Here is a 57,671-nt window from a genome sequence, read left to right on the forward strand (position 1 = left end):
GGTTTTACTTTAGCTTCTTCGCGCTTCGGCAGATTGATAGTCAGAACGCCATCGGCATAAGAAGCCTGGATCGCATCAGCGTCTATCGAGCTGGGTAGCGTGAACGTACGCTGGAACGATGAATAGCTAAACTCCCGGCGTGCATATTTCTCGGTGCTTTTCTCCTGCTCTTCTTTCTGTGTTTCCTGATAGGCCGAAATAGTCAGGTTGTTGTGATTGAGTCCTAATTTAAAGTCCTCTTTCTTTAGGCCCGGAGCGGCTACTTCGATCCTAAAGCCATCACTATGCTCAATCACATTTACGGCCGGTACGTTGTGCATCGCGGACGAAGCAGGGTTGAAAAAGTCGTTGATGTCACGACCAAAAAAATTCTCAATCAATGATGGAATGTTGTTGTTAGAACGCATTACCGAGTTCATGACTGTATATTGGTTAACGTTAAGAAAAAGAGTTAATAGGTTTTGACTACTCTTTTTTCAATTTCCGTACCAGCCCCATATTCAGGCGTAATCAAGACAATATGTCATTAAAACTTATCAATTTTATGCCCCAGGCTGACATATAGGCACGTACTAAAATACCCTGCTATGACTATCACAGCAGGGTATTTTAGTACGTATTAGTCTTTATTGGATAAGAACGGATTACGTAGTGGCAATCAATTCCAAGGCTTTTTCAGCTGCGGCTTGCTCTGCTTTCTTCTTGCTGTAACCGCTGCCTGTAGCGAAGGGCTCCTCACCAACCATGACCTGCGCTATAAACTCACGGAAATGGCTGTTTCCCTTCTCCGAAACAATTTCAAAACGGATTTCTTTGCCTTCGCGCTGTGCCCACTCAATTAAACGACTTTTGAAATTCGCGTTATTTTGAACAACGGAATCGATGTCGTAATGAGCCAGCAGGTCTTTTAAGATGAATCGCCGGGAAAAGCTAAAGCCTTTGTCCAGATAGACCGCGCCGACAAGCGCTTCCAGGGCGTCGCCGTACATAGAGGTACGGGCCGGAAGGCTACGGGTACGGCTGCCATCGAACTCAATCAATTGATCGAGGCCGATTTTCCGGGCGATGCCGTTCAGCGTCTCGCGGTTGACGATACGAGAGCGAATCTCTGTCAGGAAGCCTTCGTCTTTGTACGGATACTTCTTAAAGAGGAATTCAGCAATCACCATGCCCAGTACAGCATCGCCTAAATACTCTAGGCGTTCGTTCGATTCACGAAAGCCTTCAATAGCAGTTGCTTTGGAAGCCGATGTGTGCCGAAGCGCCAGTTGATAGAGCCCTAAATTTGACGGGCGTGCACCAATGATGTGCGCAATGGATCGACGAAGGTTTTTGCGTGGATCAGCGCTACTGGACCGAAACCAGTCGAGAGGATTAAATAGACTACGGGGCAGAGCGAGTTGCACGGCTCAGCTAAGTTTACGGAAGATTACAATGGCGTTGTGCCCTCCGAATCCGAACGCGTTGCTCATTACGGTCGTCAATGAGCGGGCTTGAGCCGTATTGAACGTAAGATTGAAGCGCGAATCAATTTCTTCATCTGCGGTGAAGTGATTGATTGTAGGAGGCACTAGCTGGTGCTCCATTGCTTTGATGCAAGCGATGGCTTCAACTGCGCCCGCTGCACCCAGCAAATGGCCAGTCATCGATTTGGTAGAGCTAATATTCATTTTGAACGAATGCTCACCGAACAACTGATGAATAGCTTTAAGTTCCTGTGGATCACCGATTGGCGTCGATGTTCCGTGGGTGTTAATGTAGTCAATTTCGGTTGGCTCAATACCGGCATCATTCAGCGCGTCCTGCATACCCAGGAAAGCACCTAATCCGTCGGGGTGGGGAGCTGTAATGTGGTAAGCGTCCGAAGACATACCACCCCCGATAAGTTCAGCGTATATTTTGGCACCCCGAGCTTGAGCATGCCCGTAATCTTCCAGAATCAAGGCTCCTGCGCCTTCACCCAACACGAAGCCGTCACGATCTTTGTCGTACGGACGTGAGGCTGTTTCCGGGGAATCGTTACGTTCCGACAAGGCACGGTTCGCATTGAAACCGCCAATTCCGGCCCGCGTAACAGCGGCTTCTGAACCGCCCACTACGCACATGGTCATCCGGCCTAACCGGATGTAGTTGAACGCGTCGATGATAGCGTTATTGGTGGAGGCACAGGCCGAAACGGTGACGTAGTTCGTACCCCGGAACCCATAGCGCATGGAAATCTGGCCTGATGCACTATCGGCGATCATTCGAACGATGAAGAACGGATTGATCCTGGGAGTACCATCACCTTTGGCGTAATCGATCATCTCGTCTTCAAACGATTTAAGACCGCCAATTCCAGACCCCCAGATAACACCTACTTTATTTTTGTCAATAGTATCGAGGTTAATCCCCGAATCCTGAACAGCCTCATCAGTGGCAATTAACGCATAATGGGTAAACGTATCCATTTTGCGGGCTTCCTGACGAGGAATATACTGCGTTACGTCTAAGCCTTTCACTTCGCAGGCGAAGCGTGTCCGAAACTTACTGGCGTCAAACTTCGTGATCGGCCCCGCTCCGCTTACACCAGCGGCAAGGTTGTTCCAATAGGTAGATACATCATTGCCGATCGGCGTCAGGGCACCGAGACCAGTCACTACTACTCGTTTGATTGTCATACAGATAAACTGCGTGATGAAAAAAGAAAAGCAACGCCGAAGCTTGAATTCCGGCGTTGTCTTTTAGGGTGTTTGAGAGTTCTGTCGGCTGCTACATAAACAGCAAGGGGTAAACGTATAAATGGTCTATACTGATAGCAAAACACATATTTATACGCTCGTAACCTACTCTACGACTGCTAATTAATAAAAATTATTGAGGCAGTAAACGCAGAGGCTTACTTACCGCTGTTTCTTTCCAGGTAATCAATCGCCATACCGACGGTCGTGATTTTCTCAGCCTCGTCATCTGGGATTGGCAGATTGAATTCCTTTTCAAATTCCATGATTAACTCTACCGTGTCAAGTGAGTCAGCACCCAGATCGTTTGTGAAGCTAGCCTCTGGCGTTACCTCTGACTCTTCAACGCCTAATTTCTCGACAATGATATTCTTAACTTTTTGTGCAATTTCCGACATTTTCGTAGTCCGTTGGGGTTAAAAAACTGCGCAAAGAAAGGGATTTACCTTTGTATTGTCAAACAATTTTTTACGGGCGAAACCGTTAAGATATGTTACTAATCCAAGACTAAGTAATTGATAATTAATAAATTATCAACAAATATAATTTCTATATAGTGTTAATAGGAATTATAGTGTATATGTGTCTTAGCTAATTTTAAGACTTAAAAGACGCTTCCTTTAGCTCTACTCAATCCCTATAAACGTATATGCCAGCCCTGTAAAACAGACCAAGACGCTTTAACCATGCAGACTTGATAAAGTTTAAGATTTTATACGGACGAGTCAATTTTATGGGAAAGTATGAGTAAGTAATGTGCCAGAGTGGACTTTAATTTGTTAGTTGAACTACTGGCTACGTTACTCTAATGGCAGTTATTTGGGGAGTTGTTTTACACGCCCTCGGCGGTTTTGCATCAGGCAGTTTTTACTTGCCATACCGTAAGGTGAAAGGCTGGGCCTGGGAAAGTTACTGGCTCGTGGGCGGGCTATTCTCCTGGGTTGTGGCTCCCTGGTTACTAGGCTATCTTACCGTCCCGAATCTAGGACAGGTGCTGGCCGAATCGCCTACCGAAACACTGCTCTGGGCTTATTTCTGGGGTGTTCTCTGGGGCACTGGCGGCTTAACGTTTGGCCTGGCCATGCGTTACCTCGGGCTGTCGCTCGGAATGGCCGTTGTTCTTGGCCTGTGTGCCGTTTTTGGTACGTTGGTGCCCCCAATCTGGACGGGTCAATTCAGCCAGTTGATCAGCACTACGTCGGGTCAGGTCATTATGGCTGGCTTAGCCGTTTGCGTAATCGGAATTTGCATTTGTGGCGTAGCCGGTATGATGAAAGAGAAAAGTCTGCCCGAGGCCGAAAAGAAAGCGACTATTGCCGAGTTCGATCTTAGAAAAGGCTTTTTTGTGGCCGTGTTTTCGGGCGTGATGAGCGCTTGTTTCTCCTTCGGGCTAACCGCTGGTCAGCCCATCGCCGAACTCGCAGTTCGGCACGGTGCCGATCCATTGTATATGAACAATGCCGCCCTGGTCATTATTCTGCTCGGTGGCCTTACCACCAACGCCATCTGGGCGATTTATCTGAATATTCGCAATCGTACGTATACCGATTACACGAACGTTTCGGCACCTATTCTTGGGAACGTCCTGTTTTGTGCCATAGCTGGCGTTACGTGGTATTTCCAGTTCTTTTTCTATGGAATGGGCGACAGCAAAATGGGCGAGTACCGATTTTCGGGATGGACACTGCACATGGCCTTTATTATCGCGTTCAGCAGCTTCTGGGGGCTCTATTTACACGAATGGCGCGGGGCTAATCAGCGCACCATGCGCACCATAACGATCGGCATTCTCACCGTAGTACTATCGTCAGTCATTGTTGGTATTGGCAACTACCTCGCTTGATGGTTCGCCATATAATGTACCAGCCTATGAACGTATCAAATCACAATCGACTCGCAGACGTAGGTCGGTATGATACCTGTTGCTTGAATACGTAGTTCAGCCTCGTGGCTGGCTGTATTCCCTGTGAGTACCAGTACGGTGTCGAGACCAAACTTGTTGCCGCCCGATATATCAGAACGAAGCGTATCGCCGACCATGACTGTGTTTCGCTTGCTGGCCGTGGGCAGTAGTTCTTGTACACGCTCATAGGCAAACATAAACAGCTGGGCGTCGGGTTTGCCGAAGCGGATAAACTGCTTTCCCACAATTGATTCGAGCATGTCGGCGATGCTACCGATGGCGACAGCCAGCCGGTTTTTGGATACAGGATACGTAGCGTCGGTGTTCGCCACAATAACGGGAATGTTACGTCTGCGCAACAGGTTAACGGCTTTGTTAATGTCTGTATTCCAGTCAAACCCTTCGTCATCGAGGAGTACCAGGGCGTTCACTTCACCGATGTTTTCTAACGTTAGCTCGCTGATTGAAAGTGTTTTGAGACCGGCCGATTCAATGTAATGCGCTGAGTTTTCGGTACCTAAGTAGGCTACTGTGCCGTGGTCGACTTTTAATTGTAGGTATTCGCGCGCTAACATACCTGACGAAATAATCATATCAGCCGTAATGTCGGTTAACCCAAGTCGCCAGTAGGATTCAGCCAGCTGCTGCGGACTACGTGACGCATCGTTAGTCAGGATAAACACCAGTTTGCCTTGCTCGCGCAGGTAGTTAAACGTATCGACAACGCCCGGAATCAATCCTTTGTAATTTTTTAAAACGCCAAACGCATCGAAGAAAAAGACCTGGTACCGGTCGGCAATCGTAGCAAAAGTTTCAAGCTGCATCAGGTCTTACAAGTTAAGATGGCGTAATAATTTGTCGGCGTCAAACCGTTCAACGGAAGGGAAATACGTTTCGTAGGCTTCTCGCTGGAGCTTAGTGGCGTAGGTGCGATGGAAGAAATACCGCCCGTATTTAATGACGTAGTTGAGAATAAAAAACCGGTAAGCTTCGGGCAAAAACCGAATCTCACGCTCAGTGAGTGGATATACTTTGTGGTATTCTTCCAAAAACCAGCCAAAGCGTTCTTCCATCAGCGGACCAATCACGTAGCTGAACACGGTTCGGTCACCTATATCGGAGCACACCCGGCTGAAAAAGTAAAAATCCATGACGCGGTAACTGATCCGGAACCAATCGTAATCCCAGCGGGAGAACAGGTGCAAGTCGTCGGTAACGGAGAAATTACCAATATTCCAGTCGACGAAAACCGGCATTGTCTCAACCACTTTGGCAACTAACTTTTGCCGGTTTTCGAGAAACAAATGGCACTGGCGTCGCAATTCCGTTACGTGTAAACGGTGCTCAAACTTACCCGCTTCCGTATCGAGCAAATCGATTAACCCCTGAATATCCGAGCGGAGCGTTTTGGCGTATTTAGGCAAGACGGTGCTGGCGCGGGCGCAGGCGAGATGGAACCGGGCCACTTCAGCTCCGAGCTTCCGAATATGCTCTTCGTCGAGTCGACGGGGCAGCCGGTTCTGAGTGCGGATCGGGTTGTAGAAAACTACCCAGGCATCAATGGGTCCTTCCTGATAACGATACGTAAAAACCTGCCCATTTTTCGATAACGAACGGGCCAGCACATTCTCAAACGGATAAAGCAGGTTGTTAGCCAGCGCCTGAATAATGCGGTGATCGTCGCGGAAGTGTTCGAACTTACCGAAATAGGACAGCTTCGCGATCACTCGGCCCCCGTTGTCTAATGTTAAGCGGAAGACGTGATTTGTGGAAACGCGGGCGCTAATATCCTCGACAGCCTGCACCGTCTGACTCGGGTCATAAGCAGCCCATGCCTGTCGAACTATAGTTGAATAATCAATTAAACGCATTGTTGTCGTTGTCATTCCGGGTCATTTATGGCTATAAGTTGTCAGCTTCTACACACAGGACAATACATGACAACTAGTGACTGCAATGACTACTCGATGACAGGTTTATATAATTTCAAAATATCGCTTTAGCTCCCAGTCGCTAACTTGTTTGGCGTACTGCCGCCACTCCCAGCCACGCGTGCGGGTGAAATGGTCAACAAACTCAGCTCCGAAGAGTTCGGCCGCAATGGACGAATTCGCCATAATATGCGTTGCTTCGCCCAGATTAGCCGGAATCACGCCATGCTGCTTATCCGCGTACCCATTACCAACGGAGGGCGGAATGTTCAAAGACAATTTATGACGAATGCCATATAAGCCCGACGCCAGTGCGGCTGCGATTGCCAGGTAAGGATTCGTGTCGGACCCCGATACGCGGTGTTCAACGCGGGTATAGGCTTCTTTATGGTTCAAGACACGTATTGCTGTAGTTCGATTATCAATCGACCACGTAACGGTTGTGGGGGCCCAGGCTCCTTCAACCAAGCGTTTGTAGCTATTGATGGTCGGCGCAAACATAGGCGTAATATGAGGCAAACAGTACAACTGACCAGCTATATACTGCTTCATCAGCTCGCTCATCCGTTCGGGCTGCGCTGAATCAAAAAATAAGTTCTTTGTTTGATCAGCGTTCCAAAGGCTTTGATGAATATGGCCGCTGCATCCGGGCAATTCGGCGTTCCACTTCGCCATGAACGTAGCGATGAGGTTATGTCGATACGCTATTTCTTTAACCGCTGTTTTAAACAATACCGCTTTATCTGCCGCCCGGATAACCTCATCGTGCAGGATGGCCGCTTCGTAAACGCCGGGACCTGTTTCCGTGTGCAGGCCTTCAAGGGCTATGTCAAACTGACCCAGTAAATCGAACAGATCCTGATTAAAACCGCTCTCCAGCGATGGACGCAGAATAGAGTACCCAAACATACCGGGCGTCAGCGGCTCCAGTTGCTGAAACGCTTTTTGTTGTAAGCTCTGTGGCGTTTCGCGAAAGTTGAACCACTCAAATTCTTGGGAAAACTCTGCATGAAACCCCAACTCGTGACACTGAGCAGCGACTCGTTTTAGCAACGAACGCGGGCAAGCGAAAAGCGCATCCGCACCGGAGCGACTGAAGTCGGCCAGAAAAAAAGGTAGGTTGTCTTCCCAGGGCAACTTCCGGAACGTGGACAAGTCAATGCGGACCGGCGTGTCAGGATAGCCCGAATGCCAACCCGTTGTCTGACCATTATCATAAGGCGCATCGGTCATGTCCCAGCCCCAGACAACATCGCAAAAGCCGAAACCATCGTCCAAACCGTCTAAAAACTTCTGCCGACTAATGATTTTGCCACGCAGGATGCCGTCGATGTCCGCAAATGCAAATTTAATCTTTGAACTGTCGCTCTGCTTGATAAAATCGATGACGGCTTGCTGGTCCATAGCTTACGCGGATAAATGGTTCTTAGGCCAAATAGGCGGGTAAAGCTACTTATTCTTACGCGAACAGACGAAACCTGCCCGTGCTACGTTCGCTAAATTCTATTGCGGACAGATGTGGGCCAACAGGGTTTGGTATGACTGATATACGTAAAGGCGTGGAGTCGGTTATTAAAAAGCGATATTTTCAGGTGCTAGACGAGATAAACCATAGATTTTAATAAATTTAACAATTACCCCTTAACAGAATTATGAAACTAAGAATCGGTAAACTAATCCTAAACCGCTCAGCGCTGCTGAAACTGGCGTTCGCGTGTTTCCTGGTCGGAATTCACATCGGCGTAACTATCGCAGCACACGAGGACGGAAAACAAAGCTCGTTTCTGCCCTTTATGGCACTTTATATCGTGGTGATTCCCGCTATTCTCTGGAGCGTAAAGAAGGATGTAAACGCAGAAAAGGCGGATAGCTAATTCTCATGCCTGCTCGTTGCTATAACGTAGTGAAGACACAAGATACTGATATGAACAAGCCCAACGACCGAGTTAGCTGGGCTTGTTCATTGGCAGCAAAAACCGGTTATTGCTAGGACTTTACATTATCCAGGTTGAAATGTAATCCTCGATTGTCGCGTCGGGACATAGCGGCCTTAATCACCAGATAGGCGACCTCGATCATGTTACGTAGTTCGCAGATACGTACCGAAACTTTCGACTGACGATAAAGTTCTTCGTGTTCGAGATAAAGCAGTTCCAGCCGGTCCATCGCTCGTTTCAGACGCCGGTTCGAGCGGACAATGCCCACGTAGTTCGACATAATGGCTTCCAGCTCCCGCTGAATCTCAGTTACCAAAATCAACTCCTCCGGGTGTGTCGTACCTGCGTCGTTCCAATCGGGAATATTGTCTGGTACAGCAGACTCACCGAGATTCTCCACGGTTTTCAGATAAGCGCGGTGCCCAAATACAACCGCTTCCAGCAGAGAATTAGAAGCTAACCGATTCGCACCATGTAAGCCAGTGCAGGAGCACTCGCCTACGGCATATAAATAGTTGATGTTCGTCTGCCCCCATTCGTTCACGCGAACGCCCCCACACATGTAGTGCTGCGCCGGAACAACGGGTATATAGTCTTTTCGTAAATCAAGTCCGTACTGATCGCGACAGTAGGCGGTTATGTTCGGAAAATGCTCGACAAAGCGCTCGTAATCTACGTGCGTTACGTCGATATACACGTGCGGATCGCCCGATTTCTTCATCTCCGAGTCAATGGCGCGAGCCACAATGTCGCGCGGAGCCAGCGACAAACGAGGATCATAGTTTTCCATAAAGGTTTCACCCTTCATGTTTTTCAATACCCCACCGAAACCGCGTACCGCTTCTGAAATTAGAAAATTCGGCTTTTTGTCGGGCTCGTATAAGGCCGTAGGATGGAACTGGATAAACTCCATGTCCTTGCATATGCCCTTGGCCCGGTAGGCCATCGCAATCCCGTCGCCGGTGGCAATGCTCGGGTTTGTCGTATTCTGGTATACGTTGCCAATGCCACCCGTCGCTAACAGCGTCGTCTTGGCCAGAAACTTTTCAACCTGCCCCGTTTGCGTGTTTAGGACGTACGCGCCATAGCACTGATTGTCGGTGTCGTAGCGATGAACAGTTTCACCCAGATGATGGCGCGTAATCAGCTCGACAGCATAGTAATGTGTAAAAATCTCAATGCCCGGCAGTGAGCGTGCTTTTTCGAGTAAAGCGCGCTCAATTTCGGCACCGGTTATATCCTTAAAATGCAGGATGCGATAGTCGGAGTGACCGCCTTCTTTAGCCAGGTCATAATCAGTACCCCCGTGTTCTTTATCGAATCTGGTTCCGTAGTCGATTAGCTCACGAATCCGGCCGGGTCCTTCGTTCACTACAATTTCAACAATATGACGGTCGCTCAGAAAGTCGCCCGCAACCATCGTATCTTCGATATGCTTCTCGAACGAATCGTCTTCCGACCAGACGGCGGCAATACCACCCTGCGCGTATTTCGTATTCGTTTCATCGGCCTGCACTTTGGTGATGATACCAATGCGAACCGGTTGTTGCTGGGCTTCAAAATGCATCGCCAGTTTAGTGGCGTAGCTAAGGCCCGCTATGCCGGAGCCTATGACTAAGAAATCGAATTGGTGGGGCATTTACTCAAGGGCTTTATTCTCAAACTTACTTACTCAGCTCCAACATGCGTGCTACGGATTCATACGCTTTGATACGTACGTCTTCGGGCACGATGATTTCGGGCTGTTCGTAAAGCATGCAGTTGTACAGCTTTTCGAGCGTATTCATTTTCATGTACGGACACTCTGAGCAGGCACAGGTGTTGTTCTGGCTGGCTGGTGCCGGAATGATTTTCTTGTGTGGAACTGCCTGCCGCATCTTGTGCAGAATACCGGCTTCCGTTCCAACAATAAACGTTTGTTCCGGGCTATCCACTACGTATTTAAGTAGAGCGGTGGTTGAACCGACATAATCAGCCTGACTCAGGATATGCTCCTGACATTCAGGATGCGCAATGAATTTTGCATCCGGGTGTTCCAAACGGAGCTTGGTTAACTTCTCCAGCGAAATGTCAATGTGTACAATACAGGCGCCATCCCAAAGCACCATATCGCGGCCGGTTTTCTTCGAGACGAAGCGGCCGAGGTTTGCATCCGGCGCAAAAATGATCTTCTGATCCTGTGGAAGACTCTCAACGATCTTCAAGGCGTTCGACGACGTAACGATGATGTCAGACAGCGCCTTAATTTCGGCGGAACAGTTGATGTACGACAGCACAATATGGTCGGGGTATTGCGCCTTGAAAGCCGCGAACTTGTTAGCCGGGGCCGAGTCGGCCAGTGAACAGCCCGCGTTCAGATCCGGAATCACTACTTTCTTCTGCGGAGAAAGGACTTTGGCCGTTTCGCCCATAAAGTGTACCCCACAAAACACGATCATGTCGGCGTTGGTACTAGCCGCTTGCTGCGATAAGCCAAGGCTGTCGCCAATGTAATCGGCTAAATCCTGGATGGCTCCATCGACGTAATAATGAGCCAGTATAACGGCATTCTTCTCTTTTTTTAGCCGGTTAATCTCGGCCACTAAATCTATATTGTCAGGAATAGGCTCGTTTACGTAACCAATGCGCTGAACTTCCTCTAGTATTGCTTCCATTTGTTGTAGCCAGGTGCTTTTTACATAAACAACGTTGGGTAGGAAATTGTCACAGGACCCCTCGTTAGCGGGCGAATTTCAGCAAACGTTTTGGGCTTTCAAACAACGGGTCATATTTGTGTGGTTTTAGGAACATAGAGCTCCTCCGAATGACTACGGATTATCTGAAACTCCGCGTTATAGCGATACGACAAGAAACGGCAGACACCAGAAGCTATTTTCTTGAAAACCTGGATGGTCAGCCTGTGCCTTATCGCGCCGGTCAATTTTTAACACTTATTTTGCCGCATAATGGGCACGAAGTACGTCGGTCTTACTCGCTAAGTTCAACTCCTACGGAACCGCTACGTCTGACGATCAAGCGCGTCCAAAACGGAGAACTTTCGCGCTACTTACTCGATACGTTGCAGGTTGGCGATGTCTTAACCTGTTTATGGCCAGCCGGGCGCTTTACGCTGACAGACGAACCCCGAGATTTAGTACTACTCGGAGCCGGTAGCGGCATAACTCCGCTGTTCTCTATTCTCAAGCAGGCGCTTTTCAACGAGCCAGCCCGGCACGTAACGCTGCTGTACAGTAACTCAACGGAGCGGACGATTATTTTTAGGCAGGAACTCGATGAACTGGCAGCTCAATTTCCGACGCGGTTTCGGGTCCTCTATCTACTGAGTAACCCGACCGATGAGTGGAATGGAATGCGCGGCCGCTTAAATAACGTTCTGCTCGAGCGGCTTCTGCCAACGCTTGTTGGTACGTCTGATCTGACTAACCTCAGTTATTACGTATGCGGACCAGGCGATTACATGCGGATGGTGCAGTTTACCCTTGTGTTCATTGGTGTGCATCCCGAGCAAATCAGGCGAGAGAACTTTGTGGTTGAGCCGGTTGTGCAAACGCCACCACCCGCGCTTGCGGTCGACCGGACGATGCTGATTCAGCACAGAGAACGGGCCGTTGAGATTCAGGTGCCTGCTTATAAATCCATTTTGCAGGCTGCTCTGGACGAAGGTATTCATCTACCCTATAGTTGCCGGGGAGGCCGTTGCTCTACCTGTCTAGCCCGGTGTCTGTCCGGGCGCATTCACATGACAATTAACGACGTATTGACGGCGCGCGATTTAGCCGAAGGCTGGGTGTTAACCTGTACGGGCTACCCCGAAAGCGACGATGTTGTCATCGAGGTTTAGGGGGCCAGGCGTGGTAGCTAGAGTTTAGTTTTTAGGAACGCGATCAAAACATCCAGCCCTTTTTGGTAGTGGAGATTATTCGGAATAACCACATCTGCCTCATCTTTGTGCGGCTTCACAAATTCGCGATAGGCCGGCCGGACATGGTTATCCCACTGATATTGTATAAGCTCAAGCGTCAGTCCTCGCTCAGCCTGATCACGGGTGATACGTCGGTTAAGCTTAATCTTGTTCTTGGCGGCAATGTAGACCTTAAGGTCTAACTGGCGGGCTACGTCCGGAAAATGAAACACAAATAACCCCTCAACAATGATAATTGGGGTAGGGCGGTAAATAAGCGTTCTTGGCGTAACGTTTGGGTTATTGAACGTGTACTCAGGCGTTTCTACCGTTTGCCGGGCATGAAGCTGCTCTAAATGCTCGGCAAAAAGTTCGTGATTTATCGTTTCAGGTAAATCAAAGTTATAGATGCCATTTGGGTCTAACGGAATGTGCTCAAGCGTTCGGTAGTAATTATCCTGGGATATAAGGCAGATCTGGTCGTGAGTAAACGCGTTGAGAATATCCTTCAGAAACGAGGTTTTACCCGAGGCACTACCGCCGGTAATGCCAACGATAAATGGTTTGTTGATCATTTGATAAAGATCTTGAGAAGAACCGGAACCGCTTAAAGCGGACTGAAACTGGTTCGGGCGTTAATGGGCAAACGATAACCTATACAACGAAAAGCGAGATACCCAGCTCGAGCATCTCGCTTTTGTAGTAACTACGTGGCTATGTTAGACCACTATGGCTTCGGCTAGTACTAATACCCGGTTCTGGAGTACTTCAACGACACCACCGTCAACCGTGAATGTTTGCTGACCAGAGGCTGTCTGAACAACAACGGGGCCGCGGGCTAGTGTGCTCACCAATGGAGCGTGGTCGTTTAGAACTTGAAACTGACCCTGGCTGCCGGGAAATGTTACCGCAGTGGCCTCGCCAGAAAAGACCTTGCGGTCAGGAGTTATAATATCGAGATTCATACTACTTTACGATTTGCGATTCTCGGCGGATGTACTTGACCGTACATCATAAACCCTGAATCAAAGCACTCCTTTCACAAAATTAAGCAAACTGCTAACTTCTGTTTTGGCAATGGGTTCAGCAGCTTTGGCTACCAACCCGCCCTGGTCCAGCTTGCTAACTGTTCCAAGAGCCTTGGAAAGCAACGATTGCCCACTCGAATGAGTTTGTCCGCCGAGCGTCGCCAGAGCACTGCCGATACTTGATAAACCACCCGAAAGCTGACTGCCTTTACCTAACAAAGAGCCTGCTCCTAAAATGCTTTCCAGCTGATTGCCGCCCGAGGCTAACTTAGCCAGCGCTACTGCTTTGCCCAGTACACCGTTACCCAGCGCACCATTGGGAATAAGTGGCAACAGCGCCTTTAGTTTGCTTGCCTGCGCTAACAGCTTCGTTTTAAACGACGTTGGCTTCTGTTGAGCTTCAGCCTCCATACGGGCGATGCCTGCTTCAAGTTCCTGACTTGTGGTGGCCTGATCGCCTTTATCTAAAGCCGCTACTGCTTTGTCCAGATGAGCGGTAGACGACGTATCTTCCAGCGCCGTAGACGTATTAATCTCGGGCTCGCGAATAGCTCCCGCTGTAAGCTTTGGTTGGGCTAACGAGATTTCTCCTTGTGCCGAAACTGCAGTTTGAGCTCCGAGAAACAGTGCCAGCGCTAGTCCCGACGTCAATCTAATCCATGTTTTCATAAAACCGTTTGGGTAATTAGTTAAACAAGTAGACCTGAAGTCGGGGATATTAGTTCTCAGAATACGGCCGTACTTAAGTTGCCGGCCGTATTCTGAACGTATTGTTATTGTCCGGCTTCTTTCAGCATCCGTTCGCCTTTGGCAACGGCATCTTCAATAGTACCAACTAAGTTAAACGCAGCTTCTGGCAAGTGGTCGTGCTTTCCGTCGATAATTTCGTTAAAACCTTTGATGGTATCTTCGATTGGAACCAGAACGCCTTTCAGACCGGTGAACTGTTCAGCCACGAAGAACGGCTGCGACAAGAACCGTTGTACACGACGAGCGCGCGAAACGATCAGCTTATCTTCTTCCGAAAGTTCTTCCAGACCCAGAATAGCGATGATATCCTGAAGCTCTTTGTAACGCTGCAGAATTTCCTTTACGCGCTGAGCAGTGTTATAGTGCTCGTCGCCCAGAATTTCGGCGGTCAGGATCCGTGACGTAGAATCGAGTGGGTCAACCGCGGGGTAAATACCAAGCTCGGAGATTTTACGGCTCAATACGGTCGTAGCATCCAAGTGAGCGAAGGTCGTTGCCGGCGCAGGGTCAGTCAAGTCATCGGCAGGTACGTAAACAGCCTGTACCGACGTAATGGAACCACGTTTGGTCGACGTAATACGCTCCTGCATGACGCCCATCTCGGTAGCCAGGGTTGGCTGGTAACCTACGGCAGAGGGCATCCGGCCTAACAGAGCGGATACTTCCGAACCTGCCTGCGTAAACCGGAAAATGTTGTCAACGAAGAACAGAATGTCACGACCAGCACCTTCGCCGTCACCATCGCGGAAGTACTCAGCAATGGTCAGACCCGAAAGGGCCACACGGGCGCGGGCTCCTGGGGGTTCGTTCATCTGACCGAACACGAACGTTGCCTGGCTTTTGGTTAGCTCTTCAGCGTCGACTTTGGTCAGATCCCAGCCACCTTCTTCCATTGAATGCTTAAACGCGTCACCGTACCGGATGATACCGGCTTCGATCATTTCACGGAGCAGGTCATTTCCTTCACGAGTACGTTCGCCAACGCCAGCAAATACGGACAGACCCGCGTAGGCTTTAGCAATATTGTTGATTAATTCCTGGATCAATACAGTTTTGCCCACACCGGCTCCACCGAAAAGACCGATTTTACCACCTTTTGCGTAAGGCTCCAGCAGGTCAATCACTTTTATACCCGTAAAGAGTACTTCGGTAGACGTAGCAAGGTCTTCAAATTTTGGTGCACCCCGGTGAATTGGAAGACCACCGCTACTTTTAGGCTGTGGAATACCATCGATAGCGTCGCCAACGACGTTGAACAGCCGTCCGCGAACACCGTCGCCCGAAGGCATTGTAATCTGGTGGCCAAGGTCGGTAACGTCCATCCCGCGGAACAGTCCGTCGGTCGAGTCCATAGCAATAGCCCGAACGCGGTCTTCACCAAGGTGTTGCTGAACTTCTAGAATTACCTGCTGCCCATTGGCTTTGGTTACTTTGAGGGCGTCCAGAATGGCGGGAATCCGCGAGCCTTCGCCCTCGAAACTCACGTCCACGACCGGCCCGATTATTTGCGTAATCTTACCCGTATTGACTGCCGTTTCCGTAATCATTTGTATGTGATGTAGCTGATTGAAAAGTTGCCCATTATTTGGGACTGCAAAAGTAGGAGAAAAACCGCGTAAGGTCAAGGAACGCTTTGCGCATTTTATAGCTAGTTCCCCATCGAATGGGTTTGGCAATAAGCTTTTTAGGTATTGAGGTGCTGAAACGGAGCTATTCGCCGATTTGTACAAAAGTTAGTTTACGAACCAAGTCTGTATTGGTTAAACAATAGTTGTCTGGCCAGCTACGTCAGCCGTCAGGCTAAAGCAGAGTATATTCCGCTACGTGTGACAATACGGATAAGTAAGCGTTTGATAGGCAGAAGATTATCCGGCCAAAGGCGCATAAAGGCACTAAGCCGTTCGCAACTGCGTTTCTTTTGCATGTCGTCATTATTTTTCTGGAAAGAATGGAGTCGGTCTTACCGGCTTACTTACCTGGCTTCTCTTCTTTTTTTCTGCGCTAGTCTCATTCTGTTTGCCGTTGCCTGGCTGCGCGGTTTGTCTAATGTCGTTCGCTGGGACGTACTAAGCGAACTGAATGAACTGCCGATTGCGCTCCATTCATTCACCGATGGCTTGCTCGATTACTCCGTAAATGGTAAAGCTTATGCGGTTTCTGAACAGTTTATCGCTTCGGCAATGCAGATCAGCCCCGGTCTGGCTACCGCTTTTCTGATTGGCATAGGTATCGCCTTTGTACTTATCAATAGTGCCATTACTCGCTTCGATCGTGTCCGGTATCTCGTCAGTATGGTCGTGATGATCGTGGGGCTGGCCTTTTTCCGGTGGGAGATGCTGGAAATACCCGGTCTGGGTGGTAATTACCTGTTTTTGTTGCTGACGTTTGTATTTGGATCGGTCAGCTATTACTTCCACGCATTCCGCACGGATCATGCGCTGCCGGTACGGGTTGGGGCCTTCGCCGGTGTAACCGCCTTAGTAGCCGCCCTGCTAAGTGTCTTAACGCCGGTTTCGCTACCTGCCTTAACTCTCGTTAGTTATGGAATGCCGGTTCTGCTGGCGTTTAGTACTGGCTTCATCTTTTTTATTGCGGCCGAAATCATCGCGGGGCTGGTTTGGTTAACCTCGACCGGGCGTTCAGATACGAGTGCCGCTGGAGGTAACCGACGGGCTCTTGGCTTGACCAATTTTCTCATCATCAGTGCTTTGTATCTCGTCAATCTAATCCTCATCTGGCTAAAGAATACGAAGTCAATCGATTGGGATATACTGGCTATCAGCCCGTTCGTTTTATACCTGATTTCGGTAACAATAGGCGTTTGGGGATTTAAACGACTGACCGAACAACAGGATGTCGTTACGTTCAGCGGGGCCGCAGCGTGTTTGTACACGGGTCTTGCTTTGCTTACTACGTTGACGATGGCCTATGCGTTTGGTACGGCCAACGACCCGTTGGTCGAGATGTTTGAAGACGTAATAGTGTACACACATCTGGCCATGGGGCTGTTCTTTGTTGCCTACGTATTGATAAACTTCTGGCCAATGTTTCGTCAGAATCTGCCGGTCTACCGCATCGTATACAAGCCGAAGCGTCTGGAGCTGAGTTTGTTTCGGGTCGCGGGCGTGTTTGGGGTGGTGGTTCTGCTGGCTTCGGGTGGGCTGATTACCGTTCGGCAGTTTGGAGCGGGATATTATAATGGTCTGGGCGATTTATACACGGCTAACAACGAGCCTGCGTCGGCCAACGCGTTTTACCAGCTTGCGCTGGAGCAGGAGTTCCAGAACCACAAGTCGAATTACGCACTAGCCTCGCTGGCGTTGTCACAAAATAACCAGACGGCGGCCGCTTTTTATTTTCAGCAGGCTACGTTGAAGCAACCTAATCCGCAAGACTACGTAGGACTCAGCCAGACGTATCTGCAAACGGATTTATTCTTTGAAGCCGTCAAAACATTGCAGCGGGGTATACGGGCGTTTCCAAATAGCGGTGAACTACAGAATAATCTAGGCTATCTCTACGCCCGTACGAGTGTAGCTGATTCCGCTTATTACTACCTGAAATCGGCCAGTGCCAATGCGACCCGTACTGAGGTTCCCGAGTCAAATCTGCTGTCATTTTACGTGAAGAATCCCAAATTGCTGGCCGCTGACTCGAGTCTGGTTAAGAGCACCGTTAAATCCGACTATGAATCGTATCAGGCGAATGCGCTTGCCCTGCGGCTACTTACGCAGGCTGATGCCGACACGACGCAACTTGATCAGCCTGAGTGGTTGACGGGGAACCAGGCTGGCGAAGGGCTAAGCGTTGGCCGATTTGCCAGCTTGTACAACTTTGCTTTAGTTAATCCGCGGCCTGACACGACGCTAACCTCAACCTTGCAGCGTCGCGCAACTGATCCCGTCAATCAGGATTTTACGGATGATCTGCTGTTTGCGCAGGCTGTAGCCGAGTACAACCGCCACAACCACGCAACGGCTTTCGGGCTGATCAGTCAGCTCGCGGAGGGGGATCAACGTAATGGACCGGCCTACCGTTCGATCATGGGTTTATGGTTGCTCGAACAGGGATTGCACCGCAAGGCGGCTGAGCAGTTTGGGTATAACACGGATACGACATCTAAGTATTACCAAGCCTTGACATTAACCAAAGCGGGTGATCCAGTATTGGCTCAATCGTTCTGGGAAACGGCTTCCAGAAACGATTCGGCGGTTGCTTCGCTTAAACAGGTTTTGTATGACGAGCGAAAACCGCAAACCGATCTGGAAAAAGCGTTCTACGTAACGTACCGCCCTGATGACCTGAACCGGGGGGCTTACTGGGAAACCATTGCCGACGCTAGTTTGAAAACGGTAGCTGGTGTTGCCCTGGCAAACGATTATCTTGTCCAGCTCCAGTGGCGAAATGCGCAGTTGATGCTGTCTACGCTCCCTGATTCAATCCAGCCGATCAGCCCGGTTGCTTTGTCGATGCGAAACGTAGCCGCTTTGCGTTTGTCAGCATTCCGTCGGAGTGTAGGCTCTGCCGAGACAATAGCAAAGCAGCCTGTTCTGCCACAGTATGAAGCCGAACGAGCGTATTGGCTGGGGCAAACCTATGAACGGGCCAGAAGACCTGTTCAGGCGATGGAGGCTTATAAGCAGGCGTATAGCCGCGCACCGCTGAATGCACAGATCATTACGGCCATAGCCCAGTTAGAGCAGGCGAACAAACAAACGCAGCCAGCCTATGACTTGGTGCTAACCGCTTTGCCGTTCAATGAAGATAATGCTGATCTGCTCAAAACATACATCTCCTTATGCCTTGATTTGAGCCTGCCTGACTACGCTACCAACGCCTTAGGTAAGCTCCAGGCGGCTACAACTCCTGCCGATTATCAGGCGTTTATGCTAACTTATCAGGAAAGGCTCGCTTTAATCGAAAAGGATAGAAATAAATTCATTCAGTAGTGTAGATTTGGTGCTACCTAAACAGAAGCACCATGGATAGAAAATTAAGCTGGGTCAAGAACGCATTCAGCCGTGACACGATCATTACTGAAAACGATCAGCCAATAGGTGGTATGCATCGCGATGCCTTTAGCCGGGACGTTGAAGCATACTTGTACAGCCTGAAAATTCGGTTCGATGTAATGGGTTTCCTGGTCCACAGTGTTAATATCCATGATGTGAGTAACGGCGACCAGATTGTCGGCCAGATTACGTTCCATTTTGGGAAACGTGCTGAACTACGGTTAGAAACCGGCGAGCTTTATACCTGGAAACGCCATAACGTACTGATGCGCCAGTGGGATATGATTCGGGAGGGTAAAACAGACGCTGAGGATAAAGAGGTTGTGAACTACGCCCTTACGCGCCAGTTCTTCAGCGATCATGGCGACATAAACATCGAAGACACTAGCTCAACGACGGCACTGGTGGTGCTGACAGGCTTATTTATCAGAAACTATTTCCAACGCCGTCGGCGAGTCGCTGCCGGAGCCATCGTAGCCGCTGGCGCTTAATCACAGAAGTTGATGAATATTATTGAAACCCACAGTATTGCTAAACGCTATGTGATGGGGACCGAAGTGGTAGAAGCCCTCAAATCTATCACGATCTCCGTCAAGAAGGGTGAGTACGTTGCGTTCATGGGCCCATCTGGTTCGGGCAAATCGACGCTGATGAACATTGTCGGTTGTTTAGATTCGCCAACGTCCGGACAGTACGTCCTGAACGGGCAGGACGTGAGCGGAATGGGCGAAAACGAACTGGCCGAGGTACGTAATAAAGAGATTGGATTTGTGTTTCAGACGTTCAACCTGCTCCCCCGGCAAACGTCGCTGGAGAACGTAGCGCTACCGTTGATATACGCTGGCTACAGCAAGGCCGATCGAATCGAAAAGGCAATGCTGGCTCTGAAAAACGTGGGTTTAGAAAACCGCGCCGGGCACCGGCCCAATGAACTGTCGGGTGGTCAGCGCCAGCGTGTCGCTGTGGCCCGGGCGCTGGTAAATGACCCCAGTATTCTGCTGGCCGATGAGCCGACCGGTAATCTCGATACGAAGACGTCTTATGAAATTATGGACCTCTTCGATCAGATCCACAGCAAAGGCAACACGGTAATCATGGTTACGCACGAAGAGGATATTGCGGAATATGCTCACCGCATCATTCGGTTACGTGACGGACTCGTTGAAACGGACCGTGTGAACACGAACATACGTAAAGCCAGAGCGCTTATGCAGTCGATTGAATCTGCGGAGTAGGTGAAATCAGTAAACAAGTGAAGTGGGTGCAGTAAGTGAACGAGTATTATCTCCACTTGCTGCACCCACATTACATAATATCACTTCACACTAGGCTTTCAGGTCAATTTTGCGACCGGTTTCGGCGGCTCTGTAAATGGCTTGCAGAAGTCGAACGTCGCGTAAGCCTTCTTCCCCGGTAATGTGGTCAGGAAGTTTCTTGCCATCGAGCAGGTCTTTACAGACGCCATCCATGTGATTAGCCTGATGGTTCACAACAGGTTGCTCGATAGGCCCCTTGCTGGTACGTCCTTTGAGCGGTCCGTATCCAAAGGCGGGGGCAAGCTCGAACCAACCTTTCTCGCAGGAAGCGTATAACCGCTCAACGCCCCCTGTGTAGCTGGTGGTAGAGTTGCTGACGGCTCCGCTCGGAAACTGAAACTGCCAGAACATCGTCTCTTCCAGATCCTTGAACTTTTGCGGTTCAGTTTTCGGCGAAAACTGGGCAGTAACCGAAATCGGCTCTTCGCCTGTTACGTAGCGAGCGCCCTGAATGGCGTAGATGCCGACATCCATGAGAGCACCACCACCGGCCATGTCTTTTTTCATCCGCCACTGCGTAGGGTCACCAATGCGGAAGGCGTCGCTGCTTTCAATGAATTTTACCGGCCCAAATACCTTTTCCTGGCCTAATCGCATCACCTCTTTCGTGAATGGCTCATAGTGAAGCCGATAGCCAACGGCAAGCTGCTTGTTCGCCTTTTTGCAGGCATCGATCATGTTCTGACAGGCTTTCGGCATAATGGCCATCGGTTTTTCGCAGATGACATGCTTCCCTGCCTGAGCCGCCCGAATTACGTATTCTTCGTGCATCGAATTAGGAAGCACTACATATATTACATCAATATCCTTATTGTCAGCGATGCGGTCGAAGGTTTTGTAGTCGTACACATTTTCTTTCGGGATATTGTACTTCTTCATCCATTCGTCGGCCTTCGACGGAGTACCCGTAACGATACCGGCCAGGCGGCAATACTGCGTTTGCTGCAACGCTGGTGCGAGCTGGTTTTTACTGTAGCTACCCAGGCCAACCAGAGCAATACCCAGCTTCCGGCCGGGTTGGTGCAGGCGAGTCAAGTCCGGACTTGTGACCAATGAATGAGTACGGGCATACTCGTCCAGGTAAGCTTCAGTACCCGCCTGACCGACGAGGGGTATAGACGCCATACCGGCACTTAACGCCGACAGGCGTTGTAAAAAGTTTCTGCGAGAGAAATCTGCGTTTTTCATGAACAGGAAATAAGCGTATAGGATACGCGGTAAAGCTACGAAAAATGCAGCACGCAGTTGGGCCATAAAAAAACTGTCCACAAATCAGTTCTTGCGAACATGACTGTGGACATACATTAAGGTTGGCTTACTTTACAGACGTTCGATTTGAATTTCTGTCACACAATTCGCCGGATTTTCAATATCAACAACAACGTACACCTCACGAACGACGCTGCCACCCTGATACCTTTCCCTATGAAAATGAGCAAACAGGGCGTTATATATAGTGGGAAACTCACTCCATGACCCGGTATGCGTGTACGATACGCAACGAAACGGTCGGAATGTCGTGACCGAAAATTCGTTTGATTCGCCCGTTGCCCGCTCAATGGGCAGGACAATATTGAGCTGAAAGACATTGGCTGAATTGCCAGTAATATCGGTGTATACGTAGTGAATGGGCCCGGTGGGAAAAAGGCCTAAGCGGCTAGCTTCGGCATACAGCTTTTCGGGAATGTGGTTATGCTCATTCATCGCCTGGAGCGTAGTTTGAGTAGTGAAGCATAAGGCGGTGAACGGGTCTACATCGGTAGCGCGTAGATCAGTATCTGTTGTTTGCTGCGTTGTCATGATTATTAGGTTTATCAGATAACTGCAGCAAAGGTCGGGCGCAGCCGTGACAGCCTTATGTCAGTAGCTTTTCGCATATTTTCAAGAAGATACGTATTGTATCTATCAGCTCCCCAATTGTAGTTTGCTGATCGCAATAAAGACGAACTGATAGTTAAAGGCTAGTTATTAACGTGTTGTGGTTCCCTAGAGATTCTGTTACGTGTAAGGCGCTAACAATACGTAGCTGATGGCAGTTAGAAGACTACGACGGGCTTTAGAAGGACGTTTCTGCCCTATCTCAAACAAAACGACTAATGAAAAAGAACATAATCATTCATGTATCGGGCCAATTGGGTGGAACGCTGTTCCGGCAGGAGGCCCGGCAGAAAGGCGAAAAACTTGGTTTAGTAGGCCACGCCCAGATAGAACCGAACGGCGATCTGCGTATCGACGCCGAAGGTAACCCCGAAGCCCTGGATCAACTCGTGGATTGGTGCAAAACAGGTCCCGACGGTACCGAGGTGCAGAACGTACAAGTCTCTGATGGCGAGCTTCAGGGTTTCGACCGGTTTATGGAAATGCGGTAAAAAAGAAAGCCAGCCCCAAATAACAGGGCTGGCTTTTAGTTGATGAAGTCAATCGGAATAATTAGAAAATATATTTGTTCTCGGCAATCATAGCGTCTGCTATCTGACGGCGAGCGTTCTTCAGGTTCATCGGCTCAATTTTCGTGAACCGTTTCAAGCCCATCAGCATACCTCGCAGTTCATCACCTTCGGCGAACGACGTAATAGCTGCCCGGCCTGCGTTGTTCACTTTTTCGACAGCCTCGTGTAAGTAAACCAAAGCCATTTGTTTTTGTAGTGCAACGGCTTCTTCACCTTTCGTACTGATCAGCTTTTCTACGCGTAACAGTACCGATTCAGCTGCGTATATTTCGATAACCATGTCGGCAATGTTCATGAGAATCTCCTGCTCGGAGGATAAGTTCATCATAAACTTTTGTACGGCCGCGCCAGCCACCATAAGTCCTGCTTTTTTAAGATTACGCAAGACTTTCTTCTCTGCAACAAACAAGCCTTCTTCCTCTTCAGTATTGAAATCAGGAATAGACATGATTTCTTTGGCAACCGCCATTGCTGGGCCCATCAGGTCTAGTTCACCTTTCATGGCCCGCTTCAGCAGCATATCGACAACCAACATGCGGTTGATCTCATTCGTACCTTCAAAAATTCGGTTAATACGGGCATCACGGTACGAACGGTCCATTGGCGCATCGGCCGAATAGCCCATACCTCCGTATACCTGCACACCTTCGTCCACTACGTAGTCCAGCACTTCTGATCCGTGCACTTTCATGATGGCGCATTCGATGGCAAACTGCTCAAGGGCTTTCAGCTTAGCCTGGCCATCTTCCATGCCTTTTTCTTTCAAATCTTCGATGAGCTCATCAATGTTCTGACCGGCTCGGTACGCAGCAGTTTCAGAGGCATATACCTTTATCGCCATCTCAGCTAGTTTATGCTTGATCGCACCAAACTCCGAGATCGGCGTTTTGAACTGCTTCCGCTCATTCGAGTAGCGAATCGCGTTATTGATCACCTCTTTAGAACCGCCAACCGCAGCAATACCCAGCTTAATACGGCCGATATTCAGAATGTTCACCGCAATCTTAAAGCCGTTACCGCGCTCCGACAGCAAGTTTTCAATCGGTACCTTTACGTCGTTGAAGAAGATCTGACGCGTATCAGAGCCTTTGATGCCCATTTTGTGCTCGGGCTCATTCATGGTAATCCCTTCGTACGTGCGCTCAACGATGAACGCCGACAGGTTCTTATCCTCGTCAATCTTGGCGAAAACGATGTATACATCAGCGAAGCCACCATTGGTAATCCACATTTTCTGACCGTTCAGGACGTAGTATTTTCCGTCTTCGCTGAGGGTCGCTTTAGTTTTGCCTGAGTTCGCATCTGAACCCGAGTCCGGCTCAGTTAAGCAATAGGCGGCTTTCCACTCACCAGTGGCAAGCTTAGGTAAATACTTCGCTTTTTGCTCCTCGTTGCCATAGTACACGATAGGCAGCGTACCAATACCCGTATGAGCCGATAAGGCAACCGAGAACGAGTGGCCTGCGCCTGTCACCTCAGCTACGAGCATGGATGTGTTGAAATTCATGCCGAAGCCACCAAATTCCTCCGGTACGGATGTGCCTAGCAGACCCAATTCACCAGCCTTGTCCATTAATGATGAAATCAGCTCTGGTGATTTGGCATTATCTATTTCGTTGAGACGCGGCCAGATTTCACGCTCCAAAAACTCGCGGCTACTGGCAGCAATCATTAACTGCTCTTCCGTAAACTCTTCTGGAGTAAATACCTGAGCAGCAGTGGTTTCTTTAATCAGGAACTCACCTCCCTTTATAGAGGCTTTGGGCTCTGTCGCAATCATAGTTAAGGTTGTTTGTTATGCTTGCATACTAATTATTGTACAAATAAAACAAGAATAGAATTAGTATGCAAGCATACTAATAACAAAAGTAATGGTAAAATAATCCGTTTAGCCAGAAGCTATTTTTTGTGCCACGCAGCCGGATTAGAAGCATGTCTAACTTACAGCAGAGATCAAAATTCATAGCTAATGGCTAGTCTATTCACAATTCTAATTTGTATTTTTGAAAGATGGGCAATAACGTATGTTACTTTAAATAAGATAAAATAACTCGCTGACAAGCTATTATTGTATGAGTAAATACAAGGCCTTTATTAATGTATTTATAATTTTTCAAAGTTTAACTTTATTCACTTATCGTGTATCAGGACAGTCGCTTCCGGATGTTTTGCCTACTATAAAGTTCGCTGGTGTTACTATCCACCTTACTGATGCAGAACAGATACAACTTAAGCAGGAAGTAAGTAAACTATATGGAAACAGAAATCAACTTCTGCGTGAGGTGGCTACGTTACGTCAGTTAAGCGCGTTATTACAGCCACGAATACGGGAAGCAGGTTTGCCAGACGATTTTCGTTACGTTATTATGCCCTTTGCGGACGTAAAGCCTAATACGTATTGGTCCGTTCAGGAATCACAGGTTCAAACGCTCAGGTTGTTGGTAAATGATGAGGTTGATGAGCGCTACCACCCCATCCTGGTTACAGAAGCCGTACTTCCGTATCTGAGCCGACTTCGGGAAACACAGGGCAACTACGTAGCGACGTTACTACGCTATTTTCAAACGCCCACTGCTCCTTATACCATTGCCCAAAAAGATCCTGCTGATATTCAACTTAGCCCGCAGGTTCCTTCTATACTTTGGAGAGTGCTGGCCCGAAAGCTGGCAATTGAGCATGAAGAGCCAACGTATCGGCCCATACCCGCCTATTTATTTTTCGAGTATCGCAAAGGCGGAGGCCAAACGCTGGCATCTATTGCCAGAAATTTGAAAGTAGATCCTGATCGCATAACGTCAGTAAACAAATGGCTGTTAGACAGTACTGTTCCTACCGACAAAGACTATTCAGTATTAGTCCTCGTTACGCCCGATGAACTTCCCGCGGTTAGATTAGCTGCGGATCTAAACCTGCCTGTGACACCTGACTATCAGACCGACATCGGCTTTCCGATTGTGAAGAAAATGCCGGAGCGAGAATCTGGGCTACGTTCAAAGGCGGTTTTGTACACCATTAATGAACGGTTGGGAGTTCAGGCGCAGGTTTGTGATAACCCAGTCATACTTGCCTATTATGGCAGGATATCAATTCGCCAATTCTTGAAGTACAATGAGCTCACGGAGCAGGATGTTGTATGGCCAGGACAAATTTATTACCTCGAACCAAAAGCTAAACGGGCTAAGGTTCCGTATCACGTGATGCAGAGAAACCAGACCTTACGTGAAGTCTCAAACATGTACGGGGTTCGTCTGTCGTACCTTTTGTTCTTCAATGATATTGCCCCAACGCAGCGTGTACAGCCGGGCCGTATAATCTGGATGCGCAAAAAACGGCCTTACCGTCGGCCGGTTGAATACCTGCAATTACCGACTGTCGATCAACCCCCAATTCTTAAGCGAGACTCAGTAGTCGCCGATTCGTCCCTAGCGATACTTCCGCAGACACAAGTCAAGGATAGTAGCATCGTCGCTCATCAAGATTCTGTTCAGGCAGCCGTTATCACCCCCGATTCGGCTCGACATGATTCGATCAAGGTAGATTCCGTCCAACCTGTTGCCGATACGTTAGTCAACTATAAAGAGGTATCCGAACCTGAGCCGCAGCCAGCCGAGCGGTTTAGAATGCATGTTGTTAAGCCCGGCCAAACGTACTACGCTATTTCGCGATTATATAACGTTAGCGTACAGCAACTCTATAGGTGGAATAATTTATCGGAGCGGATTGCCTTAAGAGTAGGTCAGGAGTTGATTATCGACACCAGTAAACCGGTGGCTGTTAAACCGACTCCTAAGCCCCCTGGGAAAGTACCCGTCCGACCGGCTAAACCTAAGCCTGTCCCGAATGCCCCAAACGTGTATTATTATACCGTTAAACCTGGACAGACGGTCTATCGGGTAGCCTTGATTAATAAAGTTAGTATTCCCAATCTGATGCGCTGGAATAACTTAACAAACTATACCATCACTGTAGGACAGCGGCTACTTATCCGCAACTAATAAAATGGTAAGGGCTACTCACTTGAGTAGCCCTTACCATTTTATTAGTTGTAAAATAACTTAGTTCAATCGTTCAAATATACCGGCAACGCCCTGACCACCGCCTACGCAGGCCGATACCATACCGTACTTCTGGTCACGACGACGCATCTCGTTTAACAACTGAACCGATAAGCGGGCACCGGTTGAACCGAGTGCGTGACCGAGTGCAATGGCACCACCGTTCGGGTTAATCTTATCGCGATCAAGACCAAGTTCCTGAATAACGGCTAATGATTGAGCCGCAAACGCTTCGTTAAGTTCGATCAGCTCAATGTCGTCCTGTTTCAGACCTGCTTTCTTGAGCGCAATGGGTATGGCCGCTACTGGCCCGATGCCCATGATCTTAGGTTCTACACCCGCAGAGGCATAAGAGACCAGGCGGGCAATTGGCTGTAAATTCAACTCGTTGACGAGCCGTTCGGACATAACAATTACGAAAGCCGCGCCGTCCGATGTTTGAGACGAGTTACCAGCCGTAACAGATCCACCAGCCGCAAATACAGGCTTTAGCTTCGCTAATCCTTCGGCGCTGGTGTCTTTGCGAGGACCTTCATCCTGCGTAACGCTCCACTCACGGGTTTTCTTTTTACCGCTTTCCGCGTCAAAGTAAGTTTCACTAACCTTGATGGGCACAATTTCTTCAGCAAATTTACCGGCAGCCTGAGCGGCTAATGCTTTCTGATGAGACTCAAAGGCGAACTCATCCTGGGCATCGCGGCTGATATTGAATTGCTGAGCGACTTGTTCAGCCGTAAGCCCCATACCAATGTAATAATCGGGGTTGGTCTTGGCTATTTCGTAGTTCAGCGCTGTCTTCCAGCCCATTACGGGGACAAGGGACATTGATTCGGTTCCCCCTGCAATCATGCAGTCAGCCAGACCAGCATGGATTTTAGCCGAGGCTATGGCAATGGCTTCCAGCCCAGAGCCGCAATAACGGTTGATGGTCATTCCGGGTACGCTCTGAGGAAGAGAAAGCAGGGAAATGTACCGCGCAATCTGCATGCCCTGTTCGGCTTCAGGCACCGCGTTGCCCACGATAAGGTCTTCAACTCGCGCCGGATCAAGGTTAGGAACTTGACTTAATAAGTGTTTGATGACTTCAGCCGCCATATCATCGGGGCGGGTCAAACGGAGGCCGCCACGGGGGGCTTTACCCACCGCAGTACGGTAACCGGCTACAATATATGCGTCCATATCTAGACTGTTGATTACGGATTAAGCAGGAAACTCATTGCAATAACTTATTTTTTGCGTGAATAATTACAGGAAGGTCGTAAAAATATTATGCACGCATACTAATATTAGGGCTGTAACTGCCTCTGAAAAAACGCCCAGGATTCGAGGTAAACGTTTATATCGTTCGGATAATCATGTTTACCGCCTTTCACTTGCAGCAGCGTGACTTCAGGCTTACCGTTTTGCTTATAGGTATATCGCTCAATTGTTTTTCCATCTGTTGGGTCAGTATCCGGTAGTTTCGTTGTGGTCGGTTTAGTGGTATAACCTGCCAGGTCAGCCCAATATCGAAAAGTGCGCTCGGTCGATCGAACCAAGCCTAAACTAACGCTGCCGGTAATCACCTCTCCGCCATTGTAAGGGTTAACCGTATCGTCGGTACCGTTCATAATCATGACGGGAAGCGGTATGCGCTTTTCGGGGCAATCCAAATTGTTAGTGTCAGGTAAGTTGGCGATGATGGCTGATATCGCCCGAAATTTCTCGGGCATAGTTAAAGCCAGCTTGTAAGCCATGTGGCCCCCGCCTGATGTCCCGATCGCAAACACCTGCTTTGGGTTGATCTGATAGCGCTGCTGAAAGTAACGTATCATGCTGTTGAAAAAAGCATTATCGTTTATGTTCTCCAAGTTAGCTGCCGACTGAGCGGTTTTGCGGCACTCGTTCCAGTATCGCTTATAGCCATCGGGATATACCAGCAGGATATTTTCTATCGGAGCTATGTCTTCTAACTTCTTAGCGCCGTTACGTATGCCTTCGCCATTACCTCCTGAACCATGTAAGATAAAAATCAGCGTTGCCTGCGGTCGAACTGGTTTCAGAAAATGAAACGTTCGCTGATGTCCTTCAATCAGCACCGAATCGTTAATCAGTTGTCCATTGGCAGATGTTACTACCACCATGAAGAAGAGAAAGAATACGTAGCGCATAGATGAAAAATAAGTAAGCCGCTCATTGAGCGGCTTAGTAATGAATAAAATTAAAAATATAACAAACCTAGTTTGATCAGAAATGCCGGTCTCCAGCTTCGCGTTTGCCAAGCATAACGGCACCAACCATAGCAACCAGAAAGAGAACCGACGCCAGTTCAAACGGCAGAATATAATCGATATATAACAACTGACCAAGATTTTCGACCAGACCCGTCTTTGCGTTAAACGACATCGGGCTAAATGTTGGTACCTGTGCACTCTTTGCTCTGAAGATGGTGATCAGCATGATCATCAATAAGCCGCCGACAATAACCGAGGCCATTTTCGTCAGGTTCGTTTTCGACTCCTCATCTTCTTTCCGTAGGTTCAGGAACATAATGGTGAATAGAAATAACACCATGATGGCACCCGCGTAAACGATGATATTCACGGCCGCTAAGAACTGCGCATTCAGTAAAATGTAATGGCCAGACAAGCAGAAGAACGTACCGATCAGCCCTAATACGCTATAGATAGGGTTTCGAGCCGTTACTACGCTGATCGCGCTAAAGAGTGTCAGCGCGGTTAGAATCAAAAACAAATACCCGGTGGGAGTAAGTGTCTTAAGGAAGTTTAAGTATTCATTCATCGCTTGGTCGATTGGAGGGCACTTGAGTCTATTTAGGCTAGGTCGCAGCCCGTGTCAAACTAGGCTCGGTTGGCGTAGCTTTTACTTCTGAATTGGCAATACGGATGTACCGATCATCCATTTTTTCGACCAGCCGGTCTTTGCCATAAATGACTTCATCGCGTTCCTGAAAAACAGGTACCATCCGATCGTGACGGAGGTAAATCGCCTGTTTGGGACAAGCTTCCTCGCACAAACCACAGAAGATGCAGCGCAGCATATGAACCTCATAAACGGCTGCGTACTTCTCTTCGCGATATAAGTTCTCTTCGCCTTTTTTGCGTTCGGCTGCTACCATCGAAATCGCTTCGGCAGGACATGCTACCGCACATAAGCCGCAGGCCGTACAGCGTTCACGACCTTGTTCGTCGCGCTTCAGTACGTGATGCCCCCGATAAATTGGTCCGAGGTATTTTTTTACCTCTGGATATTGAATCGTAGGCTTTTTTCGGAAGAAGTGACGTATCGTAATGGCTAAGCCACCAATGACCGCAGGCAGATACATTTTCTCTGCGAGCGTCATTTCTTTATTGCTAACTTGTTTAGAGCGATTCGTTAGTTGCATTATGGTCAGTTGTCAGTGTTCTGATTACCGATTTGTCGTTTGAGGTCAGTTTGCAAACCCTTCGATCTACCTACAAATTGGTAATCAGAAACAAATTTGACTTATACTGTACGTTGTTGAACCACCTGCCGTTTGGGTGCGCGAGCCGTTGAAGCAACAGCCAGCACGATCATTACCACAGCAATTAACCAGGTTGCGTATTTGAAATCAAACAGCAAGCCAGCACCGGTTATAACGACGTTTAGAATAGACAGCGGAATAAAGGTTTTCCAGCCCAAATTCATGAGCTGATCGTAACGGAAACGTGGAAGCGTCCACCGAACCCACATGAAAAAGAAAATGAAAAAGAAGATTTTAGCGAAATAAACTGCAAAGCCGATCGCCGTTGCTACGTTATGTCCCGCTACGGCACCCAATGAACTTTCCAGCGCTCCATTCACCAGATCCATAAACGGATAGTGGAAGCCGCCGAAATACAAAGCCGAGATAAAAGCCGACGAGACAAACATGTTGATGTACTCAGCGAACAGGTAGAAGCCGAGCTTCATAGAGCTATACTCTGTATGATAGCCGCCCACTAGTTCCGTTTCGCACTCAGGTAAATCGAAGGGCGTACGGTTACATTCCGCAAATGCACAGGTCAGAAAAATAACAAAACCCAGCGGCTGCGTGAAAATATTCCATTCAAAGAACGTAGCCTGTTCGTCAATAATCGACCGTAACGAAAGCGAACCCGTCATCATCAGGATCGTAATCAGTGACAGCCCTAAGGCGATTTCGTAGCTGATGTTTTGAGAAGCAGCCCGGATCGCGCCCAACAAAGAAAACTTGTTGTTAGACGCCCAACCGCCGACCATGATGCCATAAACGCCCAGCGAAACCACACCAAAGATGTATAATACACCAATGTTGATTTCGATAGCCTGTAATGGCACTTCGTAATTGATGTTGTCCCAGGCGAATCGAATGGTATCGCCGAACGGAATTACCGCACTTGACATCAACGCCGTTAATATAGCGAGACAGGGACCGAGTATAAATAGCCACTTACTAGCCTGCGATGGGATGAAATCTTCTTTAAAGAACATTTTACCTGCATCGGCAACGGGTTGCAGCAAACCCCACGGACCTGCCCGGTTAGGGCCGATCCGGTCCTGCAAAAACGCAGCTACCTTACGCTCTGCGTAGGTAGAATACATCGCAATGAGGAGGGTTATCCCGAAGATGACCAGGATAATCAGACCTTTGGCGATTAATATGGTTGAATCCACTGTAGTTTACTTGTTAGGTTTGATGATCATGGTTCTGGCTCCATTGCCGAAGGCAGCTTCGCAAAGCGCTCAGGTGGTAATTGCTTGATCGACAATTGGGACGTATCGCGCTCGTCGTGGATCGGCTTGTATTCAGCCGCGGCTAGCCGTTTGCCAAAGCTTGGTTTGATCTCGTCTTTGCGGTATTTGTTGGCCGAGATAACCGAACTACGTGAGATTTTGGTTGGTCCTTCAATCACCCAGTCGCTCGTTTTCTTTTTCTCAAAGCGGCAGGTGTTGCAGATAAATTCCGTAACCTCATTCCACTCGTTCTTACGGGCAGTCACGCGAATAACGTCCTCACCCCGATACCATAGTGTTACGTTACCGGAACACGTTGGACAATCGCGGTGAGCGTCTACGGGTTTGGTAAACCAAACGCGGTTTTTGAAGCGATACGTTTTATCCGTTAAAGCACCAACCGGGCACACGTCAATGACATTACCCGAGAAATCGTTATCAACAGCTTTTTCAATATAAGTGCTTATCTCCGCAGCATCGCCCCGGCCCAACACACCATGCACTCGCTTTTCGGTAATCTGGTCCGCCGTATATACGCAACGATAACACAGTATGCACCGCGTCATGTGCAGTTGGATGTATGGACCAATATCGCGTTTCTCGAACGTCCGACGGTCTTCTTCATAGCGGGTTGTTGCCCGGCCGTGGTCAAAGGCAAAGTTCTGCAGGTCGCACTCACCAGCCTGATCGCATACTGGGCAGTCGAGTGGGTGATTAAGCAACAAGAACTCGACAACCCCGTTCCGGGCTTCAACCACCTGGGGACTAGTCGTATTTTCAACAACCATTCCATCCTGGACAGCCGTCAAGCAGGATGCTACCAGCTTAGGCATTGGGCGCGGATCTTTCTCCGATCCGGCGGCTACTCGTACCAGACAGGCGCGGCATTTGCCACCGCTACCTTTCAACGGCTGATAATAACACATGGCCGGAGGAGCCACCTCTGGACCAATTTTTCGAGCAGCCTGCAAAATGGTTGTCCCCGGCTCGACCTCAACCTGAATTCCATCGATGGTGACTTTAAGTAATTGCGGCTTTACATCTTCCATATTAATAATGCGGCTACAAGTCGCAGCTTGGTCTAACTAATTAAGCAGCTTGAACACTACTACGTATTACACTAAGGCCATATCGCCCCGATAGACGGCACCCGGCTGGGTCGCTTCGGTAGGGTTATCGATATGCCATTGGAACTCATCCCGGAAGTGCCGAATAGCACTGGCAACTGGCCAGGCAGCAGCATCGCCAAGCGGACAAATGGTATTCCCTTCTATCTTCTTGGCAACGTCAACTAACAAGTCAATGTCATGCTGATGGCCATGACCATACTCGATCCGGTGTAGCACTTTCTCCATCCACCCCGTTCCTTCACGGCATGGACTGCACTGACCGCAGGACTCGTGGTGATAAAAACGCGAGAAATTCCAGGTGTTACGTACGATACAGGATGTTTCGTCGAAGACAATAAAGCCCCCCGAACCCAGCATAGTACCTGTCTGGAATCCACCATCTGACAAGGACTCGTACGACATTAGCCGCTTCTCGCCATTCGCCAGCGTCAGGGCAAGGTTAGCAGGCAAGATGGGTACCGAGGAACCACCTGCTACTAAGGCTTTGAACTTATGGCCGGGACGAATGCCACCGCACCACTCGTCCGCGTAAATGAAATCCTCTACCGGAACACCCAGTTCAATCTCGTAAACGCCCGGCTTATTGATGTGACCCGACGCTGAGATCAACTTTGTACCTGTACTACGACCTATACCGATAGCCGCATAAGCATCGCCACCGTTGTTAACGATCCAGGACGTAGTAGCAATCGACTCAACGTTGTTAACAACAGTTGGGCACTGATATAGACCCTTCACCGCCGGGAATGGTGGCTTGTTACGTGGATTGCCGCGTTTGCCTTCAAGTGACTCCAGCAGAGCGGTCTCTTCACCACAGATGTAAGCTCCCCCACCGGGTTGCACAACCAACTCAAGGTCGTAGCCGCTACCCAGAATATTTTTACCCAGGAAGCCTTTGGCTGTTGCTTCAGCAATCGCTTTTTCGAGGATATGAATCACGTACATCAGTTCACCACGAACGTAGATGAACGACTTATTCGCCCCTAGCGCAAATGACGAAATAATCATTCCCTCGATTAAAAGATGGGGGAGATTTTTCATCAGGTAGTGATCTTTGAAAGTTCCTGGCTCCGATTCGTCCGCGTTACAAACAAGGTAGCGGGGAACACCTTCGGGTTTGGCCAGAAAGCTCCATTTCATGCCCATTGGAAATCCGGCACCACCCCGGCCCCGAACGCCCGCTTTTTTTACTTCTTCAACGATGGCTTCCGGAGTCATCGTTTTCAACGCTTTTTCAACGGCTGTGTATCCGCCTTGTTTCCGGTATACATCGAAGGTTTCGATGCCGGGAACGTTGATATGTTCGGTTAATATCTTAGTAGCCATGTGTGCGTTATTTCGACAACTCGTCAATGATCTCGTCCACGCGCTCGTTCGTAAGATTCATATAATATTTCTCACGAATCTGGAAAACAGGACCCATACCACAGGCAGCCAGGCACTCCACCTCTTTCAGGGTGAAGCGACCATCCACGGTTGTTTGTCCAGTTTCTATACCCAGGCGGTGCTTTAAATGAGCCAATACGTCTTCCCCGCCCATCAGGCAGCATGGACCTGTGCGGCAGTACTCTATTACGTGTTTACCAACCGGGTTGAGGTGGTACATCGTATAAAACGTGGCCACTTCATACACTTCGATGGGTTGGATATCCAGCATCCGAGCTACATAATCCATACCTTCCGGACTGGTCCAGCCTTCTTGTTCCTGCAACAGGTGGAGTAGGGGAAGTAAAGCTGACTTTTGCTTTCCTTCCGGATAACGTGCGATTATTTCCTGCGCTTTGGTTAGCCGCTCAGGCGTAAATTGAACGGTATTATTGATTTCAGTCGTCATAAAGTTTCGGCAGGTTTTAAGCGTCTAACTCACCAGCGATCACGTTCATACTACTCATAATCACGATGGCGTCGGATAGCGTTAAGCCTTTGCACATTTCCGGGTAAGCCTGATAATAAATAAAACAGGGCCGACGGAAGTGCAGACGGTAGGGTGTACGACCTCCATCACTGATCAGATAGAAACCTAATTCGCCATTACCTCCTTCAACGGCATGGTACACTTCGCCTACCGGTGCGTCGATTTCACCCATCACAATCTTGAAGTGATAAATGAGGGCTTCCATATTTTTATACACTTCCTGCTTGGGAGGAAGGTAGTACTGAGGAGCATCTGCGTAATACGAGCCTTCGGGCAGGTTGTTGATTGCCTGCTCAATGATCCGCAGGCTTTGCCACATCTCTTCGTTACGTACCATAAAGCGGTCATACGTATCGCCGTTCTGACCGATGGGAATATCGAACTCGAAATCTTCGTACGACGAGTATGGATTCATAACGCGCACGTCGTAGTCTACCCCGGCAGCCCGTAGGTTAGGACCGGTAAAGCCATAACTTAAAGCGCGCTCGGCAGAGATACCGCCCACGTTAACGACGCGGTCCATGAAAATCCGGTTTCGATTGAACAGGTTCTCAAATTCACGCAGCACCTTTGGGAAGCGTACCAGCAATTCTTTGATCTTGCGAATAGCCGTGGGTGATAGATCCCGTTCCATTCCGCCAATACGTCCCATGTTGGTGGTTAAGCGGGCTCCGCAAACTTCTTCGTAGATCTCATAGATATTCTCCCGCTCCTGATACACATAGAGGAAGCCAGTAAACGCACCGGTATCTACACCCAAAATACCGTTACAAATGACGTGGTCGGCCAATCGAGCCAATTCCATCATGATAACCCGGATGTATTGCGCGCGTTTCGGAACGTCAATACCCAACAGCTTTTCGACCGTCATGTGCCATCCCATATTGTTAATAGGGGAGGAGCAATAGTTCATCCGGTCGGTGAGCGTAGTTATCTGGTAAAATGGACGGCGTTCCGCAATCTTTTCAAAGGCACGGTGAATATAGCCAATGGTCTGTTCGCCCGACACAATCTTTTCGCCGTCCATTTGCAGAACGTTCTGGAAAATGCCGTGTGTAGCAGGGTGTGTTGGGCCAAGGTTGAGCGTTGTAAGCTCATTCACGTACTGAACGGGTCCGTTATCGTTGCGAGCCGGAACGTTCTTGTTTGCTATATCGAGTTCTTCAGAAATCATTAGCTTGTTGATAGTTAACGGCCAAACAAGGCATCTATCTTATCTTCCCGGGTCGAATCCTCGAGCGGATACTGTTTACGCATGGGGTGATAATCCATCTCCTCCATATTCAGAATACGACGCAAATCTGGGTGCCCATCGAAGATTATACCAAACAGATCAAAGGTTTCGCGCTCCATCCAGTTTGCACTGGCGAACAACGGAGTTGCCGTTGAAATGTGAACATCTTCGGCAGCCAGAAATACCTTAATACGTATCCGGAAGTTGTTGACCAGACTATGCAAGTGATAAACCACGCAGAACTCCTGACCAGGAGAATCCGGGTAATGTACGGCTGTAATATCCGTAAGAAAGCCGATCTGCAGAGAGTTGTGGCCTTTCAGGTATTGAATAACCGGGATGATCTGTTCCCGGGTAGTAGAGAACGTAAGGAGATCAAATGGATCGTCAAAATCACTTACAGACTCGCCAAACTGGTTGATTATCGTCTGCGCAACTTCTTCGTTGGTCAGCATTTTCCGTATGCGTGAATGGTAAGTGAGCGGATCGAGCAACAATTTCAGCAGTGCTCACCTCCGCTCACTATGATTATTGAATACTGTATGAATTTAACAGCTTCTGATATTCTTCGGTGTTACGTCGGCGCAGGGATTCATTTTTAGCCAACTCCTGAACCTGCATAACGCCATCCAGAATTTGCTCAGGGCGAGGTGGACAGCCGGGCACATACACGTCAACCGGTATAATCCGGTCGATACCCTGCAGTACGCTGTATGTATCAAAAATACCGCCACTCGACGCACAGGCACCAATCGCAATTACCCAGCGTGGTTCGGCCATTTGCAGATACACCTGCTTAACAACCGGGGCCATCTTCTTGGCAATGGTACCCGCTACGAGCAACATATCAGCCTGGCGCGGAGAGAAACTTGGCCGTTCTGAACCGAAACGGGCTAAGTCGTAGTGCGACGCCATCGTAGACATAAACTCGATACCGCAGCAGGAGGTCGCAAAAGGCAGAGGCCAAAGCGAATTTGCCCTGGCCAAACCAATAACTTTATCGAAAGAAGTGGCTGAAAATCCAGGTCCGTCGTAACTCGCCGGAGCTTCCGCCAGCTTTATATCAGTTGCCATATAAGTCGTTGATCTTATTTAGTATAACAACGAAAACAAATGTTTTAAAATTCATTTGTCAAAACTTATTCCCACTTCAAAACGCCCTTGCGGATGATGTAGTAGAAGCCGGCCAGTAATAGACCCATGAACAAGACCATCTGAATGAAGCCCTCTACGCCTAATCCTTTGAAGTTGACCGCCCAGGGATACAGGAAGATTACTTCGACATCGAACAGAACGAAGAGAATAGCAATCAGGAAGTACTTAATCGAAATTGGCGTACGGGCATCACCCTGAACAGGAATACCACATTCGAACGGATCGTCTTTCTTTTGACTTTTGCGTTTTGGACCAATAGAGTGCGTAACAATCATCGTTGTTACAATAAATCCGAGCGCCAGACCTAGTTGAATCAGGACTGGCAGGTAGTCGGCTGGTAAGTATGATGCGTTCATACAGCTAATTGAAAATGATGGCACAAAGGTAGCGATAAAACGTTGCAGCAGTAATACATATCTGCACGTCTGGCTGTGCCAATTGTATGTCAAAGATACAATATATGCCCTGTTAAATCAACTTCGCAGATGGGCTTGTCCCAAAAACCAAAAGCTTCTCCCTCAGAAGAAGCTTTTGGTTTAGAGTAGATGGATTGGTCCAGCTATCGGTTGATAACGATTCGCCGGGATACGTCGAATCCAGCTGATCGCACGCGGATGATGTAAACACCCTGGGCCAGACCAGACAGGTCGACGGCCTTACGCTCATCCAGCATTGCCACCCGGCTGGTAAACAAACGTTGGCCACTTAGCGAGAATACGTCAATATCGGCGTTCTGAAAATTTTCTATCGTTTCAATCGTAACGATTCCGTCGCTGGATGGATTTGGGTAGACGCTCAACCCGCCGTTCGATTCTTCAAACGTAAAGGCTCTTAGCGGGCTGTAATCCGAATAACAAGTCAGGTTGTTGCCATCACTGACGGCAAATGTTGTCTTGGCGCGGGCTGAATAGTTGGCCGTGACAATAACCTTAACAACGGCGCTACTCTGGGGAATCAGTTCAGAACCCCTTCTCCAATCGAACAGGTCTTGCTGGCCACCAGTTTGAGCTGGTAAAACGGCTTGCAGCGTATAGGTACCAATCTGTTCAACAGTTGGCGTCGGAATTTTCGGACGTACCGTTAAATTGATCGAACTTGTCTGGCCGGATTGACAGCCATAAACGTTAACGGCACGTAGTGAGTACGTTCCCGATTTATCCAGTGCGATGGATCGGCTGGTAGCGCTCGTGCTCCAGATGCCGGTGCTGTTTGCAGATGTGTTGGCAATCAACGCCAGCGATGAGTCGGCGCATACCTGCTGCTGCGGATCAGCGATACGGTTCGGTTGGCTGGCTAATGAGATGGTCGGTGTTGTCGGTTGAAGCGGTGCCTGCACGTCAACCGTTGGTGATAGGAACGTATTGCCATTCTTGTCTTTGATAACAGCTCTGTAGACGCCCGGTTGGGCAATCGACAGATTCTGTCCGGTTTGTCCGTTGCTCCAGGTATACTTACTGTATAGATTTGGTAAACTGACGGCTAAGCTATTGTTCGACGGCGTACACGTTACAGACACAACCGGCGATGGCAGGGGAGGCAAGGGACGGGAGCTGGCAAAGAAAACGGCATTTAAACTTTCAAACCAGGCTTGCCCAAGTTGTCTCAGGCCTTCCTGGCCAAAGTGTACCTCACCTTCGTAACGGGGCACTTGAATATTATCCGTAAAAGGACCGGCAAATACGTTGTTGTTATACGTATTGATAACGTCGTTCTGGGCCTGTATGATGTCCTGACTCACTTGTCCGGCATTGTAAGAAGAGCGAGCAAGCACCCAGGCCGGGTAACGATCCGTATCAGCACGGGTTTTGTTGATGATATACTGCATATCATCGCCGTACGCTTTGCGCGTAGAATGCAGCGGAACGTTATCGTTCTCGCCCTGTTGCCACAACACCGCCCGCAGGCCTTGTAATGAACAGTAATAACGTAGCGCGATGACCAGATTGGCATAGGGCATCCCTACTGGAAAATTCTCATCGGGCGTACCAAGCGCAAAAATGTTTTTAGTCACCTTCCCGTCCGAACTTTCGCGCCAGTTTTTGATAACCGTAGCCTGCCAGGCTGTATTGATAAACAACACAGGAACATTGTTCTGCCGAGCGATCAGATCACCCAGAACGCCCCAGCACCAGGCACTTTGGCCGCGAGGGCCAATTAGTGAGTTAGCACTTAACTGTTGAAACGTGGGCGCTGGCGGGTCGTTCAGCGACTGAGCAACTGTATTGTCGTAAACCACGCAGTTGACCCGATCATCCGCTGCTGCTACCGCTCCGAAATTCTGAAAACCTTGTGCATTCGACTGGCCGGTTATAATGAACACTTCGCCAATCCCTACTTTGCGAACAACGTCAGTGCCAATCGGTTTTCCCTGCGCAAGAACCTGTACCTCTAATCGGTACCAACCGCCTTTCGCTCTCAAAGATCCTTGAAAAACACCGCCCCGTGGATTCCGTTGCACTGTTACCCAATCGGTATTTATCCCTTGGCCGGCTACTTCGGCCACTACTCTTGCCTGAACGCTATCGATAGGCTGATAGTAGTTTCCCGAGAGGTAAATGGTGCTTGTATTGTCGTTTTCACGTTGAAAAACGGCCCGGCTCTCAGGGTACGTTAATTTTACAATCTGGCCAGTACCTTGCCCAAACCCTGCAAAGGGTGTGGTGAAGCCACAGAATGCCAGAACAAAAAATAATAGATAGTGCTTGTTCATTCGTCTTGTCTCTTACGTAGCGCTACTTATACGTATTGCTTCTTAGAAAAAGCAAAAATCAAACCGTCGGCAAAATAATACCTTACAGTTTGCAACCGGATCTGGATTGCATCTAAGTAAAGTACAAATTTAGCGCTAACTTTTATGATTGAACGGTAGGTTTGCCGATTATATTACAAACCTAGTATAATTCGTTTTGAGACATCAAAATCAGCGGCCTTCACGCGTATAATGTAAGGTCCGGAAGGGAGACCCGTTAGAACAAGCTGCTTGCGTTCGTCAACAGATGGAATAAGGTATGTATTGACTACCTGACCATTCAATGTGTACAGGGTAACTTGAGCATTGGTCAGATTAGCCTGCGTTTCCAGCAAGATAACCTTATCCGGGCTAGGATTAGGATACAGGCTGAGCCCTCGGTTGGTTAGATCGACAGTGAACGTAAAGGGAGCTGAACGTAGCGAAAAGCAGGTGAGTGATTCAGGGTATACAATCGAAGCGCGCGCGGTATAGGTACCCGATTGGCTCGCCTTAATAACCCCGGTTGAGGCAGCTAGTGAGTCGGTACCCCGGTACCACCGGTACTGCGTGCCGTTGCTCGAACTGATGGCCTCAAGCGTGTACGTTCCGATTGCATTGATCGTCGGTGCAGGCGGAAGCGGTCTTAATTCAACGGTCGTGCTACCTGCCTGAGCCGATATGCATCCATTTACGTCCCGAATTCGTGCTGAATAAGTGCCCGCCAGATTTGTGCTTATACTTTGTGTTGAGTCGCCTGTGCTCCAGAATACGGTATATGGTCCGTCAACCCGCAGGGTTATCCGGTCGCCTTCACAAATAATGGGTGGTCGAGTGGACGCGATGGTAGGTGTTGCTGGCAACGGGTTCACCTTTACAGCGATGATTGAGGAAAAAGGTGATAAACAGCCATTCTGGTCGCGGGATTGTACGGTGTAATTACCGGATGTATTAACCGTGATGGACTTATCGGTTTGGCCACTTGACCAGAGTACGGCCAGCGGACTGTTCGCATTTAACGTAACCCGGTTGCCTTCGCAGAAGGTGGTTGCGCCAGCAGCTGAAACCGACGGCGATTGAGGCAAGGGATTTACCTGGATGGCCACTACATCCGATGGCACCGATGTACAACCAAACTGATTACGCGTCTGTACAGCAAAATTGCCCGATTGGTTGATGGTTAAACTGCGGGTCGTTTGCCCGTTGTTCCATTGATACGCCACATCTTCCGGAGCCGTTAACGTAATGGTTCGATCGGCACAGAACGTAGTAGGGCCACTGGCTGCTACAACTGGTTTCGCTGGTACCGGATTCGTGACAACAACAATCGTATTCGACTGAGCAGACGTACACCCATTCTGGTCGGTTACAGTTAAGAAGTAAGACCCAGAAGAACCAACACTAATCGTCTGGCCTTGCTGACCGCTGCTCCAATTGTATTGCACATTGTTATTACTGGCACGTAGCACCGTGTTATCGCCTTGGCAGAATGTTGTTGGCTTTTCGTTAGCAACAACCGGCGTAGGTGGCAAAGGATTAACGGCTACGTTGACAACGTTTGATGTAAACTCACATCCCGTTACGTCCCGATAGCGGACGTAATAAGCGCCGGCAGATGTGGTTCGGAAGGTGCGGGTTGTGGCAACCGTTGCGTTATTCTGCTGATTTATCCACGTAACGCTCTCGTAGTTTGAGGTCAGTCCTAAGTCGCTGCCTTCACAAACGGAAGGGGGGCGATTGTCTACCACAGACGCAACCGGTTGGTCTGCAATTCTAACTTGCCCGGTAAAGAACGTATTGCCTAATCCGTCTTTCACTTTCGCACGATATAGACCAGACCCTTTGGTTATACTATTCCCCGTTTCGCCGGATTCCCATTGAATCGATGAATAATTGCCGTTGACCGTAAGCGTTACGTTGTTGTTTGGGGCACAGGCCACTGAAATAGCCGGAGCGGGAGATGGGCCAACTGGCGTCGAATTCTGAAAAAAGTTGTCATTCAGATTACTGTTCCATGCATTAGCCAAATCAATTAATCCTTCGAAATCAAAGTGCAAGCCCTCAGCCTCAAAGAGAGGTGCCCGTTTGCGAGGTACCTGAATATTGTCTGTTACTGGACCATCGAATACGTTCGGTGTACTCGTTATCACTTGGTTCTGAGCGGCTATAATCGCAGGGTCAGTTCCGCCAATAAAATCACCGTAACTCGTTCTCGCTACGACCCACGAAATATTGCGGCCGTAATCCTGGCGGCTCTGGTTAATTACAAACTGCAGTTCACTAACGTAACGGCTTGTTCCCGTATCAACCAAGTTATCGGCTTCGCCCTGCTCCCAGAGAACGGCTCTGACCCCGAGCATGTTGGCGTAATACTGTAACGCTATTTTGAGGTTGATATAGGGTTGACGGCCTTCATACGCCTGGCCATTATATATCCCATAAGCTATTCCTCCCTCTGGCGCACTTTCGCGCCAGTTGCGTACTGCTGTGCCGGTGAACGCTGCGTTAAAAAACATGACCGGTACATTAAGCCGTTTTACGAGAATGTCGCCTAATTGACCCCAGCACCAGCTACCTACACCCCGCGGTGCAATTGTAAAACCAGGTGTGTTATCTACAATGGTGAACGAAGGAGTTGGTGGGTCGTTCGGAAACCCATTATCAGGGTATCGATAATTAACACAGTTGACCCGGTCGTTGAGTGGGTTCGGAGCATTCTGGTGAACGCCCTGGGCATTCGACTGGCCAGCTATTACAAACACTTCGCCAACGCCGACGCGTTCGATGACCGCCGGATTGCCCACTTGCTGGTCCCCGCTCATGCCTCTAACTTCAAGATTATACCAGCCTCCGGTAGCTGTGAAATCACCTACATACGTACCCGCGGTCGGATTGCCCTGAATGATTCGCCAGTCCGTTGTTGTACCTTGCCCATCGCGCGCGACTACCCTGGCTTCAATACGTGTAATACTGCCTGTGGTATAATAGCCTGTAATTCGGAAGGTAGCCTGATTAGAATTATTTCTTTGAAAGACAGCCCGGCTGGTAGGAAACGAAATCTGGATCTGACTTAGCGCTAGAAAAGGAAGCAATACTAAAAATAAAGTATTTGTAGCAACGCAAAAGTGTTTCATAGTTGTTTAAACGCAGCTAATCAAGCAGAATGATCCCTACACAAATAATGGATCATTGAGCTGGCTCGTTAGCGGCCGTGAGATTTTGCCAAATTATATCTTTCAAGTGATCTAAACCTTGCTGAGTTACTGATGAAATAAACGCTACAGGGAGCTTCTTAGGCAAATTAGCTTTCAGTTGCTCTAAAGTTGCTTCGTCTACCAGATCCGTTTTGGTAATTGCCAGCATACGAGTTTTGTCCATCAATTCCGGATTGAACTCGTGCAGTTCATTCAGTAATGTATTATATTCTTGCTTAATATCTTCACTGTTGGCTGGAATCAGGAAGAGCAAAATTGAATTTCGTTCAATATGCCGCAAAAACCGCAACCCAAGTCCTTTCCCTTGTGAAGCTCCTTCGATGATGCCGGGAATGTCGGCCATCACGAACGATTTATAGTCTTTATAGGCTACGACTCCTAAATTGGGTACAAGGGTTGTAAATGGGTAATCAGCAATTTCAGGGCGAGCTGCTGAAAGTACAGACAAAAGTGTAGACTTACCCGCATTTGGAAAGCCAACCAAGCCTACATCAGCCAACAATTTTAGTTCTAAAATCACCCATTCTTCGCGGCCGGGCTCGCCAGTTTGGGCGTACAAAGGGGCCTGCTGCGTTGCTGTTTTGAAGTGATCGTTGCCTAAGCCACCCCGGCCTCCCGGAAATAGAATGAGCTCCTGCCCATCTTCGGTGATCTCGGCTAGCTTCTCATTTGATTCCGGATTCCGCGCAATCGTTCCAAGTGGAACTTCCAGTATAACGTCTTCGCCTTGGGCTCCACTTCGACGGCCACCTTCGCCAGCCACGCCGTTACCTGCTTTCACGTGTTTGCGGTACTTGAGGTGAAGTAATGTCCAGAGCTGTGCGTTTCCGCGTAAAATAATATGACCTCCCCGGCCGCCGTCTCCACCATCCGGACCGCCTTTAGGAGTGTGCTTTTCCCGCCGGAAGTGCACAGAACCTGCTCCACCCGCTCCCGAACGACAGTTAATCTTTACGTAATCTATAAAATTTGATGAAGCCATAGTTTATCTATTCCGCACGTTACTGAACCTCTGGCTCACCATCAGCGCTGTTAATCCATGGATTCTTCGATCTTCTGACATATTCCTTGGAATATATCGTCGATATCACCGATTCCATTAATTGCTTTGTACTTCTGTTGTTGGTCGTAATAGTCAGCTACAGGTTTAGTTTCACTGTTGTATACACTAACCCGCCGACGGGCCGTGGTCTCGTCACGGTCATCGGCCCGGCCCGATGTTTCACCCCGCTTCAATAAACGACGTATTAATTCTTCATCGTCTACCACTAGGGCGATCATAGTGGTGATCTGGGTATTGTATTGTGCTAACAGTTGATCAAGCGCCTGAGCTTGCGGCACAGTACGTGGAAATCCGTCAAAAATAAACCCTGCTGCTGACCGATTCTCTTGGAGTTTGTGATCAATCATGCCGATCACTACCTCGTCAGGAACAAGTAAGCCTTGATCCATCAATTGTTTGGCTCGTAATCCCAGTTCAGTGCCTGCTGCAATTTGCGACCGCAGCAAATCGCCCGTTGATAAATGAACCAAGTTGTATTTGTTAATCAGTCTTTCGCTTTGAGTGCCTTTCCCGGCGCCCGGTGGGCCAAACAGTACAAGGTTAAGCATATAGCCTCTAGTGGGTAGTGTCGTTCAGTCAAAAATTGCGCCCGCAAAGTTACAACTCCCCTTGGTAAATAATAATAATTGCTTTAAGCGGCTAGAGGTTTTTATTATTAGGAAAAAAACAAAAGAGCGCAGCCGTTATGACTGCGCTCCTCTATTCTACGTAACTTAACAGCTTCTACTCGCTGGCGGTTGATTTTTTAGCTGGTGCCTTTGTTGCTGGCTTAGCCCCTGGTTTAGCACTTGGTGCTGCCGCTTTAGGGCCTTCCAACGCCTTTTTGACATCGGCATCATTAGGATCTATTTCAAGCACTTTATTGAAATACTCCTTAGCTTTAGTTTCATCCTTTCTAGCTATGTTGTAACCTGCTAATGCTTTGTAAGCCGTTATCATGTATTTCTGATAGCTCTGCTTTTTAGCAGGATCCGTCTCGGCGTTTGCCTGCTCAAGAAACTTCTCATACAGAGGTACAGCCGTGCCATTCGCTAGGGCTTGCTTAGGATCGGCGTAATAAGTTGCTTGTGCACGATAATAGTAAGCTAGTGGATACGTCTGACCGTCTGCTTCAATTTTTTGGGCCATCTGAGCAAAAGCTGAGTCAGCTTTCAAATAATATTGCTGCTTAACCTGACGGATTTGCGCTGTATCCATTGGTGCCGCTGAGCTATCACGACCAACACGGGGAGCGTACTGATAACTAGCCAGTCCTAACCACAGATAATCATTATTTTGTGGCTTTTTATCGTTCTGAATCGTTTTTGTGTAATAAGTGACCGCTTTATCGTACCGCTTAGTATCGTAATATTTCTTAGCGATCTCACGGTAAAGATTCTCCGTCGTATCCAAAGGAGCCGCTTTTTCCAAGTTTACGATGCTCAACGAATCGCCCTCTGGGGTGCCTAATTGACCATTAGCCCGGCCAAGGTACTTATAGTCGTCATAGATAACTTTTTGAGGAGCATCCGCTACAAACTGATTCAAAGCTTGAACCGCTTCTGCATTTTTACCCAGAGCCGTGTAAGCCCAGCCATACATCCGGTTGATGATTGGGTTATTCACTTTACCTTTTAACTGGTCAAGGTAAGCTGTAGCACCCTGGTAATCTTCAGCCAAAAACTTATATCGTGCTACGTCAAGGAGTAACTCAGGGTCTTGTGTACCGCTTTTCTGAATGTACAGCTCATAGTTCTGAGCAGCACTTTTGTAAGCACGCGAGTTGGCTAAAGCATCTGCATAAGCCCGGTAAGTTGGAGCAAACTCAGCATCCGTCTGAATAGCTAACTTAAAGTAATCTTGCGCCTTCTGGTAGTTCTTTCCGCGCAGATACAAGCGACCAATCTTGTAGTTTGCTTCTGCCAGATTTGGGCTGATCGCTAACGCATTTTCATATTTCGAAATCGCGTTACCACCGTCATTCTTTAAGAAGTAAGCATCGCCCATCAACATTTCGATTTCGGCGTTCTCATTCTTCTTATCTTTCTCGTCGGCAATCGTCAGCAATTCCAACGCTCTGGCTGGGTCGTTCGTTTTTTCTGACAGGGTAAACATTTCAGCTCCCCGAATCAGTACGTCCTGATTTTTGCTTTTTGTGGCAGCAACTGCATTGTTAATAAGCGTTGTACCACCTGCCCGATCACCTTTCAACAAAGCTACTCCGCCTAACCCAACATTGTTAAGCTGGTTCTTGGCGTCAGCCGCTGCACCTTTTTCAAAGGCAGCTTTAGCTTGATCAACTTGGCCGCTTCTGAGGTAATAATAACCTAAATAAAATTGGTTCTCAGCCGATGGCGAACTACCCGCCAACTGGGTGAGTGTTTGACCTGCTTTGGTAAACCGCTCAGCCTCAATATCCTTGAGTGCTGTCTGGACGTCCTGGGCTTTAACAGGAGCAACCGCAATTGCTCCAACAAACAGGATGGTCAACAGCGATTTCTTCTGATTGTTCATCATGTATTTCAGGTTGGAAATGAGAAAAATGTTAGTGTTTATAGAACAGTCAACAAAACTAAATAATTGCAATTAAACCAAAAAACTTGCTTAGTCTACCAGATTAACCTCTCTATTATACGGTATTCTAGGCCATAAGCCCAATTTTCGAATAATAAGTGAGCCAGCATCCCGCGCTACGTAATTGATCAATCCTCCACCTAATCCCGGATGCGCTTCTCGACTCAGTATATAAACGGGACGTCGTAATGGGTACCGCTGCATGCCTAAATCTTCCTGAAAAGGCTGGTAATAATCATCTCTATTTGTAGGATTTGGCTTTGGCGAAACACCTACCACACGAAGATCACGAGCTAACTCGACAGATAAAGGCTCGTCGCCGTCACTGATCCAGTTTACACCAATAAATCCAAGTGCCGATGGGTTCTTACGCACAAACTCAACCACTTCGCGATTTGAACGGGTTGTGAAAATACGTAGCCCCTTAACTTCCTTTATTTTGAAAGTGTTTAATACAAACTCAAGATTACTGGAATTGTTATTGTCAAAGACCAGCGTTAAAGGCCCGGTCTGATTGCCTCCTTTCAGCTGTGACCATTGTTTTAGCTGACCGTTAAAGATTCCCTGTAATTCATTCATCGTAATAAGGCTGTCTGTGTTTTCCTTATTGATGATCAGAGCCACGCCGTCTGTTGCAATCTTCTCGGTTGCCCCTTTTATCTTCCGTTTGTTTAATACGGCCTGCTCTGAGGAAGTCAACGGTCGTGTAACTATCGCTAAACGAGCACTATCCTGAAGCATCATGTTGATAGCTTCCTGCTCAGGTTTATAAACAACCTTAAAGTGAGCGTCTGGATATATACCCGAATAAGCGGAGGTAAGCTGCATAACTAGCGGTTGAAACGACTCATCCGCTGCAACGACAATACTGCCCCGCGCTGGGCTGTCTAACGCCGGTTTATCATTACCACAGCTTAGAAAACCAGCTGCTAACCCGATACCCCACACAATACGTTTAATCATCTTCCTGAAAACGTTGATAGGCTCGATACGCCCGGTAACTCCCATATATTAATAGCAAAACCGCCATTCCATACCGAAGCAAACCGGGTTCAGGGAACACCCCAAAAGACTGAGAGGAGGCAATCAGTGCGATGCCTCCTCCCAAATAAGCCAGCGAAGCTAATACCGAAATATATAGTGTCAGCTGGGCTGGCCCTCGATTTCGTCCGCGCATAGACAAGTTATTCCAGCGTGAAGTTAATCGGCAAGTTGTATTTTACCCGAACCGGACGACCCGACTGTTTACCAGGGCGCCACTTGGGCATGCTTTTTACAACACGAGTTGCTTCTTCGTCGGTACCGAAACCTAAGCCTTTCAGCACTTGTACATCCTGAATACTACCGTCCGTATTTACGACGAAGCTTACGAATACACGTCCCGATACGTTTGCCCGCTGAGCGGCTGCTGGGTACCGCAGGTTCTTCTGCAGGTACTGACCTAGTGCAGCCATACCACCGGTAAACTCAGGCTGCTGTTCTACAACCGTGAAGATTTCTTCTTCTTTGGGAGCTGCCTCTACTGCAACTTCTACTTTCGTAGGAGCAGCTGTTGCTTCAGGTGCTGCAATCACTTCTTCAGCATTCGGATCACCTTCCTGCGTTTTCTCAGCTGCTACCGCTTCTTTCAACTCTTCAACGGCCGGAGGGGGCGTTTCTTCCGGTACCTCTTCATCCGGCTTTACTTCCGGTGGAAGGAATTTAACCGTGTTCACCTTCGGTACTTCAACCGGCGGTGGCGGTGGTGGTGGCGGTTCGTTTGGATCAATCGGCGGTGGTGGAAGCTTCATTAAGTCTACTTCAACCATTGCTTGTTCTTCCTGCTCGGGAGTTAAAGCGGTAATAATGGTTGGAGCAAGTACACCCAGCGTAAATAAAACACCACCAATGATCAAGGCACGAGTGACCGTCTTCGGATAGGCTTTCCTTAATTCGTAGGCGCCATATGCCTGGTTCCGGTTCGCAAACACTATATCATCAAGTGTCGCGTTTTGAGGAGTTTCTGCCATGGTGTTTATGCGTCTATCTTAACTTTGTCTTTGAGAAGCGTTTTCTCATCCGGAGTCAATACGTCCACGAGTGCGTACCGCTTTATTTTGGTGATGGCCATTTCATCCAGTACATCAACCATATTCTTGTAGGTTGACTGTTTCGTTGGTTTAATAACCACTACGAACTTATCTCCACCTACTTTCCGCGCGTTCTCCTGAAGGGCTTGTCTGAATTCGTAACCGTAACCTATGGTCTTTACTTCTGGGTCTTCGTTAGCCGCTTTACCAAAAATGTAATGCGCTTTGTTGTCTTTACCCAAGAAGACGGTCATTACGTTTGAAGCCTTGATTGGCTCAGTCTCTTCTTGTTTTGTTTTATCCGGCACGTTAAGCGTCATCGAAGACGGTTTGCTTAACGTAGTGGCAAGAATGAAAAAGGTGATGAGAAGAAATCCCAGGTCTACCATTGGCGTCATATCAACGCGGGTCGACGCTTTCTTGGAACGTACCTTACCACCGTCATGCTTACCACCACCGCCACCAGTGTTAATTTCTGCCATGGCAATTTGTGTTTAGTTGTTTGATGTCTGTCTGCTCGATTAGTAGCTCATTACGTAACAATCTGCTAATTGAACAGACAAACCCTCAAACAATAGTTAGTCGGCTTTCCAACCTGCCGGTGGAGCTTCCGTACCGGTAATGAGGTTGAATTTGTTGATATTCTGCGCTTGTAGCGTAGCCAGCACGTTCTTGAACTCGGGGAACTTGGCAAGGTTATCACCTTTCAAGGCAATCCGAAGTCCGTTGTTGGCCTTACGCGAGTTAAATACCCAATCTTTCAGCTCATTGTTTGCACCTGCGCCGGTCGAATCCGTAGGAATACCAGGCTGTTTAATTTTAGCCTGTTGTTCTTTAGGAAGGCTCAGGTACGACTTCAACTGATTGATTGGCAGACCGAAGTTTGACATCAGGGCAAATTCCTTTTTCTCTTTATCCGAGAAGGTAAGGCCTTTGGCGGCAGCGACGTTCTCCAGCATAGTAATACGATTTTGCTGGTTATCGATACCGAAATAGACTTTACCATCTTTGCCGAGACCAATGGTCATAATGTCCTTATCGGGGACTTTAATGCCGGAGATAGACGAAGGAGTTTCAATGCTGGCAGCATCCTGAGACCGAAACTGGGCCGTCAGGATAAAAAAGGTCAGCAACAAGAACGCCACGTCGGTCATCGCGGTCATGTCCACCGAAGAACTGGCGCGTTTAATTTTAACTGCTGGCATGAGTTATTCTGTTTCTACTTGCCCGATCAATTCGGGACAAGCGGGTTAATTGAAGCTTACTTTGCAATCTCGACTAATAGTGAGCTGCGAAGTTCTGCTGAATGCTCAGACCGATTTCGTCGATGTTGTACGTCAATACGTCAATACGGCTGGTGAAGTAGCTGTACATGATTGTTGCAATAGCAGCCGTACCGATACCAAGAGCCGTGTTTACAAGGGCCTCAGAGATACCCGTCGACAGAGCGGCCGTATCAGGCTGACCCGTAGCACCCATAGCTGCGAACGCGCGGATCATACCAAGTACCGTTCCAAGCAGGGCGATAAGCGTCGATACCGAAGCCAGCGTTGCAATGATAGTCAGGTTCTTCTCCAGCATTGGCAGTTCCAGCGTCGTTGCTTCTTCTACTTCTTTCTGAAGGGCGACCAGCTTCTGCTCTTTGTTCAGTTCGGTGTCGGTCGACAGTTGCTGATACTTTAACAAGGCCGTTTTTACAACGTTACCGATCGAACCTTTCTGACGGTCACACTCCTGGATAGCGGCTGCTACGTCATTGCGATCCAACAGGCTCTTCACTTTACGAACGAAATCGTCGATCGAACCTGAACCGTTTGCACGGCCGATGGTGATAAAGCGCTCAATTGAGAAAACAAGTACTGTTAAGAAACAGGTAAACAGGATCGGTACGATAAATCCTCCCTTGTACACGGTGCCAAAATAGTCTCCGGGTAGGGGTTCTTTCGTGTTATCTCCGTCCTGAAAGTGGCTGCCGTCACCAAAGACGAACATGTACGTCAGGATACCAATCAACAGCAGAACCGGAATGACAAATGCGGGGTTCAGACCGCCCGACGACTTCTTCTTTGGTGCCGATGCTTTGGCTGGTGCTGGAGAGGGAGTTTGTGTTTTCATTGGAACTGGACTGTAGGGTTAAAATTAAAAGTTGGTTTGCTCGGTAAAAAAAGTGAAAAATTTAGACTCTTTCGGTTTGCCCATCTAAAAATTTGATGGAAATGCCTTCAAACCTTCACAAAACTATGGCTTTTCTATCTAAAACCACACAAAACAACGGAGCAAATCTTTCACTATTATGGCAATCCAGTAATATTTACTTGGACATATTTTACTCTAGAGAGAAAGCTATATCCGGTGACCAAGCTTAATAAATCCTTGTTTGTCAATTAAACACACTCATTATCTCCGGTCTAAACAGTTAGGTATTCTTACGTTGGTGGTCCAGTGCTCATAAAATATTTGTTAAGAGTTATAGTCATTGTTCACGTTGTCGACTAACTGCAGTTATTAGACAGATGCAGGAATAGGATGAATTCCACAACGGTTTCCAAATATTTTCTGATTTAGTCTTGGCCGATTACAGAAGAAGGTAAAATTCGCTCAGGAAGGAATGTGAACACTGGTAATAAACGCATAAAGCCGACTCTTTCGATAAGAGTCGGCTTTAGTATGTCGGGATGGCGGGATTCGAACCCACGACCTCTTGCACCCCATGCAAGCACGCTACCAGGCTGCGCTACATCCCGAATGGGTTCGCAAAGGTAAGAACTATTGACAAGTATGCAATGGATAATCGGTCAGTTGACCAATTATCCATTGCCTGAATTAAATCAATTTCGTCCGCTTCCCTGGGTAGCAGGAGGCTGATTTGTGCGCCGTTGCTGCTGCATCGGGTTTTGTCCCTGCGGACCAAAACGTTGCTGCTGTTTGAATAACTGGAAGCGCGTCGGTTGAGCAACCCGTGGAAATGAGTTATTCTCGGTGTCGATGTCAGCGATCTCGTAGAAGGGGTCAAGCGTCCACTGGGTCACCTTTTTGGACGTAGCAACTACCTTCTTGATAGCCACATCGTTGAACCGCCAGATCTCGGCCGGGAAGCGCGCTACCGAATCAGTACCGTCTTCGAACTGCATACGTACAATGACGGGCATCGGCACCCCACCTTTGTTCTTCAGAGAGAGCGTATAAAAATTGGTTTTAGCACTAGTCTCTAAATTTTTACGTTCGTCTTCGCTCAACGTAGCCAGATAGTCCTGATACCGTTTACGATCGGCGTCGGTAACGGCGTACGGATCGTAGCTGTTGTAAAAATCTTTCATTGTCGAGTCTTTAGCTACCACCGTTTCCGCCTTTGTGGCCGCATCACGTTGTTTGCTGATGGTACCGGCCCGACGCTGGGCTTCGGCCCGAGCGGCTGCTTTCGACACTTCCGGATTCCCAGTATCTACCTGATACCAGTCAACTTCTACCAGGTCTTGATCTACAGGTTCAACGCCGTAGAACCAACCTTTCCAGAACCAGTCCAGATCGACGCCCGAAGCGTCCTCCAGGGTGCGGAAGAAGTCGGCCGGTTCGGGCGACTTGAAGGCCCACCGACGAGCGTATTCTTTGAAGGCGTAGTCGAACAGTTCCCGGCCCATCACCGTTTCCCGAAGGATATTCAGGGCCGTTGCTGGCTTCGCGTACGCATTAGGTCCGAGGCTTATTACGTTGTCCGATGAAGTCATAATCGGCGATAGAACCGACTTATCCGACTTCATATAATCGACGATGTATTGGGGTTCGCCCCGGCGGCTTGGGAAGTTATAGTCCCATTCTTTTTCGGCCAGATATTGGCAGAAGGTATTCAAACCTTCATCCATCCAGGTCCACTGCCGCTCGTCGGAATTCACGATCATGGGGAAGAAGTTATGACCCACTTCGTGGATAATTACCCCAATCATACCGGCTTTTGTCTGTTCAGAATACGTACCATCGGCTTCTGGGCGGCCACCGTTAAACGAAATCATGGGGTATTCCATACCACCACCTGCTGTGGCATGGCAGGAAATTGCTACCGGATATGGGTACTTTATGGTCCGATTGCCGTATGATTTCAACGTATGCTCAACAACACGGGTCGAATATTGTCCCCACAGCGGATTGCCTTCTTTTGAGTAAAAAGACATGCTCCAGATTTTGCGACCGTCGCCGTATACATCGGTTTGCATAGCGTCCCAAATGAATTTGCGGCTGCTGGCAAAGGCAAAATCCCGTACGTTTTTTGCATCGTAAATCCATGTTTTCTTGGCTTTTGCGTCACCGGGTTTCGCTTTCTCGGCCGCTTCGGCTTCAGCCTGCGTTACGATGACAACCGGAGTTTTGGAGTTTGCGGCTTGTGCCATCCGTTTCTGCTGCGTAGCCGAAAGTACCTGCTTGTAATTCTGACATTCGCCAGTAGCACCAACGACGTGATCGGCAGGGGCCGTAATGGCAACTTTATAATTACCGAAAATCAGTGTAAACTCACCCTGTCCTAGGAACTGCTTGTTCTGCCAGCCGTTTACGTCGTTGTAGGCGCAAAGGCGTGGAAACCAGTGGGCAATGAAGTAATTGTAGTTGCCGTCCTTAGCAAAATACTCCATACCGCTACGTCCATAGTATTCGGTAACGTAGTAGTTCCAATCAACGCCAAACGAATAGCTTGCTCCGGGCTTCAATGGGCTGGGCAGGTCAATCCGCATCATGGTTTGATTGATGGTGTACTTCAATGGACTGCCTGACTTCGCATCTTTAACCGACGTAATCTTGTAGCCGTATTTATCAGATGCTTGCTGGCTGCTACGTTCACGGACAGAGGTTAGGTTCTGAAGCTGAGCGAAGCTCATCCCGCTCTCGTTGACGCCACCCGTACGGGTAACGCTTCCAGTCGAGCCTTTGGCAAACAGGTTCTGATCCAGTTGCAGCCAGATGAATCGCAGCTCGTCTGATGAGTTGTTATGATACGTAACGACCTCCGAACCAATGATCTTTTGATTGGCATCGTCCAGTTCGACCTTAATGTCGTAGTCGGCCCGGTTCTGGAAGTAATCTTTACCCGGTGCCCCCGCAGCCGTGCGGAACGTATTAGGGGTCGGTAGCATAGGTCCTAACTGTTCAAAACGGGTGTTCGCGTTTTGCGTCGGGGCCGTTGGTGCTTGGGCTAATAAAGCAGCTGACCAAAGAGTCAGGCTAGCCAGCAACACGATTTTTTTCATGGTTTACTAGAAGTTAAATACGTTGGTTAGTTACGACTGCTGCCTTGTCGGGCCGGTGCTTGCTGACGCTGTTGCTGCATCGGATTAGGGGCAGCAGCTCCACCCTGCCGTTGTTTGAATAACTGGAACCGGCTGGGGTTGGCGACCGGCGGAAACGAGTTGTCTTCGGTGTTGATGTCGGCAATTTCAAAGTAAGGGTCAAGTGTCCACTGCTTGACTTTCTTGGTCGTCGCAATCACTTTTTTGACCGATACGTCGTTGAACCGCCAGATTTCGGCCGGAAAACGGGCTACCGAATCAGTACCATCCTCAAATTCCATCCGCACAATAATAGGCATCGGAATCCCGCCTTTATTCTGTAAAGACAGGGTATAAAAATTCGTACCAGCTTCGGCCGTCTGGCGTTCTTCGGGGGTTAATGTGGCGAGGTAAGCCTGATACCGTTTCCGATCTTCGTCCGTGACGGCATACGGATCGTAACTGTTGTAAAAGTCACGCATACTGGAATCCTGAGCTACTACCGTTTCAGCCTTCGTTGCGGCATCGCGCTGTTTGCTGATGGTACCGGCCCGGCGCTGGGCTTCGGCCCGGGCGGCTGCTTTTGTTACCTCCGGATTCTGCGAATTGACCTGGTACCAGTCGACTTTTACCAGCGCCTGATCAACGGGCTGCACGCCGTAGAACCAACCTTTCCAGAACCAGTCCAGATCAACGCCCGAAGCGTCCTCCAGGGTGCGGAAGAAATCGGCTGGTTCAGGCGATTTAAAGGCCCACCGACGAGCGTATTCTTTAAAGGCGTAGTCGAACAACTCCCGGCCCATCACCGTTTCCCGCAGGATGTTCAAGGCCGTTGCTGGCTTTGAATAGGCATTTGGTCCAAACGTATTGGGCAGAATGTTATCCGAGCTGCTCATAATGGGCACCTGCTGATTTGAATCGACTTGCATATACGGCACAATGTATTGTGGATCGATGCCATGAGCCGGGAAGTCGGCATCCCATTCCAAGCAGGCAAGTCCTTCCAGAAACGTATTCAAGCCCTCATCCATCCACGACCACTGCCGTTCGTCGGAGTTGACGATCATGGGGAAGAAGTTATGACCAACCTCATGAATGACTACCGAGATCAGGAAGTTCTTCGTCCCAACCGAATACGTTCCGTCTGGTTCCGGCCGGGCACCGTTAAAGCTGACCATGGGGTACTCCATACCGCCAACCGGACCATGCACCGAGTAGGCTACCGGATATGGATAGCCAAACGTCCGGCGCGAGTAGGAGCGGAGGGTATGCGCGATGAGTCGGGTGGAATACTGCCCCCACAGCGGATTTGCTTCTTTCGGATACAGCGACATGGCCCACACACGTTTGCCTTCGATGGTAGGTTGCAGGGCATCCCAGATAAATTTGCGGCTGCTGGCAAAGGCAAAATCCCGTACATTATCAGCTTTGTAGATCCAGGTTTTTGTGCCGGTCGGTTTGGCGGACGCGCCCCCGGCCTTCTCGGCGGCTTCCGCTTCGGCCTGAGTAACAATCAGTGTAGGGTTTTCGCCGGGTTTGTCGCCTTTCGTTTTGGCTTCGTTCCAGCGTTTCAGCTGAGTTGCGGTCAATACCTGCGTTGGATTCTGGAGTTCACCAGTAGCGCCTACAATGTGGTCGTTGGGTACGGTTATCGCGACTTTGTAATTGCCGAAGATCAGCGTAAACTCGCCCTGTCCCAGAAACTGCTTATTCTGCCAGCCTGTTACGTCGCTGTAGGCACATAGGCGCGGAAACCACTGGGCAATTTCATAGATGTAATTACCATCTTTCGGGAAAAACTCATACCCCGAACGGCCACCAACGGCTCTGGCATCGGTGATGTTGTAATTCCAGTCAATCGAAAACGTTACCGTCTTGCCCGGTGCAACTGGCTGCAGCAGATCAATCCGCATCATGGTCTGATTGATGACGTACTTCAGCGCTTTGCCGGATTGATCGCGGACAGCGGTGATCTTATGCCCATAATCCTTGCCGACCAGACCTGAGCTGGGATCTATCTGACGAAGGGAGGCACCCCGCTCGGCGTTGATGCTGCTTGTTTTAGCAACGTTGCCAACAGCGTCAGGCCGAAACAGGTTTTGATCCAGTTGAAGCCATAAATAAGGTAGGGCATCGGTTGAATTGTTGTGGTATGTAATGGCCTCCGTACCCGTTAACTTTTGTTTTGTATCGTCGAGCGTAGCTTTGATATCATAGTCAGCACGGTTTTGAAAGTAGTCTTTGCCGGGTGCTCCGGAAGCCGTACGAAATGTATTGGGCGTTGGTAACATGGGCCCAAGCTGCTCAAATCGGGTATTAGCCCGCTGCGTCGGTGGGGTGGGTGCCTGAGCCCGGGTGTATCCAATTGAAATGGCTAAACTTGTTACCAGCAAAATTATCTTTTGCATAAAGAAGGTTCTAGTTGTTGATATGAGCGATAAAATTACAAAAAAAGAGGTTCTCTAAACGAGTTCGCTGTGAATTGAAGGTGGCAACAGGAAGCCGGATGCGGTTTAGTTTAGCAAACTCGCTAAGTACTCATTGTTGATGAGTAATGATATAGCCATACCGGCTACGATACCGGATATCAGTAAGGTCCAGCGGAGTCGGCTTCTACGTAACATATCGAGCACCACGAACCCGATTGCCAGAATAATCCCTACAATTACTAACTGGCCAATTTCCAGGCCGATGTTGAACGCAAGCAGGGGTTTGATAATGTCGGCTTCACGCCCCAGCAGGCTCCGCAGGTAATTCGAAAATCCCATGCCGTGAATCAGTCCGAACAGCAATGCCAATGTATAGCGCCAGGGGCGGTTGGGCTGGCTGACGGGTATAAGCGAACGGGTTTTCGGTTCGTCAAAAAAGAAATTCGTGACGGCGGTAATAAGAATAGTAACCGGAATCAGCAGCTCGATAAGTTCGGTCTTGTAGGTAATCAGTTGCAGCGTTGCCAACGCCAGCGTAATGGAGTGACCAAGGGTAAACGCCGTTACCAGGATGAGCACCTGGCGCCACTGCTGAAGGGTGTAAACCGCACACAGGGCGATGACGAATAAGATGTGATCATAACCACTGGGGTCAGTGATGTGGTCGAATCCAAGACCCAGGTAGATGAAAAAATCAGACATTACTTAGATACGGCAAGGCGAATGAATAAATGGAGGCAATAGAATGAACCAGTGCTTGCTTGTCGGTATGTTGGTATAATTATTCCCGAAACCACTGCGCATACAATACGTAGTTGTTGGCGGTTCGCATAAAAATTTCTTCCTGCTCGGCTGATACAGGTTTGAGCAGTCTGGCTGGGTTTCCGGCGTAGATGGAACCGGGAGGAACTACTGTATTTTGAGTAACAATAGCGCCCGCTGCAATGATGCTGCCCGTACCGACAATGGCCCCATCCATGACAATAGCGCCCATGCCAATGAGCACTTTGTCTTCCAGCGTACAGCCGTGCACGACTGCATTATGAGCAATGGACACGTAACTGCCAATGGTAGTTTTGTAGCGCTGATACGTACAGTGAATTACGGCCCCGTCCTGAATGTTGGTTTGGTCGCCGATTGTAATCGAGTTTACGTCGCCCCGCACGACCGCGTTGAACCAGACGGTGCAGTCACGCCCCATCGTTACGT

The 57,671-nt window shown here is 48.7% G+C and carries 51 protein-coding genes and 1 tRNA gene (2 of these 52 running past the window's edge); 8 read left to right on the forward strand and 44 right to left on the reverse strand.

What is annotated here, in order from left to right:
• The 4 genes from ACYVIY_RS14730 to ACYVIY_RS14745 all read right to left on the reverse strand — a co-directional run.
• A protein-coding gene (locus ACYVIY_RS14730) for an Hsp20/alpha crystallin family protein (protein ID WP_460977126.1) crosses the window boundary here: on the reverse strand, positions 1-419 show its 5' portion. 28 nt of this gene lie to the left of the window's left edge; the window shows 419 of its 447 coding nt (coding positions 1-419); its start codon is at positions 417-419; the stop codon falls past the left edge of the window.
• Positions 420-644: 225 nt separating this feature from the next.
• Positions 645-1,406, reverse strand: a complete 762-nt coding sequence (gene rnc / locus ACYVIY_RS14735; protein ID WP_460977127.1) for a ribonuclease III — start codon at positions 1,404-1,406, stop codon at positions 645-647.
• A 3-nt stretch (positions 1,407-1,409) separates the two neighbouring features.
• On the reverse strand, positions 1,410-2,660 hold the full coding sequence (gene fabF, locus ACYVIY_RS14740; RefSeq protein ID WP_460977128.1) for a beta-ketoacyl-ACP synthase II: 1,251 nt from the start codon (positions 2,658-2,660) through the stop codon (positions 1,410-1,412).
• A 218-nt stretch (positions 2,661-2,878) separates the two neighbouring features.
• On the reverse strand, positions 2,879-3,118 hold the full coding sequence (locus tag ACYVIY_RS14745; RefSeq protein ID WP_460977129.1) for an acyl carrier protein: 240 nt from the start codon (positions 3,116-3,118) through the stop codon (positions 2,879-2,881).
• A 410-nt stretch (positions 3,119-3,528) separates the two neighbouring features.
• On the opposite strand from ACYVIY_RS14745, the gene rhaT reads away from it, so the two are divergent.
• Complete coding sequence (rhaT, locus tag ACYVIY_RS14750; RefSeq protein ID WP_460977130.1) at positions 3,529-4,563, forward strand: L-rhamnose/proton symporter RhaT; 1,035 nt, start codon at positions 3,529-3,531, stop codon at positions 4,561-4,563.
• 35 nt (positions 4,564-4,598) lie between these two features.
• Here rhaT and ACYVIY_RS14755 read toward each other — a convergent pair whose 3' ends face one another.
• The 3 genes from ACYVIY_RS14755 to ACYVIY_RS14765 form a co-directional block, all read right to left on the reverse strand.
• A complete protein-coding gene (locus ACYVIY_RS14755) occupies positions 4,599-5,447 on the reverse strand; it encodes a TIGR01459 family HAD-type hydrolase (protein ID WP_460977131.1) in 849 nt (282 codons plus the stop codon).
• Positions 5,448-5,453: 6 nt separating this feature from the next.
• A complete protein-coding gene (locus tag ACYVIY_RS14760; RefSeq protein WP_460977132.1) occupies positions 5,454-6,494 on the reverse strand; it encodes an aminoglycoside phosphotransferase/kinase family protein in 1,041 nt (346 codons plus the stop codon).
• Positions 6,495-6,599: 105 nt separating this feature from the next.
• Positions 6,600-7,958, reverse strand: coding sequence for a glutamine synthetase family protein (locus ACYVIY_RS14765; protein ID WP_460977133.1), 1,359 nt, complete (start codon positions 7,956-7,958; stop codon positions 6,600-6,602).
• 248 nt (positions 7,959-8,206) lie between these two features.
• Between ACYVIY_RS14765 and ACYVIY_RS14770 the strand changes: the two genes are divergently transcribed.
• Positions 8,207-8,428, forward strand: coding sequence for a hypothetical protein (locus tag ACYVIY_RS14770; protein WP_460977134.1), 222 nt, complete (start codon positions 8,207-8,209; stop codon positions 8,426-8,428).
• Positions 8,429-8,540: 112 nt separating this feature from the next.
• Here the strand turns inward: ACYVIY_RS14770 and nadB are convergent, their stop codons facing one another.
• Together nadB and nadA are read right to left on the reverse strand one after the other, a co-directional pair.
• Complete coding sequence (gene nadB, locus ACYVIY_RS14775) at positions 8,541-10,130, reverse strand: L-aspartate oxidase (protein WP_460977135.1); 1,590 nt, start codon at positions 10,128-10,130, stop codon at positions 8,541-8,543.
• 25 nt (positions 10,131-10,155) lie between these two features.
• Positions 10,156-11,145: a quinolinate synthase NadA gene (gene nadA / locus ACYVIY_RS14780; protein ID WP_460977136.1), complete on the reverse strand. Its 990-nt coding sequence runs from the start codon at positions 11,143-11,145 to the stop codon at positions 10,156-10,158.
• A gap of 149 nt (positions 11,146-11,294) precedes the next feature.
• Between nadA and ACYVIY_RS14785 the strand changes: the two genes are divergently transcribed.
• Complete coding sequence (locus ACYVIY_RS14785) at positions 11,295-12,332, forward strand: 2Fe-2S iron-sulfur cluster-binding protein (RefSeq protein ID WP_460977137.1); 1,038 nt, start codon at positions 11,295-11,297, stop codon at positions 12,330-12,332.
• Between the two features lie 17 nt (positions 12,333-12,349).
• Here the strand turns inward: ACYVIY_RS14785 and udk are convergent, their stop codons facing one another.
• The 4 genes from udk to atpD all read right to left on the reverse strand — a co-directional run bounded on the left by udk (position 12,350) and on the right by atpD (position 15,717).
• Positions 12,350-12,967 carry a uridine kinase gene (udk, locus tag ACYVIY_RS14790; RefSeq protein WP_460977138.1) on the reverse strand — a complete coding sequence of 206 codons (618 nt, stop codon included), beginning with the start codon at positions 12,965-12,967 and terminating at the stop codon, positions 12,350-12,352.
• 144 nt (positions 12,968-13,111) lie between these two features.
• Positions 13,112-13,357: an ATP synthase F1 subunit epsilon gene (gene atpC, locus ACYVIY_RS14795; protein WP_460977139.1), complete on the reverse strand. Its 246-nt coding sequence runs from the start codon at positions 13,355-13,357 to the stop codon at positions 13,112-13,114.
• A 60-nt stretch (positions 13,358-13,417) separates the two neighbouring features.
• Positions 13,418-14,089: a hypothetical protein gene (locus ACYVIY_RS14800; RefSeq protein ID WP_460977140.1), complete on the reverse strand. Its 672-nt coding sequence runs from the start codon at positions 14,087-14,089 to the stop codon at positions 13,418-13,420.
• A 104-nt stretch (positions 14,090-14,193) separates the two neighbouring features.
• Positions 14,194-15,717, reverse strand: a complete 1,524-nt coding sequence (atpD, locus tag ACYVIY_RS14805) for a F0F1 ATP synthase subunit beta (protein ID WP_460977141.1) — start codon at positions 15,715-15,717, stop codon at positions 14,194-14,196.
• A 375-nt stretch (positions 15,718-16,092) separates the two neighbouring features.
• Here atpD and ACYVIY_RS14810 point away from each other — a divergent pair, with 375 nt between their 5' ends.
• From ACYVIY_RS14810 to ACYVIY_RS14820, 3 genes are read left to right on the forward strand one after another with little or no spacing between them, the layout of a single operon-like run.
• Complete coding sequence (locus tag ACYVIY_RS14810; RefSeq protein WP_460977142.1) at positions 16,093-19,119, forward strand: tetratricopeptide repeat protein; 3,027 nt, start codon at positions 16,093-16,095, stop codon at positions 19,117-19,119.
• A 32-nt stretch (positions 19,120-19,151) separates the two neighbouring features.
• Positions 19,152-19,673 carry a hypothetical protein gene (locus ACYVIY_RS14815; RefSeq protein ID WP_460977143.1) on the forward strand — a complete coding sequence of 174 codons (522 nt, stop codon included), beginning with the start codon at positions 19,152-19,154 and terminating at the stop codon, positions 19,671-19,673.
• Between the two features lie 12 nt (positions 19,674-19,685).
• Positions 19,686-20,417: an ABC transporter ATP-binding protein gene (locus ACYVIY_RS14820; RefSeq protein WP_460977144.1), complete on the forward strand. Its 732-nt coding sequence runs from the start codon at positions 19,686-19,688 to the stop codon at positions 20,415-20,417.
• Between the two features lie 90 nt (positions 20,418-20,507).
• Here ACYVIY_RS14820 and ACYVIY_RS14825 read toward each other — a convergent pair whose 3' ends face one another.
• Positions 20,508-21,686 (reverse strand): Gfo/Idh/MocA family protein, encoded by a 1,179-nt coding sequence (locus ACYVIY_RS14825; RefSeq protein ID WP_460977145.1) that lies wholly within the window; start codon positions 21,684-21,686, stop codon positions 20,508-20,510.
• A gap of 132 nt (positions 21,687-21,818) precedes the next feature.
• Positions 21,819-22,298, reverse strand: coding sequence for a GyrI-like domain-containing protein (locus tag ACYVIY_RS14830; RefSeq protein WP_460977146.1), 480 nt, complete (start codon positions 22,296-22,298; stop codon positions 21,819-21,821).
• Between the two features lie 296 nt (positions 22,299-22,594).
• On the opposite strand from ACYVIY_RS14830, the gene ACYVIY_RS14835 reads away from it, so the two are divergent.
• On the forward strand, positions 22,595-22,867 hold the full coding sequence (locus tag ACYVIY_RS14835; RefSeq protein ID WP_460977147.1) for an acylphosphatase: 273 nt from the start codon (positions 22,595-22,597) through the stop codon (positions 22,865-22,867).
• A gap of 61 nt (positions 22,868-22,928) precedes the next feature.
• Here ACYVIY_RS14835 and ACYVIY_RS14840 read toward each other — a convergent pair whose 3' ends face one another.
• Positions 22,929-24,728 carry an acyl-CoA dehydrogenase family protein gene (locus tag ACYVIY_RS14840; RefSeq protein ID WP_460977149.1) on the reverse strand — a complete coding sequence of 600 codons (1,800 nt, stop codon included), beginning with the start codon at positions 24,726-24,728 and terminating at the stop codon, positions 22,929-22,931.
• A 388-nt stretch (positions 24,729-25,116) separates the two neighbouring features.
• Between ACYVIY_RS14840 and ACYVIY_RS14845 the strand changes: the two genes are divergently transcribed.
• Positions 25,117-26,943, forward strand: coding sequence for a LysM peptidoglycan-binding domain-containing protein (locus ACYVIY_RS14845; RefSeq protein ID WP_460977150.1), 1,827 nt, complete (start codon positions 25,117-25,119; stop codon positions 26,941-26,943).
• A gap of 60 nt (positions 26,944-27,003) precedes the next feature.
• Here the strand turns inward: ACYVIY_RS14845 and ACYVIY_RS14850 are convergent, their stop codons facing one another.
• From ACYVIY_RS14850 to ACYVIY_RS14985, 28 genes are all read right to left on the reverse strand, one after another.
• Positions 27,004-28,182 (reverse strand): acetyl-CoA C-acyltransferase, encoded by a 1,179-nt coding sequence (locus tag ACYVIY_RS14850; RefSeq protein WP_460977151.1) that lies wholly within the window; start codon positions 28,180-28,182, stop codon positions 27,004-27,006.
• 107 nt (positions 28,183-28,289) lie between these two features.
• On the reverse strand, positions 28,290-29,153 hold the full coding sequence (locus ACYVIY_RS14855) for a CE1 family esterase (protein WP_460977152.1): 864 nt from the start codon (positions 29,151-29,153) through the stop codon (positions 28,290-28,292).
• Positions 29,154-29,229: 76 nt separating this feature from the next.
• Positions 29,230-29,784, reverse strand: a complete 555-nt coding sequence (locus ACYVIY_RS14860) for an NADH-quinone oxidoreductase subunit J family protein (protein ID WP_460977153.1) — start codon at positions 29,782-29,784, stop codon at positions 29,230-29,232.
• Positions 29,785-29,821: 37 nt separating this feature from the next.
• Positions 29,822-30,388 (reverse strand): NuoI/complex I 23 kDa subunit family protein, encoded by a 567-nt coding sequence (locus tag ACYVIY_RS14865; protein ID WP_460977154.1) that lies wholly within the window; start codon positions 30,386-30,388, stop codon positions 29,822-29,824.
• Between the two features lie 101 nt (positions 30,389-30,489).
• Positions 30,490-31,659: an NADH-quinone oxidoreductase subunit NuoH gene (gene nuoH / locus ACYVIY_RS14870; RefSeq protein WP_460977155.1), complete on the reverse strand. Its 1,170-nt coding sequence runs from the start codon at positions 31,657-31,659 to the stop codon at positions 30,490-30,492.
• A gap of 26 nt (positions 31,660-31,685) precedes the next feature.
• Positions 31,686-32,768: an NADH-quinone oxidoreductase subunit G gene (locus ACYVIY_RS14875; protein WP_460977156.1), complete on the reverse strand. Its 1,083-nt coding sequence runs from the start codon at positions 32,766-32,768 to the stop codon at positions 31,686-31,688.
• 66 nt (positions 32,769-32,834) lie between these two features.
• Complete coding sequence (gene nuoF / locus ACYVIY_RS14880) at positions 32,835-34,175, reverse strand: NADH-quinone oxidoreductase subunit NuoF (protein ID WP_460977157.1); 1,341 nt, start codon at positions 34,173-34,175, stop codon at positions 32,835-32,837.
• A 7-nt stretch (positions 34,176-34,182) separates the two neighbouring features.
• On the reverse strand, positions 34,183-34,683 hold the full coding sequence (gene nuoE, locus ACYVIY_RS14885; protein ID WP_460977158.1) for an NADH-quinone oxidoreductase subunit NuoE: 501 nt from the start codon (positions 34,681-34,683) through the stop codon (positions 34,183-34,185).
• A 16-nt stretch (positions 34,684-34,699) separates the two neighbouring features.
• Complete coding sequence (gene nuoD, locus ACYVIY_RS14890) at positions 34,700-35,938, reverse strand: NADH dehydrogenase (quinone) subunit D (RefSeq protein ID WP_460977159.1); 1,239 nt, start codon at positions 35,936-35,938, stop codon at positions 34,700-34,702.
• A gap of 14 nt (positions 35,939-35,952) precedes the next feature.
• The gene (locus ACYVIY_RS14895) at positions 35,953-36,453 is read right to left on the reverse strand and encodes an NADH-quinone oxidoreductase subunit C (RefSeq protein ID WP_460977160.1); all 501 of its coding nucleotides are present in this window, start codon (positions 36,451-36,453) and stop codon (positions 35,953-35,955) included.
• Positions 36,454-36,526: 73 nt separating this feature from the next.
• A complete protein-coding gene (locus ACYVIY_RS14900; protein ID WP_460977161.1) occupies positions 36,527-37,072 on the reverse strand; it encodes an NADH-quinone oxidoreductase subunit B in 546 nt (181 codons plus the stop codon).
• A 65-nt stretch (positions 37,073-37,137) separates the two neighbouring features.
• Complete coding sequence (locus ACYVIY_RS14905; protein ID WP_460977162.1) at positions 37,138-37,509, reverse strand: NADH-quinone oxidoreductase subunit A; 372 nt, start codon at positions 37,507-37,509, stop codon at positions 37,138-37,140.
• Between the two features lie 203 nt (positions 37,510-37,712).
• The gene (locus ACYVIY_RS14910) at positions 37,713-39,863 is read right to left on the reverse strand and encodes a T9SS type A sorting domain-containing protein (protein ID WP_460977163.1); all 2,151 of its coding nucleotides are present in this window, start codon (positions 39,861-39,863) and stop codon (positions 37,713-37,715) included.
• Between the two features lie 173 nt (positions 39,864-40,036).
• Complete coding sequence (locus ACYVIY_RS14915) at positions 40,037-42,973, reverse strand: T9SS type A sorting domain-containing protein (protein ID WP_460977164.1); 2,937 nt, start codon at positions 42,971-42,973, stop codon at positions 40,037-40,039.
• Between the two features lie 94 nt (positions 42,974-43,067).
• Entirely contained in the window at positions 43,068-44,078 is a 1,011-nt protein-coding gene (obgE, locus tag ACYVIY_RS14920) for a GTPase ObgE (RefSeq protein WP_460977165.1), read from the reverse strand.
• Positions 44,079-44,128: 50 nt separating this feature from the next.
• A complete protein-coding gene (locus ACYVIY_RS14925) occupies positions 44,129-44,707 on the reverse strand; it encodes an adenylate kinase (protein ID WP_460977166.1) in 579 nt (192 codons plus the stop codon).
• Between the two features lie 175 nt (positions 44,708-44,882).
• The gene (locus ACYVIY_RS14930; protein ID WP_460977167.1) at positions 44,883-46,655 is read right to left on the reverse strand and encodes a tetratricopeptide repeat protein; all 1,773 of its coding nucleotides are present in this window, start codon (positions 46,653-46,655) and stop codon (positions 44,883-44,885) included.
• An 87-nt stretch (positions 46,656-46,742) separates the two neighbouring features.
• A complete protein-coding gene (locus ACYVIY_RS14935; RefSeq protein ID WP_460977168.1) occupies positions 46,743-47,675 on the reverse strand; it encodes a PstS family phosphate ABC transporter substrate-binding protein in 933 nt (310 codons plus the stop codon).
• Complete coding sequence (locus tag ACYVIY_RS14940; protein ID WP_460977169.1) at positions 47,668-47,889, reverse strand: hypothetical protein; 222 nt, start codon at positions 47,887-47,889, stop codon at positions 47,668-47,670. Before ACYVIY_RS14940 ends, ACYVIY_RS14935 begins: the two co-directional genes overlap by 8 nt.
• Before the next feature lie 7 nt (positions 47,890-47,896).
• Positions 47,897-48,721 carry an energy transducer TonB gene (locus ACYVIY_RS14945; RefSeq protein ID WP_460977170.1) on the reverse strand — a complete coding sequence of 275 codons (825 nt, stop codon included), beginning with the start codon at positions 48,719-48,721 and terminating at the stop codon, positions 47,897-47,899.
• 5 nt (positions 48,722-48,726) lie between these two features.
• Complete coding sequence (locus ACYVIY_RS14950; RefSeq protein ID WP_460977171.1) at positions 48,727-49,263, reverse strand: ExbD/TolR family protein; 537 nt, start codon at positions 49,261-49,263, stop codon at positions 48,727-48,729.
• Positions 49,264-49,359: 96 nt separating this feature from the next.
• Positions 49,360-49,986, reverse strand: a complete 627-nt coding sequence (locus ACYVIY_RS14955; RefSeq protein WP_460977172.1) for an ExbD/TolR family protein — start codon at positions 49,984-49,986, stop codon at positions 49,360-49,362.
• 73 nt (positions 49,987-50,059) lie between these two features.
• On the reverse strand, positions 50,060-50,896 hold the full coding sequence (locus ACYVIY_RS14960; RefSeq protein WP_460977173.1) for a MotA/TolQ/ExbB proton channel family protein: 837 nt from the start codon (positions 50,894-50,896) through the stop codon (positions 50,060-50,062).
• Positions 50,897-51,451: 555 nt separating this feature from the next.
• Positions 51,452-51,525: transfer RNA gene (locus ACYVIY_RS14965), tRNA-Pro, on the reverse strand.
• A gap of 84 nt (positions 51,526-51,609) precedes the next feature.
• On the reverse strand, positions 51,610-54,015 hold the full coding sequence (locus ACYVIY_RS14970; protein ID WP_460977174.1) for a M1 family metallopeptidase: 2,406 nt from the start codon (positions 54,013-54,015) through the stop codon (positions 51,610-51,612).
• Between the two features lie 26 nt (positions 54,016-54,041).
• Complete coding sequence (locus ACYVIY_RS14975; protein ID WP_460977175.1) at positions 54,042-56,441, reverse strand: M1 family metallopeptidase; 2,400 nt, start codon at positions 56,439-56,441, stop codon at positions 54,042-54,044.
• A gap of 105 nt (positions 56,442-56,546) precedes the next feature.
• A complete protein-coding gene (locus ACYVIY_RS14980; RefSeq protein ID WP_460977176.1) occupies positions 56,547-57,164 on the reverse strand; it encodes a HupE/UreJ family protein in 618 nt (205 codons plus the stop codon).
• Between the two features lie 79 nt (positions 57,165-57,243).
• Positions 57,244-57,671: the 3' portion of a gamma carbonic anhydrase family protein gene (locus ACYVIY_RS14985; protein ID WP_460977177.1), read on the reverse strand. The gene runs 85 nt beyond the window's last position; 428 of the gene's 513 nt are visible here — the last part of the coding sequence; the start codon falls outside the window, past its right edge — the gene reads right to left on this strand; the stop codon is at positions 57,244-57,246.

Source organism: Spirosoma knui, from assembly GCF_054780635.1.

Excerpts from the sequence above, each read along its gene's own strand:
- ACYVIY_RS14820 (WP_460977144.1), top strand. The coding sequence starts at position 19,686 with ATGAATATTATTGAAACCCACAGTATTGCTAAACGCTATGTGATGGGG.
- rhaT (WP_460977130.1), top strand. The coding sequence starts at position 3,529 with ATGGCAGTTATTTGGGGAGTTGTTTTACACGCCCTCGGCGGTTTTGCA.
- ACYVIY_RS14950 (WP_460977171.1), bottom strand. The coding sequence starts at position 49,263 with ATGGCAGAAATTAACACTGGTGGCGGTGGTGGTAAGCATGACGGTGGT.
- ACYVIY_RS14755 (WP_460977131.1), bottom strand. The coding sequence starts at position 5,447 with ATGCAGCTTGAAACTTTTGCTACGATTGCCGACCGGTACCAGGTCTTT.
- ACYVIY_RS14855 (WP_460977152.1), bottom strand. The coding sequence starts at position 29,153 with ATGCGCTACGTATTCTTTCTCTTCTTCATGGTGGTAGTAACATCTGCC.
- ACYVIY_RS14865 (WP_460977154.1), bottom strand. The coding sequence starts at position 30,388 with ATGCAACTAACGAATCGCTCTAAACAAGTTAGCAATAAAGAAATGACG.
- nuoD (WP_460977159.1), bottom strand. The coding sequence starts at position 35,938 with ATGATTTCTGAAGAACTCGATATAGCAAACAAGAACGTTCCGGCTCGC.
- nuoF (WP_460977157.1), bottom strand. The coding sequence starts at position 34,175 with ATGGCTACTAAGATATTAACCGAACATATCAACGTTCCCGGCATCGAA.
- fabF (WP_460977128.1), bottom strand. The coding sequence starts at position 2,660 with ATGACAATCAAACGAGTAGTAGTGACTGGTCTCGGTGCCCTGACGCCG.
- atpD (WP_460977141.1), bottom strand. The coding sequence starts at position 15,717 with ATGATTACGGAAACGGCAGTCAATACGGGTAAGATTACGCAAATAATC.
- ACYVIY_RS14785 (WP_460977137.1), top strand. The coding sequence starts at position 11,295 with ATGACTACGGATTATCTGAAACTCCGCGTTATAGCGATACGACAAGAA.
- atpC (WP_460977139.1), bottom strand. The coding sequence starts at position 13,357 with ATGAATCTCGATATTATAACTCCTGACCGCAAGGTCTTTTCTGGCGAG.
- ACYVIY_RS14800 (WP_460977140.1), bottom strand. The coding sequence starts at position 14,089 with ATGAAAACATGGATTAGATTGACGTCGGGACTAGCGCTGGCACTGTTT.
- ACYVIY_RS14945 (WP_460977170.1), bottom strand. The coding sequence starts at position 48,721 with ATGGCAGAAACTCCTCAAAACGCGACACTTGATGATATAGTGTTTGCG.
- ACYVIY_RS14825 (WP_460977145.1), bottom strand. The coding sequence starts at position 21,686 with ATGAAAAACGCAGATTTCTCTCGCAGAAACTTTTTACAACGCCTGTCG.
- ACYVIY_RS14745 (WP_460977129.1), bottom strand. The coding sequence starts at position 3,118 with ATGTCGGAAATTGCACAAAAAGTTAAGAATATCATTGTCGAGAAATTA.
- ACYVIY_RS14760 (WP_460977132.1), bottom strand. The coding sequence starts at position 6,494 with ATGCGTTTAATTGATTATTCAACTATAGTTCGACAGGCATGGGCTGCT.
- nadA (WP_460977136.1), bottom strand. The coding sequence starts at position 11,145 with ATGGAAGCAATACTAGAGGAAGTTCAGCGCATTGGTTACGTAAACGAG.
- ACYVIY_RS14925 (WP_460977166.1), bottom strand. The coding sequence starts at position 44,707 with ATGCTTAACCTTGTACTGTTTGGCCCACCGGGCGCCGGGAAAGGCACT.
- ACYVIY_RS14875 (WP_460977156.1), bottom strand. The coding sequence starts at position 32,768 with ATGGAAGATGTAAAGCCGCAATTACTTAAAGTCACCATCGATGGAATT.
- ACYVIY_RS14955 (WP_460977172.1), bottom strand. The coding sequence starts at position 49,986 with ATGCCAGCAGTTAAAATTAAACGCGCCAGTTCTTCGGTGGACATGACC.
- ACYVIY_RS14980 (WP_460977176.1), bottom strand. The coding sequence starts at position 57,164 with ATGTCTGATTTTTTCATCTACCTGGGTCTTGGATTCGACCACATCACT.
- ACYVIY_RS14850 (WP_460977151.1), bottom strand. The coding sequence starts at position 28,182 with ATGGACGCATATATTGTAGCCGGTTACCGTACTGCGGTGGGTAAAGCC.
- ACYVIY_RS14975 (WP_460977175.1), bottom strand. The coding sequence starts at position 56,441 with ATGCAAAAGATAATTTTGCTGGTAACAAGTTTAGCCATTTCAATTGGA.
- ACYVIY_RS14765 (WP_460977133.1), bottom strand. The coding sequence starts at position 7,958 with ATGGACCAGCAAGCCGTCATCGATTTTATCAAGCAGAGCGACAGTTCA.
- ACYVIY_RS14810 (WP_460977142.1), top strand. The coding sequence starts at position 16,093 with ATGTCGTCATTATTTTTCTGGAAAGAATGGAGTCGGTCTTACCGGCTT.
- ACYVIY_RS14910 (WP_460977163.1), bottom strand. The coding sequence starts at position 39,863 with ATGAACAAGCACTATCTATTATTTTTTGTTCTGGCATTCTGTGGCTTC.
- ACYVIY_RS14835 (WP_460977147.1), top strand. The coding sequence starts at position 22,595 with ATGAAAAAGAACATAATCATTCATGTATCGGGCCAATTGGGTGGAACG.
- ACYVIY_RS14930 (WP_460977167.1), bottom strand. The coding sequence starts at position 46,655 with ATGATGAACAATCAGAAGAAATCGCTGTTGACCATCCTGTTTGTTGGA.
- ACYVIY_RS14895 (WP_460977160.1), bottom strand. The coding sequence starts at position 36,453 with ATGCTGACCAACGAAGAAGTTGCGCAGACGATAATCAACCAGTTTGGC.
- ACYVIY_RS14900 (WP_460977161.1), bottom strand. The coding sequence starts at position 37,072 with ATGGCAACTGATATAAAGCTGGCGGAAGCTCCGGCGAGTTACGACGGA.
- ACYVIY_RS14935 (WP_460977168.1), bottom strand. The coding sequence starts at position 47,675 with ATGATTAAACGTATTGTGTGGGGTATCGGGTTAGCAGCTGGTTTTCTA.
- ACYVIY_RS14830 (WP_460977146.1), bottom strand. The coding sequence starts at position 22,298 with ATGACAACGCAGCAAACAACAGATACTGATCTACGCGCTACCGATGTA.
- obgE (WP_460977165.1), bottom strand. The coding sequence starts at position 44,078 with ATGGCTTCATCAAATTTTATAGATTACGTAAAGATTAACTGTCGTTCG.
- udk (WP_460977138.1), bottom strand. The coding sequence starts at position 12,967 with ATGATCAACAAACCATTTATCGTTGGCATTACCGGCGGTAGTGCCTCG.
- ACYVIY_RS14770 (WP_460977134.1), top strand. The coding sequence starts at position 8,207 with ATGAAACTAAGAATCGGTAAACTAATCCTAAACCGCTCAGCGCTGCTG.
- ACYVIY_RS14960 (WP_460977173.1), bottom strand. The coding sequence starts at position 50,896 with ATGAAAACACAAACTCCCTCTCCAGCACCAGCCAAAGCATCGGCACCA.
- ACYVIY_RS14815 (WP_460977143.1), top strand. The coding sequence starts at position 19,152 with ATGGATAGAAAATTAAGCTGGGTCAAGAACGCATTCAGCCGTGACACG.
- nadB (WP_460977135.1), bottom strand. The coding sequence starts at position 10,130 with ATGCCCCACCAATTCGATTTCTTAGTCATAGGCTCCGGCATAGCGGGC.
- nuoE (WP_460977158.1), bottom strand. The coding sequence starts at position 34,683 with ATGACGACTGAAATCAATAATACCGTTCAATTTACGCCTGAGCGGCTA.
- ACYVIY_RS14840 (WP_460977149.1), bottom strand. The coding sequence starts at position 24,728 with ATGATTGCGACAGAGCCCAAAGCCTCTATAAAGGGAGGTGAGTTCCTG.
- ACYVIY_RS14905 (WP_460977162.1), bottom strand. The coding sequence starts at position 37,509 with ATGAACGCATCATACTTACCAGCCGACTACCTGCCAGTCCTGATTCAA.
- ACYVIY_RS14940 (WP_460977169.1), bottom strand. The coding sequence starts at position 47,889 with ATGCGCGGACGAAATCGAGGGCCAGCCCAGCTGACACTATATATTTCG.
- ACYVIY_RS14860 (WP_460977153.1), bottom strand. The coding sequence starts at position 29,784 with ATGAATGAATACTTAAACTTCCTTAAGACACTTACTCCCACCGGGTAT.
- ACYVIY_RS14970 (WP_460977174.1), bottom strand. The coding sequence starts at position 54,015 with ATGAAAAAAATCGTGTTGCTGGCTAGCCTGACTCTTTGGTCAGCTGCT.